General features: G+C 49.1%; 46 protein-coding genes, 1 other RNA gene and 1 riboswitch (1 of these 48 running past the window's edge). Of the genes, 40 read left to right on the forward strand and 7 right to left on the reverse strand.

Features of this window, described 5'->3' with window-relative positions:
* Positions 1-118 precede the first annotated feature (118 nt).
* The 15 genes from holA to thiT all read left to right on the forward strand — a co-directional run bounded on the left by holA (position 119) and on the right by thiT (position 17,433).
* Positions 119-1,162: a DNA polymerase III subunit delta gene (gene holA / locus RDL68_RS00300; RefSeq protein ID WP_308539666.1), complete on the forward strand. Its 1,044-nt coding sequence runs from the start codon at positions 119-121 to the stop codon at positions 1,160-1,162.
* Between the two features lies 1 nt (position 1,163).
* Positions 1,164-2,759, forward strand: a complete 1,596-nt coding sequence (locus RDL68_RS00305) for an ABC transporter ATP-binding protein (protein WP_308539667.1) — start codon at positions 1,164-1,166, stop codon at positions 2,757-2,759.
* A 110-nt stretch (positions 2,760-2,869) separates the two neighbouring features.
* Complete coding sequence (rpsT, locus tag RDL68_RS00310) at positions 2,870-3,139, forward strand: 30S ribosomal protein S20 (protein WP_308539668.1); 270 nt, start codon at positions 2,870-2,872, stop codon at positions 3,137-3,139.
* A 118-nt stretch (positions 3,140-3,257) separates the two neighbouring features.
* Positions 3,258-4,508: a signal peptidase I gene (gene lepB / locus RDL68_RS00315; protein ID WP_308539669.1), complete on the forward strand. Its 1,251-nt coding sequence runs from the start codon at positions 3,258-3,260 to the stop codon at positions 4,506-4,508.
* 16 nt (positions 4,509-4,524) lie between these two features.
* Positions 4,525-5,082: a signal peptidase I gene (gene lepB / locus RDL68_RS00320; RefSeq protein ID WP_308539670.1), complete on the forward strand. Its 558-nt coding sequence runs from the start codon at positions 4,525-4,527 to the stop codon at positions 5,080-5,082.
* 8 nt (positions 5,083-5,090) lie between these two features.
* A complete protein-coding gene (gene lepA, locus RDL68_RS00325; RefSeq protein ID WP_308539671.1) occupies positions 5,091-6,902 on the forward strand; it encodes a translation elongation factor 4 in 1,812 nt (603 codons plus the stop codon).
* Complete coding sequence (gene hemW / locus RDL68_RS00330) at positions 6,889-8,103, forward strand: radical SAM family heme chaperone HemW (protein WP_308539672.1); 1,215 nt, start codon at positions 6,889-6,891, stop codon at positions 8,101-8,103. The genes lepA and hemW overlap by 14 nt, the downstream gene beginning before the upstream one ends.
* Positions 8,104-8,283: 180 nt before the next feature.
* Positions 8,284-9,306, forward strand: a complete 1,023-nt coding sequence (gene hrcA, locus RDL68_RS00335) for a heat-inducible transcriptional repressor HrcA (protein ID WP_308539673.1) — start codon at positions 8,284-8,286, stop codon at positions 9,304-9,306.
* A 48-nt stretch (positions 9,307-9,354) separates the two neighbouring features.
* The gene (gene grpE / locus RDL68_RS00340) at positions 9,355-9,972 is read left to right on the forward strand and encodes a nucleotide exchange factor GrpE (protein WP_308539674.1); all 618 of its coding nucleotides are present in this window, start codon (positions 9,355-9,357) and stop codon (positions 9,970-9,972) included.
* A gap of 24 nt (positions 9,973-9,996) precedes the next feature.
* Positions 9,997-11,847 carry a molecular chaperone DnaK gene (gene dnaK / locus RDL68_RS00345; RefSeq protein WP_308539675.1) on the forward strand — a complete coding sequence of 617 codons (1,851 nt, stop codon included), beginning with the start codon at positions 9,997-9,999 and terminating at the stop codon, positions 11,845-11,847.
* A gap of 99 nt (positions 11,848-11,946) precedes the next feature.
* A complete protein-coding gene (gene dnaJ, locus RDL68_RS00350; protein ID WP_308539676.1) occupies positions 11,947-13,068 on the forward strand; it encodes a molecular chaperone DnaJ in 1,122 nt (373 codons plus the stop codon).
* Positions 13,068-14,114 (forward strand): 50S ribosomal protein L11 methyltransferase, encoded by a 1,047-nt coding sequence (gene prmA, locus RDL68_RS00355; protein WP_308539677.1) that lies wholly within the window; start codon positions 13,068-13,070, stop codon positions 14,112-14,114. The genes dnaJ and prmA overlap by 1 nt, the downstream gene beginning before the upstream one ends.
* The gene (gene mtaB, locus RDL68_RS00360; RefSeq protein WP_308539678.1) at positions 14,111-15,517 is read left to right on the forward strand and encodes a tRNA (N(6)-L-threonylcarbamoyladenosine(37)-C(2))-methylthiotransferase MtaB; all 1,407 of its coding nucleotides are present in this window, start codon (positions 14,111-14,113) and stop codon (positions 15,515-15,517) included. Before prmA ends, mtaB begins: the two co-directional genes overlap by 4 nt.
* Entirely contained in the window at positions 15,514-16,557 is a 1,044-nt protein-coding gene (locus RDL68_RS00365) for a PTS sugar transporter subunit IIC (protein WP_308539679.1), read from the forward strand. The genes mtaB and RDL68_RS00365 overlap by 4 nt, the downstream gene beginning before the upstream one ends.
* A 55-nt stretch (positions 16,558-16,612) precedes the next feature.
* Positions 16,613-16,705: riboswitch (TPP riboswitch) on the forward strand.
* A 119-nt stretch (positions 16,706-16,824) separates the two neighbouring features.
* The gene (gene thiT / locus RDL68_RS00370) at positions 16,825-17,433 is read left to right on the forward strand and encodes an energy-coupled thiamine transporter ThiT (RefSeq protein ID WP_308539680.1); all 609 of its coding nucleotides are present in this window, start codon (positions 16,825-16,827) and stop codon (positions 17,431-17,433) included.
* A 107-nt stretch (positions 17,434-17,540) separates the two neighbouring features.
* Here thiT and RDL68_RS00375 read toward each other — a convergent pair whose 3' ends face one another.
* Positions 17,541-17,969, reverse strand: coding sequence for an Hsp20/alpha crystallin family protein (locus tag RDL68_RS00375; RefSeq protein WP_308539681.1), 429 nt, complete (start codon positions 17,967-17,969; stop codon positions 17,541-17,543).
* 264 nt (positions 17,970-18,233) lie between these two features.
* On the opposite strand from RDL68_RS00375, the gene RDL68_RS00380 reads away from it, so the two are divergent.
* Positions 18,234-18,620: a metal-dependent transcriptional regulator gene (locus RDL68_RS00380; protein ID WP_308539682.1), complete on the forward strand. Its 387-nt coding sequence runs from the start codon at positions 18,234-18,236 to the stop codon at positions 18,618-18,620.
* On the forward strand, positions 18,620-19,369 hold the full coding sequence (locus RDL68_RS00385) for an RsmE family RNA methyltransferase (RefSeq protein WP_308539683.1): 750 nt from the start codon (positions 18,620-18,622) through the stop codon (positions 19,367-19,369). The genes RDL68_RS00380 and RDL68_RS00385 overlap by 1 nt, the downstream gene beginning before the upstream one ends.
* Positions 19,370-19,395: 26 nt before the next feature.
* Here the strand turns inward: RDL68_RS00385 and RDL68_RS00390 are convergent, their stop codons facing one another.
* Together RDL68_RS00390 and RDL68_RS00395 are read right to left on the reverse strand one after the other, a co-directional pair.
* Positions 19,396-21,972 (reverse strand): hypothetical protein, encoded by a 2,577-nt coding sequence (locus tag RDL68_RS00390; protein ID WP_308539684.1) that lies wholly within the window; start codon positions 21,970-21,972, stop codon positions 19,396-19,398.
* Positions 21,969-24,050: an MMPL family transporter gene (locus tag RDL68_RS00395; protein ID WP_308539685.1), complete on the reverse strand. Its 2,082-nt coding sequence runs from the start codon at positions 24,048-24,050 to the stop codon at positions 21,969-21,971. Before RDL68_RS00395 ends, RDL68_RS00390 begins: the two co-directional genes overlap by 4 nt.
* Positions 24,051-24,223: 173 nt before the next feature.
* Here RDL68_RS00395 and RDL68_RS00400 point away from each other — a divergent pair, with 173 nt between their 5' ends.
* The gene (locus RDL68_RS00400) at positions 24,224-25,042 is read left to right on the forward strand and encodes a purine-nucleoside phosphorylase (protein WP_308539686.1); all 819 of its coding nucleotides are present in this window, start codon (positions 24,224-24,226) and stop codon (positions 25,040-25,042) included.
* On the opposite strand, the gene RDL68_RS00405 is transcribed toward RDL68_RS00400, so the two are convergent.
* Entirely contained in the window at positions 25,037-26,680 is a 1,644-nt protein-coding gene (locus RDL68_RS00405) for a M20/M25/M40 family metallo-hydrolase (protein WP_308539687.1), read from the reverse strand. The two genes, RDL68_RS00400 and RDL68_RS00405, sit on opposite strands and share 6 nt — an antisense overlap.
* A 173-nt stretch (positions 26,681-26,853) precedes the next feature.
* Here RDL68_RS00405 and RDL68_RS00410 point away from each other — a divergent pair, with 173 nt between their 5' ends.
* The 11 genes from RDL68_RS00410 to RDL68_RS00460 all read left to right on the forward strand — a co-directional run bounded on the left by RDL68_RS00410 (position 26,854) and on the right by RDL68_RS00460 (position 37,467).
* Positions 26,854-27,087 carry a hypothetical protein gene (locus RDL68_RS00410; protein ID WP_308539688.1) on the forward strand — a complete coding sequence of 78 codons (234 nt, stop codon included), beginning with the start codon at positions 26,854-26,856 and terminating at the stop codon, positions 27,085-27,087.
* Positions 27,088-27,324: 237 nt separating this feature from the next.
* Positions 27,325-28,875 carry a pyruvate carboxylase subunit B gene (locus tag RDL68_RS00415; protein WP_308539689.1) on the forward strand — a complete coding sequence of 517 codons (1,551 nt, stop codon included), beginning with the start codon at positions 27,325-27,327 and terminating at the stop codon, positions 28,873-28,875.
* Between the two features lie 117 nt (positions 28,876-28,992).
* Complete coding sequence (locus RDL68_RS00420) at positions 28,993-29,277, forward strand: OadG family protein (RefSeq protein WP_308539690.1); 285 nt, start codon at positions 28,993-28,995, stop codon at positions 29,275-29,277.
* Positions 29,278-29,318: 41 nt separating this feature from the next.
* Positions 29,319-29,945, forward strand: a complete 627-nt coding sequence (gene thyX / locus RDL68_RS00425) for an FAD-dependent thymidylate synthase (RefSeq protein ID WP_308539691.1) — start codon at positions 29,319-29,321, stop codon at positions 29,943-29,945.
* Between the two features lie 185 nt (positions 29,946-30,130).
* Positions 30,131-30,556 (forward strand): PCC domain-containing protein, encoded by a 426-nt coding sequence (locus RDL68_RS00430; RefSeq protein WP_308539692.1) that lies wholly within the window; start codon positions 30,131-30,133, stop codon positions 30,554-30,556.
* Positions 30,549-31,193 carry a hypothetical protein gene (locus tag RDL68_RS00435; protein WP_308539693.1) on the forward strand — a complete coding sequence of 215 codons (645 nt, stop codon included), beginning with the start codon at positions 30,549-30,551 and terminating at the stop codon, positions 31,191-31,193. Before RDL68_RS00430 ends, RDL68_RS00435 begins: the two co-directional genes overlap by 8 nt.
* Before the next feature lie 81 nt (positions 31,194-31,274).
* Entirely contained in the window at positions 31,275-31,961 is a 687-nt protein-coding gene (locus RDL68_RS00440) for an anaerobic ribonucleoside-triphosphate reductase activating protein (RefSeq protein WP_308539694.1), read from the forward strand.
* A gap of 274 nt (positions 31,962-32,235) precedes the next feature.
* Positions 32,236-34,302, forward strand: a complete 2,067-nt coding sequence (locus RDL68_RS00445) for a ribonucleoside triphosphate reductase (protein ID WP_308539695.1) — start codon at positions 32,236-32,238, stop codon at positions 34,300-34,302.
* A gap of 208 nt (positions 34,303-34,510) precedes the next feature.
* Positions 34,511-34,838: RNase P RNA component class A (gene rnpB, locus RDL68_RS00450), an RNA gene on the forward strand.
* A gap of 219 nt (positions 34,839-35,057) precedes the next feature.
* Positions 35,058-35,384 carry a DUF6110 family protein gene (locus tag RDL68_RS00455; protein WP_308539696.1) on the forward strand — a complete coding sequence of 109 codons (327 nt, stop codon included), beginning with the start codon at positions 35,058-35,060 and terminating at the stop codon, positions 35,382-35,384.
* 1 nt (position 35,385) lies between these two features.
* Entirely contained in the window at positions 35,386-37,467 is a 2,082-nt protein-coding gene (locus RDL68_RS00460; protein WP_308539697.1) for a heavy metal translocating P-type ATPase, read from the forward strand.
* Here RDL68_RS00460 and RDL68_RS00465 read toward each other — a convergent pair.
* Entirely contained in the window at positions 37,449-37,862 is a 414-nt protein-coding gene (locus RDL68_RS00465) for an AraC family transcriptional regulator (protein ID WP_308539698.1), read from the reverse strand. The two genes, RDL68_RS00460 and RDL68_RS00465, sit on opposite strands and share 19 nt — an antisense overlap.
* Before the next feature lie 288 nt (positions 37,863-38,150).
* On the opposite strand from RDL68_RS00465, the gene rplM reads away from it, so the two are divergent.
* The 4 genes from rplM (at position 38,151) to RDL68_RS00485 (ending at position 41,253) form a co-directional block, all read left to right on the forward strand.
* Positions 38,151-38,579 (forward strand): 50S ribosomal protein L13, encoded by a 429-nt coding sequence (gene rplM, locus RDL68_RS00470; RefSeq protein WP_308539699.1) that lies wholly within the window; start codon positions 38,151-38,153, stop codon positions 38,577-38,579.
* A 13-nt stretch (positions 38,580-38,592) separates the two neighbouring features.
* Entirely contained in the window at positions 38,593-38,982 is a 390-nt protein-coding gene (rpsI, locus tag RDL68_RS00475; protein ID WP_308539700.1) for a 30S ribosomal protein S9, read from the forward strand.
* Between the two features lie 123 nt (positions 38,983-39,105).
* Positions 39,106-39,945 carry a zinc dependent phospholipase C family protein gene (locus RDL68_RS00480; RefSeq protein ID WP_308539701.1) on the forward strand — a complete coding sequence of 280 codons (840 nt, stop codon included), beginning with the start codon at positions 39,106-39,108 and terminating at the stop codon, positions 39,943-39,945.
* 24 nt (positions 39,946-39,969) lie between these two features.
* Positions 39,970-41,253 carry an MFS transporter gene (locus RDL68_RS00485; protein ID WP_308539702.1) on the forward strand — a complete coding sequence of 428 codons (1,284 nt, stop codon included), beginning with the start codon at positions 39,970-39,972 and terminating at the stop codon, positions 41,251-41,253.
* A 4-nt stretch (positions 41,254-41,257) separates the two neighbouring features.
* On the opposite strand, the gene RDL68_RS00490 is transcribed toward RDL68_RS00485, so the two are convergent.
* On the reverse strand, positions 41,258-42,199 hold the full coding sequence (locus RDL68_RS00490) for a TIM44-like domain-containing protein (RefSeq protein ID WP_308539703.1): 942 nt from the start codon (positions 42,197-42,199) through the stop codon (positions 41,258-41,260).
* A gap of 132 nt (positions 42,200-42,331) precedes the next feature.
* Here RDL68_RS00490 and RDL68_RS00495 point away from each other — a divergent pair, with 132 nt between their 5' ends.
* On the forward strand, positions 42,332-42,688 hold the full coding sequence (locus RDL68_RS00495) for a hypothetical protein (protein ID WP_308539704.1): 357 nt from the start codon (positions 42,332-42,334) through the stop codon (positions 42,686-42,688).
* Positions 42,689-42,809: 121 nt separating this feature from the next.
* Positions 42,810-45,038, forward strand: a complete 2,229-nt coding sequence (locus RDL68_RS00500) for a ComEC/Rec2 family competence protein (protein WP_308539705.1) — start codon at positions 42,810-42,812, stop codon at positions 45,036-45,038.
* On the opposite strand, the gene rodA is transcribed toward RDL68_RS00500, so the two are convergent.
* Positions 44,935-46,083 carry a rod shape-determining protein RodA gene (gene rodA / locus RDL68_RS00505; protein WP_308539706.1) on the reverse strand — a complete coding sequence of 383 codons (1,149 nt, stop codon included), beginning with the start codon at positions 46,081-46,083 and terminating at the stop codon, positions 44,935-44,937. The genes RDL68_RS00500 and rodA overlap by 104 nt on opposite strands.
* 198 nt (positions 46,084-46,281) lie before the next feature.
* On the opposite strand from rodA, the gene nth reads away from it, so the two are divergent.
* From nth to rpoC, 5 genes are all read left to right on the forward strand, one after another.
* Positions 46,282-46,923, forward strand: coding sequence for an endonuclease III (gene nth / locus RDL68_RS00510; RefSeq protein WP_308539718.1), 642 nt, complete (start codon positions 46,282-46,284; stop codon positions 46,921-46,923).
* Entirely contained in the window at positions 46,911-48,311 is a 1,401-nt protein-coding gene (locus RDL68_RS00515; RefSeq protein ID WP_308539707.1) for an aminoacetone oxidase family FAD-binding enzyme, read from the forward strand. Before nth ends, RDL68_RS00515 begins: the two co-directional genes overlap by 13 nt.
* A 78-nt stretch (positions 48,312-48,389) precedes the next feature.
* Complete coding sequence (ileS, locus tag RDL68_RS00520; RefSeq protein WP_308539708.1) at positions 48,390-51,512, forward strand: isoleucine--tRNA ligase; 3,123 nt, start codon at positions 48,390-48,392, stop codon at positions 51,510-51,512.
* Positions 51,513-51,815: 303 nt separating this feature from the next.
* Positions 51,816-55,592, forward strand: a complete 3,777-nt coding sequence (gene rpoB, locus RDL68_RS00525) for a DNA-directed RNA polymerase subunit beta (protein WP_308539709.1) — start codon at positions 51,816-51,818, stop codon at positions 55,590-55,592.
* Between the two features lie 14 nt (positions 55,593-55,606).
* Positions 55,607-57,671, forward strand: the 5' portion of a protein-coding gene (rpoC, locus tag RDL68_RS00530; RefSeq protein WP_308539710.1) for a DNA-directed RNA polymerase subunit beta'. Its footprint extends 1,598 nt past the window's final position; 2,065 of the gene's 3,663 nt are visible here — the first part of the coding sequence; its start codon is at positions 55,607-55,609; its stop codon lies off the right edge, out of view.

The following is a 57,671-nucleotide window of genomic DNA, read 5'->3' on the forward strand; positions in this document are numbered from 1 at the left end:
AAGCAGAAGACGGCATACGAAAAATACGAAGTCTTTGAATATATCGGCGATGCCGTACATCTCTATGACCAGCTCTGGCAGGATGTAAAGAATCAGTAGGACAGGCAAAGGAGAGATCATGAATTACGTAGACTGGCTTTCCCATGTGGATCGGGGTGAACCCGGCAATGCGCTTCTTTGCTGTATTCAAGAGCCCTATCTCTGGGGCATGTTGAAAAAGGTTCTGCAAAAAGATGTGCTGGGCGGTCATTTTCTTGACTTTAACTATATATCTCTGGATGCACAAACCGTATCGCCAGAAGAATTGATTTCTGCCTTGGAAACTCTGCCGCTTATGGGAGAAAGACGTGTAGTCGTACTGGAACATGTGCCGTTACAAAAGGAAGCTCTTCAAAAGAAGGAAGCCTTATTGGCGACGCTTTGCGAAAGCGTTTTGCATCTCCCGCCGCACGTTCTTTTGGTTCTGGGTTTTGAAGGGGAGAAGCCCTTCCGCAGTAAGCTGCTCAAGCAAATGGAAGCGGATTTGCAACGCATTGCGCTTTCGCCATTGAACGAACGGGAACTGCAGCGATTTGTGACCAAACAGCTGCAGCAACGAAGCATACGTTTTGAAGAAGGTGTGCTATCGCTCATCGTAAACGCTAGTGAATATCTTGATCCGCGCGCTGCCAAAACTCTCTATGATGTGGAAAACCTGGTGGCTTCGACGGTCGCTCTGGCGAAGGACGGCTGCTTATATCGGCAGATGGTGGAAGACGCGCTCATTTCTCCGTCCGAGCGTAACATTTTCGCGCTAATGGATGCGATGAATGACCGCAATGGTGCACGCGCCTGCGCACTGATTAAGGGATATGAATCCTTGGGGGAAGACCCGTTTCGCCTGTTTTATATGGTGGTTCGCCAGATACGCAATATGATTGGGGTAAAACGTGCAGAGCGCATGCGTCTGTCTCCGCGGGACGGGCAGATGCGCTTGAAACTTTCGTCCTTTGAATACGGAAAACTGCGTCGGGGCGTACAGAACTATACGGAAGAGGAACTCATTGGATTTCACGATGATCTGTTTTCCATGGAAAAGCGTATGAAAACGCAGCTTTTTCGCCTTGAGTCAGAGCTGGAGCGCTTTGCGCTGTCTATGGAGCGCGAAAAAGGGGACTTGTAAAATGAAGACTATTTTCAACAACGGATTTAACTGGATTCGTCCTGCCATGGGAGAATTTGCTTTATCTATCCTTCTTTCTATAGGCAATGTGGTTTGTGTTGCTGTGTACCCCTATCTCCTCAGTTGGATTGTTGATCATTTTGAATCCCTAACTCCGCATGACATTTTTCGTTGTGTGGGGCTGCTCCTTTTGAGCGTTCTCTTGACGTTAGTCATTCAATATAGTAATAAAATAGTGAAAGTGCGTTTTGAAACAAAAATCATGAGTCAGCTTCGCTCTTCTTTATTTCATCAGATTCTTCGATTAGAAAACAGTACATTTCAAGCAAGTAAAATTGAGAGTTATACTACTTTCTTACTTAATGATTTAGACGACTTCTACGCCCTTTTTTTTGAAAATGGAATATATTTCTTTAGTACTTGTGTTATGCTTGCAACTTACACCGTTGTCTTATATATAATGAGTCCAGTTATGTGTGTTTTAGTTATGGGGTCTTTGCTTCTTGTACTTTTCCTCCCGTCTCTCCTTGGCAAGAACTTCGATCCACTTACCAAGAAACATATGGAGAGTAGAAAAGACTATGTGGCAAGGACGGAGGAGTTACTTCGATCGCACGAGCTTTATACGAAAGAAATGGCTGAAAAATCGGAACACTTGGAACTCATGAAACTGACGCAAATGCAGTCAAAGAAAGCCATCCTTGGTCGGTATCGTTCTCTCGTACAGATTCTATCGGGATCAACGCTTTATATTCAGCTTCTTCTTTGCTTTGGTGTCGGACTTTTCTTAGTAGTACAAGATGTCATTAGTGTTGGCGTTTTTGCCTCTTCACTCATTTATGTGGAGTATGTTTCCATGAGCTCGGTAAATCTTGTTGACGAGCTATTGGAAATGAAAAGCGCACGTGCTTACTTCCAACAAATTCAATCACTTCAAGGGAAAAAGGAGCGCTCCTTTCTATCGCTTCCTGCATTACATCAAACGCTACATCTGGAGAAGATCGCTTATCGTGTAGAAAATAAGGTCTTGCTTCACCCGATCTCGGTAACCTTTGATCCGGGAAAGAAGTATTTGATTACCGGACCCAATGGAAGTGGAAAAAGTACTCTATTAAGAATCGTAGCGGGTCTGTTAGAACCGACAGAGGGAGCGATCGTGTCGAACGGGAAACAAGGTGTAAAATTAAAGGAGAAAAAAGCACAGCGTGCCAAGGTGCAATATATTCCCCAGACGCGATATCTTTTCGAAGGAACGGTAGAGGAGAACCTTAGCTTTTTTCAGGATCAAGTAGAAAATAATATGAGCAAAAAGATGCGAGAATTAGCTGAGCGTTTTGGCTTAGGTCTTGCGATGGATTCGAAGATCGAGAAGAATGGGACAAATTTATCGGGAGGTGAGCAGGCAAAAATCAATCTCATTCGCGGTCTTATTCAGGATGCGGATTGGTATCTCATTGATGAACCGTTTAACGATGTGGACGTACTTTCTCAGAAGCGGATATTGGAATACGTGCAGTCTTTGGATGCCACTGTGATTTTGATCGCTCATGGTTTGAACGGTAATGCGTTCGATCAAGAGATTCAGTTGAATCCGTAAAAGTTTTTTTAATGGAAAGATTGCGTTCTGATTTGCATAGAGCAAAAGATTGTGGTAGACTTGTCAGGTATCGAAAAAAAGATCTCAAGCTGCCAAAGGAGGTGAGCGAATTGGCCAATATTAAATCGGCAAAAAAGAGAATTGATATCGCAAAGCGCAATCGTCTGCGTAACCGCAGCAAGCGTTCCGAGATTAAGACCTACATCAAAAAGTTTGATGCGGCATTAGAGGCGAACTCACCTCAGGAAGCGCAAGAACTGTTAAAGGTAATTGACCGAAAACTGAAGCGTGCTTCGTTAAAGAGTGCGTATTCCAAGAACGCGGCGAGTCGTGCGGTCAGCCGTTTGCAAAAGCGTTTGAATGTTGCTTCTGCGCAATAACAATCCGAAAATGCGAAAGAGTGGCTTTCTTTGCAGCCGCTCTTTTTTTATGCACTTTTTTCGTTGCTCGCTGTGCTATACTGATTGCGACGATTCTTGAATGGAGAGGCAGTGTGCGATGACCAAAGAACAAAAAAACAACCGGCGATTGCTTTCGCTGGATGACCTTTTTATGGACGAAGAACCCGAAAAAGAAACGGAAGAGGAGATTCTTCCTCCCACGGAGGACGGATTAAAGAAGGAAACGGAAAATACGGCGAAACGCGGTGCTCGTAACCTTCGCCGCTATATCCATACGCATGTTTCCGAAGAAACGAAGGAAAAACTGGAACAAGCGCAACGTGCGGAAAGAAGCGCACGCGAGGAAGAAAAGCTGAATCGCGAAGCACCTATTCCGGATGTTCTGCATACCGATGTTTTCGATGAAAAAGATCGTTTTGGCGAACCTCATATGGCAGAAGATATCAATGAAGAAGCGCCCCCTACTTCGGTCGTTACCGTGCCGCAAGACGACGCGCTGCTTACTACGCCGGAGGAAGGTTCTTCTTACGAAGAGGATGCCGAGGACTTGACGGTTGTTATTCCTCGTGTGGACGAAGAAGCCTTGGATAGGGAACAAACGCAAGTTTTTGCCGCTCTGCGTCCGGAAGATGTGCGTCAAGAGGATGATGAGGTTTTGGCAGTTGCGGACGAAGACAAGGATACGCTTTGGGAAGAACGCGACGAGGATGACCTTCAAGATACGGCAGAACAGAAAAAAGTATGGCCGTTTGCCGAAGAACCACAGCGCGAACCAGAATCTGCGCCGGCGTATGCAGATGAAGTGACCGAAGAGAAGAAGCCGGAAGCAAAAGGTTTACGAGGGGTCTTCTTCAACTGGATTCTGCCGATTTCTGTTGCTCTATTGTTGGCGATTGTGATTCGCTTTTTTATCGGCGGTGCGACTACCGTAAGCGGCACTTCCATGGAGCCGACGCTGCACAACGGCGACTTCTTGTTGGTTAGTAAAATCCCGACCTATTTTAAGAATTACAAACGCGGAGACATTCTCATTATTGACTCACCGGATCTCAATGAGTTTTATGTCAAGCGTCTGATCGGTTTACCGGGCGAAACGGTGGAAATTCAAGATGGCAAAGTATTCATCAACGGCAAGTGGATGAAAGAATATTATACCGACCAGGAAACCGTCTCGTATTCCAACGCCAAGTGGACATTGGGCAATAATGAATATTTCGTTCTGGGCGATAACCGCGGCACAGGCGCAAGTAACGATAGTCGTCTCTTTGGTCCCGTTTTGGCGGAGCATATTAAAGCGGTTTCGCGTGCGCGTATCTGGCCGATTACCAAGATGATGCTGATGTATTAACGAGAACGAGGAAAGAATGAGAACACCTACCCCTCATCACACGCCAAAACAGCGTGCGGAACGTGAAGTTAAGGCATTGGAGGCGATTCGCATTGTTGTTGTCGCTATCGCCATTGCCTTTCTGATTACTCATTTTATTGTGGCGAGTACGGTTGTGGAGGGTGCTTCCATGGAAGACACTCTTCACAACGGCGACCGCCTGTTTGTCTTTAAGCAAGGCATCACTGCGGACGGTCTAAAACGCGGCGATGTCGTTGTTTTTCATGCGCCGGACGAGAATCGTGACTATATTAAGCGCGTCATTGCCCTTCCGGATGAATACGTGCAGATTGAAGAGGGCATGGTCTATATTAATGGAAAACGCCTCGATGAACCCTATATTAATACCACCTATACGCACGCACGCGAAAAAGCGGAGTGGTTGGTGGGAAAAGACGAACTGTTTGTGATGGGGGACAATCGCCAAGAAGGCGCCAGTCGGGACAGCCGCTATTTCGGCACCATTTCGTTGCGCTCCGTTGTAGGGCGTGCGGTATTTCGCTATTTTCCATTTGATGCGTTCGGTGGATTTTAGGAGGATTCATGGGAGATCAACAAGAACACATTCGCAATTTCTGTATTATTGCGCACATTGATCACGGAAAATCCACTTTGGCAGATCGGTTGATTGAAATGACCGGCGCTGTCACGCTTCGGGAAATGAAGGAACAGCTTTTAGATTCCATGGATTTAGAGCGTGAACGTGGGATTACCATCAAATTGAAGGCGGTTCGTCTATTTTATGAAGCGGACGACGGCATCCTTTATACACTCAATCTCATCGATACGCCGGGACATGTCGATTTCAATTACGAAGTGTCAAGATCCCTTGCGGCGTGCGAGGGCGCTGTGCTCATTGTGGATGCTTCTCAGGGAGTAGAGGCGCAGACGCTCGCCAATACGTATTTAGCACTGGAAGAGGATTTGGAAATTTTACCGGTGATTAATAAGATCGATTTGCCGGGTGCCAATATCCCCATGGCAAAAGAAGAAATTGAGAATGTGTTGGGCTTTGACACCGAGGGTGTTCCGCTGATTTCCGCCAAGGCGGGAACGAATATTAAAGCGGTTCTCGAAGATATTGTGCAAAATATTCCGGCGCCATCGGGTGACCCGAAAGCGCCGCTGCAGGCGTTAATTTTTGATTCCTATTACGACCCCTATCTCGGTGTTGTGATGTTTGTGCGTGTAAAGGATGGTAAAATCACGCCGGGTATGCGCATCCGCCTCATGGCTACGGGGAAAGAATATGAAGTGGATGAGGTCGGTTATGATGCGCGCGGACACGTCCGTACAGAGGCACTTTCTACAGGCGACGTCGGCTATGTGGTTTGCTCCATTAAGACGGTAGGGGATGCCCAAGTGGGAGACACTATCACGTCGGCGGAGAATCCAGCGAAAGAGCCGCTTCCTGGCTACAAAAAAGTCGTTCCCATGGTCTATGCCGGTATTTATCCCAGTACCAATGAAGATGTCAACAGTGTGCGCGATGCCCTCGAAAAACTACAGGTTAACGATGCTGCGCTGGTTTTTGAAAAAGAAAACTCGGCAGCGCTGGGATTTGGTTTCCGCTGCGGCTTTTTAGGAATGCTGCACATGGAAGTGATTGAAGAGCGTTTAGCACGTGAGTTTAATTTGGACATTTTGGCGACCGCGCCAAGTGTTATTTATCATATTCTATTGCACAACGGCAAAGAGTACAGCATTCAAAACCCAACCGATTTTCCGGATCCGAGTGACTTGGAACGGGTGGAGGAGCCGATTGTGCGGGCGGATATCATGACACCGAAAGAGTATATCGGGACGATTATGGAATTATGCCAGGATCGGCGAGGCGTATATAAAAACATGGAATACATGGATGAACGCCGTGTGTCCATGCACTATGACATGCCCCTTAACGAGGTGATCTACGACTTTTTCGATGCGTTGAAATCCAAGACGCGCGGGTATGCGAGTTTGGATTACGAACTGCAGGGATATCAGCCGTCAGATTTGGTGAAACTGGATATTCTGGTGAATGGTGAAGTGGTGGATGCCCTTTCGCTCATCGTGCATCGGGATAAAGCGTATGAACGCGGTCGCGTGATCTGTGAACGCATGAAGAAGGAAATTCCGCGTCACCAGTTTGCTGTTCCCATTCAGGCCGCCATCGGCGCGAAGATTATCGCACGCGAGACCGTTTCCGCTTTGCGTAAAGACGTGCTTTCTAAGTGCTACGGCGGTGATATTTCACGCAAGAAGAAGTTGCTGGAAAAGCAAAAAGAAGGAAAAAAACGAATGAGCCAGATTGGCAACGTCAGCATTCCGCAGAGCGCGTTTTTGAACGTGCTGAAATACGATGAAGAAAACTGAGGATGTATTGGGCAAGAACCGCTCTGCCCGACCGCTTGGCATTTACATCCACTATCCTTTTTGCACAGAACGCTGTTTTTACTGCGATTTTTTGACATTTCCCCATGCAGAGACGCTGCAAGCGCCCTATATTTCAGCGCTAAAAAAAGAGATTGCGCATCTTGGACAAGTCGAAACGAAACAGACGAGCCCACTCTTACAGGATACTTCCTATTTTGTGGATTCTGTTTATTTTGGCGGAGGAACACCTTCTCTCCTACCGACGGAGGAATTTCTCGCCGTAGTAGAGACGCTTCGCGCAAACTTTTTTTTCGCAAACGATGTGGAAATTACCCTGGAAGTCAATCCCGGAACACTGACAGAAGAAGGACTTCGCCGCCTTCTCTCTGTCGGAGTGAACCGTTTTTCCCTTGGCGTGCAGACGATGTCCGATGCGCTATTAGCTCGTCTTGGACGCACGCATACAGCGGAAGATGTCGAACGGGACATTCGTATGCTACAGAATGCGGGCGCGAACAATGTCAATGTCGACTTTCTGCTCGGCTTGCCGGAGCAGACGCTTGCGGATATTCAAAAAGATCTCCTTTATGTTGCCCAATGGCGTGTTCAGCACGTTTCTTGGTATTCTCTTATTTTGGAAGAAAAAACCTATTTTCACTGGCAGGCGCAGCAAGGTAACCTGTCTTTGCCGGAGGAAAATCTCCTCTTGCAGGAAGAAGACGAAGTCTTGCGTACGCTTTCTTCTTTGGGTTATACGCGGTATGAAATCTCCAATTTTTCCCTTCCTTCGTATGCTTCACGCCATAATCGCAAATATTGGACGGCAGAGGAGTATCTCGGCGTTGGTGTCGGCGCAGCAAGCTATTTGAAAGGTGAACGATATCAAAATCCATCGGGCATTCATGCCTATATAAAAGAAGTGGAAGAGGGAAGGCTTCCGCAACAGCTTGTGGAGCGCACGATAAAGGAAGACCGCTTCGAACAGGTCATGATGGGATTGCGTCTGCTGGAAGGTGTTGATCGGGAAGCCTTTCTCAAGCGAAACGGCATGGATGTTCTTGCTATCGCTCCGAAGAGCATGGCAAAGGCGCAAAAAAACGGTTTGCTGTGCATTACGCCCACGCACATTGCCTTTACACGCAAAGGGTTGAACGTCCAGAACGATGTGTTGTCAGACATGTTGTGGGAGTGGGAAGGGTAACGACGAGAAAAATAAGATTTTTCCTCGCTTTTGATTGACAAAAGCGCAGAGGACTTGTATCATGATGTTAGCACTCAAAGAGATAGAGTGATAACAGAACGACAAGACAGGGAACAAAGGCGAAAAAACGGTACTTGCGCCTGTTTTGTTACGGATAGGATGAGCGGATAAGGAGGCAATATGGACGAACGAAAACTTTTCATTTTGGGCGCCATTTTGCAATCCTATATCAATGAAGGGCAGCCTATCGGGTCTCGTACATTGCGACGCGATTATGAGATGAATATCTCCGCCGCCACCATACGCAACGAGATGAGTGACTTGGAACACATGGGTTATCTGGAAAAAGCACATACTTCTTCCGGACGTATTCCGGTGGAAAAGGCGTATCGCTGGTATGTGAATGAACTGTTGCGCCGAGGAGATGAACCGGAACCGATTTCTGCCATCAGCAGCCGGAGTTTACTCAAGCAATCCTATGACCCCGAAAATCTGCTGGATCAGGCGCTCACCATTCTTTCCGATTTAACGGACAGCGTCGCCTTTGCTATTTTGCCGGCGCGAACAGAAGACGTTATTGAGAAGATTCGTTTTCTGCCTCTCTCGTCCCATGAGTTGCTCACGGTTACGGTGTTTAACACGCGTTTCGTGGACACCGAGCTGATTCATCTCGATGCCGATTACAGCAAAGAACGTCTTGAACGTTTGGGGGAGATCTTCCAGGAACTGTTTGAAGGACATCGTCTCTGCGACGTTTCCGCTTTTCTGCAGTCGGAGTATTTCAGCGGCAAAGTGGTTCACGGCAATTTGATGAGTGAACTGGTTCCGACATTGATTGAGCGGTTGAACGCTACGCATGGGGAACGGGTTGTATTTCAAGGAATGGCAAAATGGCTGCACTTTGTTGAGGGAAGCGATTTGCCGGACGCACTGCAGTTTCTCGAAGAATTGCGCGATAATCCCGACTTTTTAGGGCTGCTTGATCAAATTTCTCCCGAAAAGGGGATGATGGTTCGCATCGGCTCCGAGAATGAATTGCCCTTGCTCAACCGCGCCTCGCTCATTGCAACACCATTTCGCGTACATGGCGACGTGTATGGCGCGTTGGGGATTATCGGTCCGTTACGTCTGCATTATCGCAATGTCATCGGTCATGTGCGCCGTATCGGTAAATATCTCGATTCCATCACAGGACGAGAATAAGAAAGAATTTCGGCGGTGGGGAAAGAAAGACCGCGGAAAGGAGGAAGCATGAAGAATAAGAAAAACAAGGTGACCGTAGAAGAAATGCTTCACGAAGAAGAGCCGGTCGAAAAAGAGATTGACGACACAGCCGTTGAAGGGGAAGAGGCCGAAAGTCAAAACGCGGTTGAAGAAGAGAACGCCACAGAAGAAAATTTTGAAACCGAAGTGGATGATGCTGAAAAAGCATCGGCGAACGAAATGGAAAATCCGGAACAGGAAGAAATTGCGCAGCGGTATCTACGCTTGCAGGCGGATTTTCAGAATTATAAACGTCGCAGCGAAGAGGAACAGAAAAATACCGTTCGTTATGCCAATGAGCGCTTAATCCTTCAGTTCCTTGATGTGGTGGATAATTTTGAACGAGCGCTGGCGACCGAAAAGGAACACGACAATTTTTATCTGGGCATGGAAATGATTCATGCGCAGTTACGCGAGATATTGGAAAAGAACGGGGTGGAAGCCGTTGTGGCGGATGGCGAAGCCTTTGACCCGAATCTGCATCATGCGGTGCTTACCGAAGAGAGTGCGGAAGTCGAGGAAGGACACGTTATCGAAACCCTGCAGACAGGATATATGTTGAATGGAAAATTGATTCGGCCCGCCATGGTAAAAGTGGCGAAATAGGGCTGAGCGACAAGGAGGAAAAGTATGGGAAAAATTATCGGTATTGACTTGGGAACGACGAACTCGGCAGTGGCGATTATGGAAGGTGGTCAGGCGACCATTATTCCGAATGCGGAGGGCAATCGCACCACGCCGTCTGTTGTAGCGTTTACAAAAGATGGCGAGCGCTTGGTCGGCGAAACGGCTAAACGACAGGCCATTATGAATCCGGATCGCACGATTGCTTCGATTAAACGCGATATGGGAACAGACCGCAAGGTTACCATTGACGGCAAAGCGTATACGCCGCAGGAGATTTCTGCCATGACGTTGCAGAAGCTGAAAGCCGACGCGGAAAGTTATCTTGGACAGTCGGTTTCCGAAGCGGTCATCACTGTTCCGGCGTATTTTACGGATGCGCAGCGTCAGGCGACGAAGGATGCCGGAAAAATTGCTGGCTTGGATGTCAAGCGTATCATCAACGAACCGACGGCTGCGGCGCTGGCTTACGGTGTCGATAAAGACGAAGAATCTTCCAAGATTATGGTATTCGACTTGGGCGGTGGTACGTTCGATGTTTCCATTTTGGAAGTGGGCGACGGCGTGTTTGAAGTGCTTTCCACGCGCGGAAACAACCGTTTGGGTGGCGATGACTTCGATAACGCCCTGATGGACTACATTGCGGAAGACTTTAAGAAAGAAAATGGTGTGGATTTGCGTTTAGATCCTACCAGCGATCAGCGTTTGAAGGATGCTGCGGAAAAGGCGAAGAAAGAGCTTTCGAGCGCCATGACATCGACCATTAATCTGCCCTTCATCACGGCAGTCAACGGTCAGCCGGTGCATCTTAACATGTCGGTGACTCGCGCGAAGTTTGAAGAGCTTATCGCTCCCATCGTGAAAAAGACGGAAGAGCCGGTGCTTAACGCCTTAAAGGATGCCAATCTCACGGCTTCCGACCTGAATAAGGTTTTGCTCGTCGGCGGTTCTACCCGTGTTCCGATGGTGCAGGATCTGGTAAAGAAGCTCACGGGAAAAGATCCGCAGAAAGATATCAATCCGGACGAGTGTGTGGCTCTTGGCGCGGCGGTTCAGGGCGGTGTGCTGACCGGCGAAGTAAAAGACTTGCTTCTGTTGGATGTCACCCCTCTGTCATTGGGGCTGGAAACGCTCGGCGGCGTTACGACCGTATTAATTCCGCGCAATACCACGATTCCGACGAAGAAGAGCCAAACCTTCACGACGGCGGCGGATAACCAGACTTCGGTAGATATCCATGTTCTGCAAGGGGAACGTGAAATGGCGGCGGATAATACGACACTGGGTCGTTTCCAGCTTTCGGGAATTCCTGCGGCACGCCGCGGTATTCCGCAAATTGAAGTCACCTTCGATATTGATGCCAACGGCATCGTCAATGTCAGCGCCAAAGACATGGGAACGGGCAAAGAACAGAAGATTACCATCACATCTTCCACGCATCTTTCGGATGAGGAAATTGACCGTCGTGTAAAAGAGGCGGAGCAATTTGCCGAGGAGGATAAGAAGAAAAAAGAGCTTATCGAAGTCAAAAATCAGGCGGAGTCACTGATTTATCAGACGGAAAACACGCTCAAGGAACTGGGCGATAAAGTGGCAGAAGACGAAAAGAAAAAGGTAGAAGAGAAGATTACGGCGCTTAAAGATGTCGTCGGAAGCGAAAATCTGGATGACATTAAAAAACGTACAGAAGCACTTACCGGTGAATTGAATACACTTTCGCAGAAATTGTACGCACAAGCCGGTCAACAAGCAGGCGAAGCCAATGCAGAAGCAGGTGCGCAGGGTGCCGGTCAAGGGGATGATGTTGTCGATGCGGATTATGAAGTCGTCGATGAAGAGGAACCCAAAGACAATTAAACTAAACGCCGGGAACATAAAGAAAGGGCACCTTGGTGCCCTTTTCTTTGTGTAAACTTTCGATTACAATGACTCTTTAGTGTAAGAAAGGAGCCGACTTTGCAAGATCCGTATGAAGTCCTCGGCGTAAAACGCGACGCCGAAATTGGCGATATCAAAAAAGCATATCGTCGAAAAGCGAAACAGTACCATCCTGACCTTAATCCGGGAGATGAAAAGGCAGCAAAAAAGTTTAATGATTTAAGCGAGGCGTACGGCATTCTGCAGGATCCGGAAAAACGTCGGCTTTATGATACCTACGGCGAGGCCGCTTTTGAGAATGGCATGAACGGTGGTACGGGTGGCTTCGGCTTTGATATGAATGATATTTTCGGCGACTTATTCGGCGATTTATTCGGTAGACGTTCTTCTGGCGTGCAAGATAGTCACCGTGCCCGTCGCGGTGCAGATATCCGTAAAGAATTGCAGCTTAGCTTTCGCGAGGCGTATTTCGGTGTAGAAAAGACGATAACCATTCGGCGAGAAAGTGAATGCAGTCACTGTCATGGTACAGGCGCAAAGGATGGGACTGCTAAAAAAACATGTCCGACCTGTCATGGAAATGGTGTAGTGAATCGGGAAGTGCATACCCCTTTCGGGCGCATGATTCAACAGGTCACGTGCAGCACCTGCAATGGGCGTGGCGAAATCATTGAAGAGACGTGTCCGCATTGCCACGGTCAGGGAAGAGAGATCGAAAATCGCACACTTTCGGTGAAAATTCCTGCCGGCGTGGCGGATGGCAATATATTGCCGATGCGCGGTCAGGGTCATGGTGGTGCAAATGGTGGACCGGCAGGCGATGTCTATATCGTTCTTCGGGTTGCGCTATCTGCATTTTACGAACGCCATGGCAATGACCTGTATTTTGAGTTGCCTATCTCCTTTGTGCAAGCCACGTTGGGCGATGAGGTGGAAGTGCCGACCATGGAAGGAAAAGAAACGTTCCGCATTCCGAAGGGAACACAAACGGGCACCCGTTTTACACTTGTGGGGAAGGGCGTCCCCGATGTGCGCTCTAAGAGAAGAGGGGATTTGCATTTCGTCGTGGATATTCAAACGCCGACACACCTCAATGAAGAACAAGCGGAGGCTCTTCGTGCGTATGCCAAAGTGATGGGCGATACGGTCGAGGAAAAGCAGAAGAATTTCTGGGAAAAGGTAAAGGAACTATTTGACTGATGCAAGAGACGTTTTTACAAGTGACCATGATCTATTCCCGACAATGGGAAGAGACGGCGGAAGCTCTTCTTGCCGAAAGCGACACGCTGGGCACGCAAACGCTCGATTCGGCGACGGTTGCCCAGTATGAGGCGCATCATCCGGACTGGGAACTTGCTGATGCAAAGGCCTTGCACGCCGCTTGGCAGCGTGAGGTGCAGCAGGCGACAGAGGAGACGGCGGAGGAGGACGAAGTTATACAGCTGGTCTTCTTCTCGGATGATGCTTATGGTCATCAGGCATTGGAACGTTTGGAACGCCTCTGCTATGAGCAATATGGCGGTGAAATTCGCATCCTGCAAGAAAAGCGAGTAGACAACTCGCATTGGGAAGAAGAATGGAAAAAGACGTATCGTCCTCTTTCTCTCGGAAAGACCATGGAGATTGTTCCTTCTTGGTTGGAACCGACCGACACGACGCGCCTTCCTATTTTTATTGAGCCGGGCATGGCATTTGGCACGGGCACGCATGAAACAACGGCATTGTGTCTCGAGGCATTGGAACGCTTATCCTTAGCAGAAAAGAGTGGACTTGATCTCGGAACGGGTTCGGGGATTCTTGCCATCTATATGAAAAAACGAGGGATGCGCGAGGTACTTGCTACGGACATCAGTGCGGATGCTTTGCGTTCTGCGCGGAACAATGCAAAACGAAATCAGGTTGACATTCTCTTTCTCGAGAGTGATTTGCTTGCCAACGTAGAGGGGCGATTTGACGTTTTGGTATCCAATATTTTGGCAGAACCTCTGCTGCGTTTGCTGCCTGATGTATCGCGTGTGCTGAATCCCAAGGCGAACCTTGTGCTTTCCGGACTTCTGGCAACGCAACAGGAAGAGATTTGCTCTGCTTTATCCAAATTGGGCTTTCTGATTACGCGCCAAACGGTTATGGGCGAGTGGGCAAGTGTAGAAGCCGTTGCTCCAACGACGGAAAAAATCGATGCGAAGGAGCAAAACGATGCCTCCGGTGCAACGAAGGGCAAAACGAACGAGACGATGCCATCATGAAGCGTGTCAAATTCCATACATTGGGCTGTAAAGTCAATCAATATGAAACGGAAGCCATGGAAGAACTTTTCCTGCAGGAAGGATACCATCTTGCCGAAGAAGGGCAACCGGCGGATGTCGTTGTCATCAACACCTGTACGGTGACGCATACCTCAGATGCAAAAAGTCGCCAGCAAGTGCGCAAGATGAAACGGGAGAATCCTCATGCGGTCATTGCGGTAGTGGGGTGCTATGCGCAGGTGGCGGCAGAGGCGCTCTCCACCCTTCCGGAAGTGGATATTCTTCTTGGCACAAAGGGGCGACAACGTCTGCCTTCCTTAGTAGAAAAGGTAAGACAAACGGGAGAACAACAAATCGCGGTGCAAAACCTCGAGGAAGTAACGGATTTCGATGCGCTGACGATTGAAACGGAACAATCTACGACGCGTGCGACGCTAAAAATTCAGGAAGGTTGCGATATGTTTTGTTCGTATTGCATCATTCCCTACGCCCGTGGGCATATCGCTTCGCGCCCTTTTCCGTCCATCGTAGAAGAAGCGAAGACGCTTGCCCAAAAAGGGTTCAAAGAGTTGGTTCTCACCGGCATCCACGTCGCCAGTTACGGGAAAGAGCCCCATTTTCGTGCGCAATCGCCGGATACGGAGCTTACGGATGTTATTGAAGCGGTAGCGGCTATTCCGGAAATTCATCGCATTCGCCTGTCGAGCATCGAGCCGCGGTGGGTAACACGAGAGAAACTCGAACGTTTGGCGGCTACGGAAAAACTTTGTCCGCACTTTCATCTCTCCTTGCAAAGCGGATCGGATCGCATTCTCCAAAAAATGAATCGACAGTATACAACCGCACTGTATGCCGAAAAGGTAGAAGCCATTCGCCGCATCTTTCCGGATGCCGGATTGACAACGGATGTCATCGTTGGTTTTCCGGAGGAACGAGAAGAAGATTTTCAAGACACGATGACATTTACCCGCGAGATCGGTTTTTCCCGTATGCACATTTTTCCGTATTCGCCGCGACGGGGCACTCCTGCGGCGCTTTTTACCGGGCAGATCGATGCCGCAGTAAAGAAGGAACGTGCCGCTCGGCTGGCGGAGCAGGAAATCACTATGCGGCATGCTTTTATGGAGCACATGGTCGGGAAAACCGTCTCGGTACTCACGGAAGAAAAACGGGACGAAAAGGGACGCTATAGTGGCTATTCAGGGAATTACCTGCGCGTCGCTATAGGCACGGAGAAGGAGAAAGTAAAATTCTCCCGAGAGGAAACGCCGGATGGTGGACAGGATGCTTCCGCTTTCGTGTCGCCTGCACCGGTTGTCAATCAGATTTATCCTGTACGCATTTTGCGACGGGATGGAGAGGAACTGGTCGGGGTAACGACCGAAAAGGAGAAGGACGCATGAAAAATACGCTACATCCCATTCGTGACTATTGGACGACGGTGTTAAATGGGATGGCTTGGGGGTTGTTTTCCTCGTTACTCATCGGGTTAATCATTAAACAGATAGGAACGCTCGCACATATTCCGCTATTGGTCACCATGGGAACGATCGCACAAAAGCTCATGGGTCCGGCCATTGGTGTCGGAATTGCTGCGGTATTGGACGCTCCTGCGTTGGTCACCCTCTCCGCTGTAGTATTAGGTGCGCTTGGTGCAGGCAGTATTACCGTCGATGCGACAGGTGTAGCTTCTATAGGCATTGGCGAGCCTGTTGGCGCTTTTGTCGCTGCGCTTGCCGGGGTAGAAGTTGGTCGCCGTGTTGCGGGAAAAACACCTGTCGATATTGTACTTGTGCCTTTCGTGACCATCGTTACGGGCGGTCTGGTCGGCTTTTTCTTAGCACCGTATATTTCCAATATGATGAATGGTTTGGGGGATCTCATTAACCGTGCTACGCAGCTGCAGCCCATCCCGATGGGGATTGTCTTGAGTGTTGTCATGGGGATGATTCTCACACTGCCGATTTCCAGTGCGGCACTATCGATTTCTCTTGGCCTTTCCGGGCTGGCTGCCGGCGCGGCAACAGTAGGATGTTGCTGCAATATGATCGGTTTTGCGATTATTTCCTATCGGGATAACGGATTTGGCGGAAGTCTGGCGCAGGGCATTGGAACCTCTATGCTGCAAATGCCCAACATCATCAAAAAACCGATTGTATGGCTTCCTGCCATCGTTTCTTCGGCAATTTTGGGCCCGATTTCCACGGCGGTTTTGGGGATGACCTCCAACGCTTCCGGCGCGGGCATGGGCACCAGTGGATTGGTTGGTCAGTTTGCGATGCTGGATGTGATGGGGCATTCTCCCTCTGTGCTGTTGCAAATGGGGATAATGCACTTTTTCGCTCCGGCGCTGCTTTCGTATGCGGTGTATCGGTTCATGTGCCGACAAGGGTGGATTTCCTCTGGAGACCTCCGGTTGGCATTTGGTAAGCGAGAGAAGTAGGAAAAGTGGCATAGCTTGCAGAAAGAATCAAATACCGATAAAATATTCTTAATTCAATATCGACTGGGGGTGCTACGGCTGAGAGGTGAAAACCAACCCTAAACCTGATCTATGTAATGATAGCGGAGGGAAGTTCGAGTGAATTCATTAAGAATTCCGTAACGCCGCTCTGCGGCGTTTTTCTTTTCCCGATATTGAACGGCTGTATGGGATTCTCCTATGACGCTAAGGCGTTGGAATAGGGAATCGAAAAAACAAGGAGGAAACATGGCGGAACAAACAGTAAACATGCCGAACAAAAACGGCATTTCGACGCGCATGGTGGCGGAAGCGGGGTTGATGATTGCCTTAGCGAAGATTCTATCGTTTATCAAACTCTTTGAGATGCCGATGGGCGGAAGTGTCACCTTAGCGTCCATGGCGCCGATCCTTTTCTTTGCCATTCGTTGGGGATGGAAAAAGGGGCTTTTGGTCGGTTTGGTCTATGGATTGGTGGACTATCTTTTGGGGGGCTATACCGTGCATCCGTTGCAGGTGTTGCTGGATTATCCATTGGCATACATGATGCTCGGCTTTGCCGGATTGCAACGCGCCTCGGAAAGCGATAGTTTTTTTTCGCATTTGCCTTCGCTCATTCTTGCGGTGGCTCTTCGTCTTGCCATGCATGTGCTTTCGGGCTGCGTGTTCTATTCTACGATTGACTTTACAGAGGCAGGCGCATCACTGTCACAGGCATTCACGCTTTCTAATATGGGCGCTGGCTTTGTCTACAGTCTGCAATATAACGGCGCATTTTTGGGAGCGGATTTTCTCATTTGTCTTGTTGTGCTTGCCCTTGTCTGGCAGCCACTACGAAAGCGCCTGCGTCGCATTTGACAGATACGGAAAATAACGGATGGGAAAGCGGTAATAAAAAGGAAGCTCGGATTTTTCGAGCTTCCTTTTTTATTCCAAAACAAGTTTTTTACCGAGAAAGAGAAGCGTTATTGAATCGTGATGGACTTTCTCTTCGTTACTTCCTGTGCAAAGGGCAACTCTACGCGCAGGACGCCGTTTTCTAAACCGGCATGGATGGATTCCTCATCAATGTCGCCAAGACGAATCCGGCGAGAGCTGTTGACCATGCGACGCTCGCGGTGCAGAAAATGCTTTTCTTTGTCGCTCTCTTGCGTTTCCCCTTCCTGATGAACGGAGATAGTCAATACGCCTTCTTCCACTTCGACATCCACGTTTTCTTTTGTCATGCCGGGAAGATCCGCCGTGACAATGTATTTATCTTCTTCTTTTTCTACATCTACTCGGAACGAATCGTAAGAGGGGTCCTCAATGCCGCCTTTGAAAAAATCCTCAATCATGTTGTTCATGACATCTAAGCCGGGCGACAATGTCGTTCTATACGGTACCAGTTTCATACGGTCTCCTTTCCTCCCTATGGGAGCGATACACATTAGTTCGTTGAGAGGCTCTCAACTTGTCTTTATTATACCATCTTTGACTTTAATGTCAAGAGAAATTAGCACTCATAGAAACAGAGTGATAATACGAGGATAAAGCGTTACTCGTAAAGAAAAGTACGCAAAACGACAAGCTTTTCGTGAAGAATGCCGCAGTTAGGGTAAACTGGTAGCAAACATAAAAAGGACGGAGGGTTTTCCCTTCCGTACAGAGGAGGCACTATGCATAATATACATGACTCGGAAGAAAACTATCTCGAAGCCATTGTTGTGCTTGAGCGTGAGGTAGGGGTTGTGCGTTCTATAGATGTTGCCAACCATCTCGATTTGAGCCGTGCGTCGGTAAGCAACGCAATGAAGAAGCTGGAACAGGAAGGGCATGTGACCATGCAAGAAGATGGTTCGCTGACCCTTTCTTCCTCAGGAAGGGCCATCGGGGAAGAGATTGATTTGCGCCACCGCACGTTGAAGGATTGGTTTTTGCATGTCGGCGTATCGCCGGAGGTTGCAGAAGACGATGCCTGTAAAGTGGAACATGCCATTTCAGCGGAGACATTCACCTGTCTACGGGCGTATTTTGACAATAATATTCGGGAATCGAAAAAGTAATGCAGCAGTTTTTTCTTCCTGAGCCGCTGGCTCTTGGTCAACAAGTCGTCTTTCCTGCCGAGATGGAAAGTCAGCTTCGTCGCGTGCTTCGTGTACGAGGGGGAGAGGTGGTGCGCATCGTGGACGGGCAAGGCATTCCTTTTCTCGCGCGACTAATCGTCAATAAAAAGAGTATTGTGGCGCAGTGCGTGGAACGCCTGCAGGAAAAGCGGGAACTTGTCACACCGCTGATTTTGGCTGCTGCACGTATTAAAAAAGAAAAATGGGAATGGATGCTTCAAAAAGCGACTGAGCTGGGAGTTACGGCTATCCTGCCCCTCATTACGGAACGGGTGAACGAGGCGGAACCAACACCGACCCGTCTTGTTCGCTGGAAGCGGATTTTGCAGGAAGCGGCGGAACAGTGCGAGCGGCATTGTATTCCGACTTTACAGGACGATCTTTCTTTGCCTGCACTACTTAGCAGCCTTCGTGAGAAAAACGACAAGCAAGCCATTGTGCTGGCGGAACGCCACGATGAAAAAGCACCGTCGTTAAGCGATGTACTTAAGCGAGTGGAACCGGAAAAGGCGATTGTGCTAATTGTCGGTCCAGAAGGGGGCTTTTCTCCGGATGAGTTTTCACAGATGACGGAAGCCGGCTTGCTCTTTGCCGGTCTCGGACCGCGCATTCTTCGCGCAGAAACGGCAGCGATAGTAAGCGTCGGCATGGCTGCACAGTGGTTAGAAGCAAAAGAAGGACTTCGCTAAAAGCGAAGTCCTTCTTTTGCTTATTTTTAGTTCGTTTTCGGGGAAAATAGGTTGCGCAAACGATCCAAAAAGCCTGTTTTTTCCGTGCGTGGCGCTTCTTTTTTTTGTTCTTCCGGAACGCGGATTTCTTCGGTCATCAGGACAAATTGTACTTGGGCAATCTTACCATTACGAGCATCCGCGAAGGAAGTGATTTCTTCCTTCTTCGGCTTCATGTCGTTCATCAGCGACTGTACCTTTTCTTCGATTTTATCGTTCATGTTGCCGCTTTGTGCAGCAAACTGCGCTGTTCCCTCTGCCAATTGCTGTGCGCCGCTGACGGCGGATGCCAATCCGGAACCGAAGCGAGAGAAGCCCTCTTGCCACTGCGCAACACCGTCTGAGGTTTGTCCCACGCCATGGAGATATTGGGATAAACCGTTCTCCAAGGTACTGCTGTTCTCTGCCAATTGGTCAACGCCATCACTGTAGGCTTTCATTCCTCCGAACAGTCGTCCAAGTCCACCGGTAAACTGCGTAACACCATCGGCTACCTGTTCCTGTCCGTTGAGCAATGCTTGTGTAGTTTCGGGAGCGATTAACGCATCTCCTCCCGTCAACAGAGCAGAACTGCCTTCTTTCCATTGCTTTAAGCCGTTGGCAAGTCCCTGTAAGCCGTCATAAAATGTTTCTTTTTGGGGAACAGTCGTTTCTCCTCCGCTCACATTTTTGGTTTTGCCAAAGCCTTTGCTCAATTCTTGAATGCCTTTTGTATATTGCGTTAGCCCTTGATGGAAATCGGTATATTGTGTATTTAGGTTTTTCACCCCTTCGGTAAGCGGTGCGCTGCTTTGTCGAAATGCATTTATGGCTTCTACGAGTTTTTGCAAATTTTCTATTGCCAAGGTCATCGCAGATTCCATCTCGTCCGCTTGTTGTGCCGTTTCGGTCATTGCTGTTTTGAGCTGCAATAAAGGTGCCGGACCGTCTGTACCCGGTGTATCATAAAGCGCATGAAGCGCTTGCAGTTGCGCCTCGATTTGCTCTTTTGCCGTTTTTCCCTGGTAGGCAAGGAGCTTTTGGACGTCCGGATTGTCCATGGCTTCGGCGGATAAACCTGCCGCCTGAACAATTTGTGTTGCGTCGGGCTGTGGTGCATTTTCAAGAGCGGTAATCTGGTCGCCAAAGGCGGAATAGACTGTATCCACTGCGTGTTTTGCTTGTTGGAGTTGCGCCGAGGAACCGGCTACGCGCGTTTTTGCCTGCTGCAACTCATCGACTGTTGGCAGCTGTGGCTCAGGAGTTGTCGGGTCTGTACTCCCTTGGGATAGGGCGTTATTTAGTTGAGTAAGTGCCGCCTGTATTTGTCCGGAATAGCCGAGAAGTTTTTCTCCTTCATCACTGAGTGTGGTCAGGGTATCCCGCATTTGTGTCGCCCCTTCCAATAACTGATTCGCTCCGTTTGAAAGTGGGGTAACAGCACCAACACTTTGTTTCGTGCCGGAAACATACTGTTTGACGCCCTCTACATAACCCTTCCAGCCTTCATTCACCTTCATCATGGCGTTCTGAAGAGCGTCGGTACCTTCTATGCTCGTGTTAAGCCCTTCGCGCAGCGCCTTCCCCTTTTCCTGCAGTGTCCTGAGCCCACCGAAAAACTGTGTGCTTCCCTGCGCCAAGTCGCCGGAGGATTCTTTTAAGGCTTCCAGTGCGCCGGAAAGACGACCAAAGCCAAGAGATAGCTCGTCATAACCTTTATTCGCAGAAGAAAGACCGGAGGAGAGCTGCAAAGTTGCGTCATTCAGTGCTTTTGTCCCTTCTTGCAGCTTTTGCAAATCCGGATCTTGGGAAAAATCGGGAAGCGAAAAACTGTCCAAATTCATGGAAAAAGGAATGCCGGCAATGGTAACGGCAGGAAGATGGAAATTGGTGACATCGGCTTGCAAAGAGAATGTCTTGGCTTCGCTACCGGGAAGAACGACAAAGTTAGCTTGTCGATCTCCGCCGACTTGCACCAACGTTCCGCCTTCCGCAGAGATTTGCTCGGCTACCTCGTGGGGAAGCGTTACAGAAGCCTGTAGCATGAGCTGTTCTGCCCAAGAGGAGCTTTCCTCGTTCTGTGCCTTGCTACCGTTTTCCGGTTGTTTGACGGGTGTAATGGTCATTTCCAAACCGAATTTTCCGGATTTTCCTGCTAATTGTTCTGCCGAGATCGGACGACCATCCAATGTATAGCGCAGGGCAATCGTCCAAGGGAGTGTACGTCCGGAAAGTTCGCCCTGATAGAAGAATGCGGATTTTCCCGTTTTTACTGCCGTAGCATCACCCTGTTCGGTTTGCAGATCGCCTTCGACAGAAATTTCTTTCACGGATTTATATGCGCCGAAATCCTTCATCGGCTCACCGTTTGGTTCAAACCGATTCACAACGTAGATGTTTTTTACCGCGCCGTTGGTCGCCAAGGAAGCGTAGACGACCTCTGCTTTATGCTTTCCTGCTGGAAGCGTTGCCTGAAGAGCTGTTCCGGAAGCGGCGGAAACCGGGACACAAAGCGGCGTAGTAAGCAAGGCTGCCGCAAGAAGAAGGCTCGTAATGCGTTTTGGGTTGTGCGTAGACTGATTCATAATTCCTCCTTCGTAAAGGTGTTTTGACGATCTGTCACAAAATGGCGACCGATTGACGTACGTTCAACAAGTCGATCAAAGACGAAAAGCAATCCCGGCAGGACAAAAATAACCATAAGCAGCGACAGTGTAGCGCCACGGGCGAGAACTTCACCAAGTTCGCTGACAATGGTCAGCGATGAGGTGAGATAGAGCACCAGTCCGGAGCAGGTTAAGATGAGCGCGGGTGGAAGCAGAGACGGGATCGTCTCCCGTGCTGCCAGGCCAAGTGTTTCACGGCGGTTGAGCCGCGTGCGATGGTCACAATAGTGTTCTGTATAGAGAATGGCGTAATCTACGGTGGAACCGAGCTGTACAGTGGAGATGATGAGATATCCAATGTAACTTAGCGGGGAGCCGGTGAAATAGGGCACCGAAAGGTTCAGCCAAATCGCAATTTCAATCGTCATGACGAGAAGAATCGGCAGGAAAAGCGAACGGAAGGCGATGGCAATGGTTAAGGCAATCGTCAATACCGCCAGTCCGTTGACGATAATGTTGTCGGAACGCACGGTTGCTCGCATATCGTCCGTTACTACGGGATAGCCGGTCATTTGTATCGTATCGCCATATAACGCTTTAGCAGCTTGACGAATCTCTGCCACCGTGGCAAAAGCAACGGTTCCTTCTCGTGCCATTCTGGTATTGAGAATGAAGTGACTGTAGTTGGGTGAGACCAAGAGGGAAAGTCCTTTTCCGGAGATTACTTCCTGCGGAATAGCAGCATCCGCCATGGAAACATAGGACATAACGGTGTCTACCGGTTCTATTTTTTCAAGTGCATCCTGCAGCTTCTGTTCTTTTTGCAGGTCTCCTCGTGGCACTAAGAGAGAAATCTGCTGTTGTTCCCCAAAGTGCTCGTCTATGGCTTGCAAATCGTGCTCGGCGGCGCTGCCCTGGGGAAAACTTCCCATGCCATAAAGAAAAGCATTATTCTGTGCGGCTAAAAATGCCGGAACAAGAAGAACAGCGACCAGAACAACAAAACGGTAACGTCGGCGATAAATCATTTTTCCCACGCGCTGGAAATCTGGTAACAGCGGACGATGTGAAAGGCGATCCAGCGGACGCTGCAGCACAAGAATGAGCGCGGGAAGGAAGAGCAGTACCGTTAGAAAGGAGAAGAGGATTCCTTTTGCCATGACGATTCCCAAGTCGGCACCGATGCGAAATTGCATAAAGAGCAGCGCCAGGAAACCAAAGAAGGTGGTGGCGGCGGAAGAAGCAATGGCAACCGACGAACGCACCATGGCGGAAGCCATAGCTTCTTCATTTTCCATACCGGCTGCTCGGTTCATGTTATATCGATTGAGCAAAAAGATGGCATAATCCATCGACACTGCTAATTGCAAGACGCCTGCCACCGCTTGGGTAATGAATGATACGCTGCCGAGCATGAGATTTGTACCAAGATTCAGCAGTACGCTTACGCCGATGGTTAGGAGAAATAACAATGGTTGTAACCACGAGGACGTGCTGATGAGCAGAATGGCAAAAACGATGGGAACGATAAAGAGCGTAATGGATTGAATTTCGGAATTGACGGCGTTCTGCGCACTTGCCAGCTCCATTAGCTGTCCTGAAATCCAACAATCCTCTTTTACGGAGCGTAAAAAATCTACGGAATCCCGCGCTTTAACCGTGTCGGCAGAAACCTGGAACAACGCCCGTCCGTCTTTCAGATAGGTATTTACCGTATCCGTATCGAGCTGTTCTGTCGGCGTGTGAATATCCGCCATGTCATCCAGCCACAGCACTTGATTCACGCAATCCGCCTTACGTAATTTGTCTTTGATTGCGAGGGCTTCGCGCACCGAGTCGACCGGATAGGAAACTCTGGCATTCGGCATGGCAAAAGAAAACTCTTTTTTTAAAGTCTGCAGCGCCTCTGCCGACGGCGCATGAGCAGGAAGATAATCCGCCATGTCGTAATTTACTGGAACTTTAGTGGCAGCGACGGCCGATAGCGCCGTGAGGACAACAAACAGCACAAGAACGGCAATGCGATGGCGCAAAACAAATGCAGCACTTCGTTTCATGAGCACCCCTTACCTTGGTTCAATCTGTAGCAGAGCGAATACGGGACAAACCGTTTTCGCCTGGTGAACGTCAATCCTATCCCTTATACTTATGATACGTGATTTTGGGAAAAAGAGTTGAGAAAAATGTGATGATTCCCCTATGGGGAAACCGAAAGAAAGGAAGATACATCATGAATGCCATACAGGAAAAAGTGAACCATTGTGTAGAACAAGTGCGCCGCCGCGTAACCGAATTGCCGCGCATAGGAATTGTCTTGGGATCCGGTTTGGGCGATTTGGCAGAAAAGATGGAAAATCCTGTCTATGTTCCTTATGCGGAAATTGATGGTTTTCCGACATCGACAGCGCCCGGTCATGTTGGACGCTTTGTTTTTGGACGTTTTGAAGGCGTTCCGACCGTGATGATGCAGGGGCGCATTCATCTTTATGAGGGATATCCGGTTTCGGATTGCGTATTGCCCATTCGTCTGATGGCATCACTGGGAATAGACACCCTCATTTTGACGAACGCGGCAGGTGCGATCAACAAGACGTATCATGTGGGGGACTTTTGTTTATTAAAGGATCACATTTCGTCCTTTGTTCCTTCTCCGCTTCTCGGTCAAAATGTCAGCGAATGGGGTGTGCGCTTTCCGGATATGAGTGAAGTGTATGATGCCCAATTACGTGAGAAGATGCATCGTGCGGCACAGAAAGTCGGTTGCACTTTGCATGATGGCGTCTACATCCAATTTACGGGTCCCGCGTATGAAACACCGGCGGAAATTCGCATGGCATCGGCGATGGGCGCAGATATGGCAGGCATGTCCACTGTCATTGAGGCGATAGCCGCGCATCACATGGGTGTTCGTTTGGTAGGCGTTTCTTTAGCAACCAATCTTGCTGCTGGCGTCGGCGCTGCAAAACTGAGTGAAGAAGAAGTTATTGAAGAGGGAAAAAAAGCGGCTACGCGCTTCCAAGCGATGATTCGCAACTTTGTAGCGCTATAGTTTTTTCCACGCCTGCTTGATGGTTTCTTCCATCAGAGCGGGCGTTTTTATTGTCAAATCTTCGCGATGAACCCGTTCGCCGACATTGTGCAGATCTTTTCCCCAAGGTCCGATGTTGAAGACCGGCATGGTGTAACGACGGATGAGATCCAACGGAAGGGAATATCCTTCTTTCCAGAAGAGCAAATTCTCTTCCACAAAGGAGATTACCGACGCGTCAGCGGTAAACATCGCATAGGATAAATCACAAATCCCACGAAAATAGTTATCGACATAGAGGGATTGACCAAAATGCTCTTCTACAAAACGGGAAAGATGGGTGACGATCGCATCCGTGCTTTTCTGCGTCGCTAAGTCGCTGTTATTGACCGGAGGATAGTAAGGTGCTGCCAAACCGATTAAAAAGCACGGATCCTCGCTTTGCCAATGGCGAAGATACGATTCCATCAGCTGCAGTGCGCCTTCGCGAAAATCAAGCTCGCCGTTTTTCACTTTTTCCGCAATGAGCTCTTCCAACGTTTTTAGGTCAACATTCTGTTTCTGCAGGGCGGCTTTCAACGATTCCACGGTTAATACTTGTACCTGTAGGGGAGTGGGTTCGTCCAAAGCCAACGGGGTTTGTTCGCGATATGCCCGATAATTTCGTTTGCGATCCGCCAGCACTTTTGCGCCTGCCCGTGCCGCTTCACGGCAAAGGGCGGTCAACACTTCTTGCGGCGTGCGCTCTAATGTGAGCACATTAAGATAGCCACCGGCAAATTCCGGCAAGGAAACGTTATAGGCTTCTCGTCGGTCGCGGACGGAAAGCCAGGTGGCGCCCGGCGTGGTGGCATTGCCACGATGTTCGACCATAGCCTGCCACAACTCCGTTTGCTGCACCAGAGCGCTCATCATGTGAAGCGGATTAAGACCGGCATAAACGTCGCCTAAATGGACACTTTTTCCCCGCGCCAAGACAACGGGCATCATCTTTCCGATGCTGCCGTCGTGAATTACCCTTGTCTCCGGCGAAGGACGATGATGTGGTTCGGCATCGATCATCAGAATAAATTGCAGACCAAATTGTTTTTCCAGTTCCGCAAAAAGGGATACGGCTGCGCGCATACCGGCGGAGCCCGTTTCTTCATCCGGCACGCCGATGACGAGCAGACTGCCTTCCGGAAATGTCTTTTCGTGTGCTTGTTGTGCCCTTTCTTCCAACAGAGCAAGCTCGATAGCGGCGCCCCCTTTCATATCGCAGGAGCCGCGCCCAAAAATCCAGGTGTCGCCCTCTAAATCGGAACGAATGTCCTGATCGACAGAAATTTTGCCTTGTCTAAGCAACGACTTGATGTCATCCGGACGATAGGCGAGCGCCCTGGCATCGCCATAAGCCGTACTATCTACTACATCCATGTGATGAATCAGTACGACGGTGCGCGTCGTTTTTCCCTGCACCAAGCCCCAGACAATTTCACGATGAAGACGATCATCCGGACAGGGAAAAGTTCCCCATTGTTTCGCGTTTTCCTGAAAATAGGGAAGCGACGAAAAAAACGTGCGATAAAACGATAAAGCTAAATTTTCGTCGACAGTGCCGGTTACGGTAGGCAAGGTCATAAATTCCTTTAACAGCGATTCAATCCGTTGGGAACGCATAAAAAGCTCCTCTCGCTTTTTTTCTAATCATAACATTCGTAGCACGAAAAGAGGCACAATGTACATTTGTAAATGATGTGAGACGAAAAATATGCTCCTTTGATGGCGGGATAATTACGGCTGTACAATAGGAAAATGCGGAAAGCCGCCGTAAGTTCCGTGGCTGTATTACGGTGGCAAAACGCAAAAGCGCGGAAAGCCGCCGTAAATCCCGTGGCTGCATTACGGTGGCAAAACGCAAAAGTGTGAAAAGCCGCCGTAAAGTGAGCAGAATATTTACAGTGGTAAAACGCAAAAGTGCGGAAAGCCGCCGTAAATCCCGTGTCTGCATTACGGCGGTAAAACGCAAAAGTGTGAAAAGCCGCCGTAATCTGTGCCCCGGCGCACCCATATTCCATGAGCGTTAATCATCCCAAGGTCTACATAGGCAACCGATTTGATTTATTTAAATAGCGTTTCCTTTCATTGTTTGGTTGACACTTTCATTGCACAGGAATTCTCTCTTTATTTTTTTCTTGGTCTCACATCAATTGTATCTCTACAAACAGGACTTCATGAAAAGCCGAACAAACATTTTCCCTTTTCTTCTATTTCCACTATAATAGGTGCAGTGGGTCGATAGCGATGGACAGAGAGGACAAAAAATGAGCGAAGTGTTTATTCAGGATTTAACGGTTCGGGACGGCAATCAGTCGCTTCTAGCAACCCGTATGCAGCGTGAAGACATCATCACGCTGGTGGAAGCATTGGATAAGGTAGGGTTCCATTCTCTCGAAGTATGGGGAGGAGCAACTTTCGATTCCGCGTTCCGCTTCTTGCATCAAAGTGCGTGGGAGAATCTCCGAGAGATTCGTCAGGCGGCAAAGAAGACCAAACTCTCGATGCTCCTGCGCGGACAAAACGTCGTCGGATATCGTCATTACGACAACGATACGCTGGAACGCTTTATTCGTTTGACACTGGAAAACGGAATTGATGTCATTCGTTGCTTTGATGCGCTCAACGACACCAACAACCTCAAAAATGCGTTCAAATTTGTGAAAAAGCATAATGGTCATTTGCAAGGAGCGATTGCCTATACCGTAAGTCCGGTACACAACAACGACTATTATGTAAAATTAGCCAAAGAATATGTGGATATGGGTGCCGATTCCATTTGTATCAAAGACATGGCAGGCATTTGCACACCGCAGAATGCGTATGAATTGGTTTCTGCGTTAAAGGACGCATTGGACGTGCCCATTGATTTGCACACGCATACAACCGGAAACGCCACGCCGCTGGTCATGTTGCAAGCTATAAAAGCCGGTGTGGATGTTGTGGACGGTTGCATTTCTCCCTTCTCCGGCGGAACATCGCATTTGGCGGACGAAACGCTTCTGGAAGTTGCCAAACTGGCGAACCGCGAAGTGAATATTGACCGGGAAGCCCTTAGCGAAGCCTACGAAATTGCGGATCGTTTAGCCTCCAAGTACATTGCTTCCGGCGATTTGCGCGCCCGTTCCCTGGTGCCCAATCCAAAAATTCTGACCTACCAGGTGCCGGGCGGTATGCTTTCGAACCTGTTGAGTCAGTTGGAAGGGCAGAAGAAAGGGGATCGCTTCAACGAAGTGCTTCAGGAAGTGCCCCGTGTACGCAAAGATATGGGCTATCCGCCGCTGGTAACGCCACTTTCGCAGATGGTCGGTACGCAGGCGGTGATGAATGTGCTGTTTGGCGAACCGTACAAAATGGTACCCAAAGAAATTAAAGATTACGTACAGGGCTTTTACGGACGTTCTCCGGCGGAAAAGAATCCGGAAGTGGTCGCTAAAATTCTAAAAGGCATTGAGCCGAAGAAACCGACCGACCCCGATGATCTTCCGTACGTTTTCGAAGACGAAAAGAAAAAACTGGAAAAAGCCCTTGGACGCGAGGCAACCGAAGAAGAAGTTGTCGCGTATATTCTGTTCCCGCAGCAGGTTGAATCCTTCTTAACCGGCGCTTGGAAGGCGGAAGAAGAGGCGGCAAAAGCCAAAGCGGCAGCGGAAGAAAAAGCCAAGCAGGAAAAAGCAGCTGCAACAACGCAAGGGACAACTACGCCCAGTGCCGGTTCCGCAACATTTGAAAAAGTGGCGGTCATGGCAGTGGCAGCGCATCTTGCCTCCGGCAGCGGAGCAGAATGCTTCGAGATGTTTCTTCCCGAAGGGAAATAAGATAAAATGACAAAGTCATCTCACCGGAAGCACTGGTGAATAGTTGGTTTGGTAGCCATGCACGAAGACCGGTATTGGTTAACCGGAAATCGTGCAAAGACAAAGAAAGGACGTACAATGAATCCATTCGGTTTGGGCGATGCCCTTTTCGTCAGCGTATTTTCGATGCTGATCGTGTTTTTCATTCTGATTTTGCTGACGGTCATCATCAGTTTGCTCAAGTACATTCCGGGCGGCAAAGAAGAAGCGCCGAAAAAGCCGGCAAAGAAAGCCCCGGCTGCTGCAAAGACCTCCGCAAAGCCGGCGTTGGATGGTCGTATGATCGCCATGCTCACCGCCTCCTGTGTGGCGCAAGAGAGAGCAAAAGGCGATGTCCGCGTACTCTCCTGCCGTGAACTGTAAGAGGCTGAGTAGAGCGAACTGAGTCAGAGAAGGAGAAAACGATGCAGATTATTCCCCCGTCCGTAGAAATTTTGGGCAATCCGGATTCTCATCAGATGCTTCGCAATATGGAAGCGGCAGGGCGCGTTTGTTATAAGAGCGAAGCCAATATCAAAGAAAATACGGCAGGACCGTTTCTGCGCCGTTTGGTTCAAAGCGGACACGAGAGTGTGATTGAACACGAAAAATTGACCGTAAAAATCGTCTGTGACCGTGGCGTTACGCATGAAATTGTTCGGCATCGCATTGCCAGCTACAGTCAAGAAAGCACGCGCTACTGCAACTATACGAAAGACAAGTTCGGAAACGAACTTACCTTCATTAAGCCGTTGTTCTGGGATGAGGGAGACGCCTGCTACACGCTTTGGAAGGACCAGATGGCTTCCATTGAAAAAGGCTACTTTGCTCTTATCGAAGCCGGTGCGACACCGGAAGAGGCACGAAGCATTCTGCCGAACAGCTTAAAAACGGAAATCGTTGTAACGATGAATATGCGTGAATGGCGTCATTTCCTGCGTCTGCGCGGTTCCAAGGCAGCGCACCCACAAATTCGTGAGATTGTTCGTCTTCTGTTGCCGAAGTTCCAAGCCCTTTTGCCGGATCTTTTTGAGGACATCACGATTGCTTAATAACGGTAGTAATACAGAGAAATGCGGATGGCTCCTTTCGACGAGGAAGGGGCATCCGCTTTTTGCTTGCCGGTGTTATAGCGAAGACCTTCTTCTTGACCCTCATTCTCCGCTGCGAACAGAACAAAGCCAGGTAGTGGGGTATAATGGAGCAAAATGAAGCCAACGAAAGGATAGGAGGAGTCATGGAATACAGACGTTTTGGCGATACGATTGTGTGTCGTCTGCAACGAGGAGAAGAAATCCACGAACAGTTGGAGAAAGTCGCCACAGCAGAAAGCGTAACCTTAGCGGAGGTGCGCGGCATCGGTGCCATCGACGACTTTACGGTCGGTTGCTACGATGTGAACGAGCAGAAATATTATAAAAACCACTTTACGTTCCCGGCAGAAATTACCATGCTCTATGGCAATATTACAACGATGGACGGCAAGTACTATGCGCACATTCATTTGACAGCGGCAGATAAAGAAGGTCATGCGTTCGGCGGTCATCTGAACGAAGCACGCATTTTTGCGACGGGCGAATTGTTTATTCGTGTTCTCGACGGCACGGTGGAGCGCGAGAAAGATGAGCGCATCGGATTAAATGTCTTCCGTTTTCTTGACTGAACGCATGGGAAAGCGCGCGGGTCGTCTGCCTATTATCGATCCGGCTGAGGATATTTTTGAAAAGGAAGGAGACGGCTGGCATCGAGAGGAACACATTCTTCTTTCGGAGTATCCGTTGCTGCAGATGCGTCAATTTTCCCATACCAATCATTGCTCCCTGACGGCGTTAACATCGGTCTTTTGCTGTTTTCGTCGTCAGGGGTTTACCCGACTTCCTGCGGATCCGCAGGAAGTATTTTCCGTTGTGCATGATTTGGCGCGTGCGCATTGGATTTATACTCCTGTTTTCGGCACGTATCCTTGGCGCATGGCGGAACTCGCCCGTCGGTCCTGGCACCATTTCGGCTATCCGGGAAAGGCATGTACCACATTTGTGCTCTCTCCGCGCGACGCTTTGCAAGACCTTTTCCTTGACGAATTACGGGCACACCGTCCCGGTCTGATCAGCTTTACCTTTGCCCCTTATCGTAGCCATACCGTGACCTTTTATGGTGCGGAAATTTGGACCAAAGGGGATCGGCGGCGGGTCTATCTGCGCATCAATACGCATTGGTCGGTTGCGCCTCAATATGTAGATGTGGACACCTTGGGAACCTGGCGAGGTTCTTATGCGGCGCTTTGCCTGCTTCGGGCATAGATCTTTTCTATCGGATGGCACAAGTGATCTGTGCAGTTTTGTGGACAACGGCATGGAGATGCCTGTTAGGGAAGGAACCCCATGATCATACACGGTTTGCAAAAATTATCTCTTTTGGATTTTCCCGGACGTACTGCGGCGACTGTCTTCTTGGGTGGCTGCACGATGCGTTGCTCGTATTGTCATAATGCCGAAATTTGGGAAGTGAATCGGCCCGGCATCATGGAAGAAGAGGATCTATATACGTTTTTACGATCACGTACAGGCTTTTTGCAAGGCGTATGTTTTTCCGGCGGCGAACCGCTCATGCGAGAGGATTTGGCGGAGGTGATTCGCACTGTGCGCGCCATGGGCTTTGCCGTAAAGTTGGATACCAACGGGCTGTATCCGGATCGTCTGAAGGCGCTTCTTGATGAGGGGCTGCTCGATATGGTGGCGATGGATATTAAAAATGAGCCCGCGCGTTATGCGGAAACCGTCGGTCTTTCACATATTGCTATGCGGCGAATTGCCGACAGTGTCAATCTTTTATTCGGCGCGGATATCCGTGTGGAGTTTCGTACCACGGTGACCACGCGTTTTCACGATATTCATTCTTTTGAGGTGATCGGAGAGTGGCTTGCTGGTGCCGATTTTTATGCTTTACAGCCGTTTCGTGTATCGGAGTTTGTGCCGGATGCTACGCTCGGCACACCGAGCCGGAAAACGCTGGAAACGTATGCTTCCATCTTACGCCGAACGATTCGGCAGGTGGAAATTCGGGGTTAAATGTACAATCATCCGCAGGCAAACAGCATCTCGTCTTCCGAAAGAGATCGTTCACCAGCGGATAGCAAAGAATAGCCGAAACGAATCCCGACTAAAACACTACACATATATGGTGGAAGAAAAAGAATCTAACACTATATATTGTGCAATACGGAAGATCATGCTACACTGTTTTTATCATGTTCCGGTTGAGAGCAGGTTGAAAATCACCGATGCCCTGTTCTTTTGATTTTGCGCCGGAGCGCAGGAAAACACAGTGAATAAGGAGGAGAGCGTGATTACCGTAAAGAAACGCGATGGGTCGTATGCCGCCTATCGCATCAAGAAAATTCAGGATGCCATGCAAAAGGCTTTTCTGTCCACCGGCACACCCGTTTCGGACGATGTGTTGGAGCTTTTGGCTCTGCGTACCACGGCGGATGCCGGAAAACAAGCCAAAGATGACATTTTAGAGGTGGAAGTTATTCAAGACAGCGTTGAGCGCATACTGTCCAATTGTGGTTATCCTGATGTCGCCAAAGCCTATATTCTTTACCGTCAGCAGCACGAAAAATTGCGTCGCGTGAACGATACACTTTTGGATTATAAAAAGTTAGTGGATGATTATCTGAAAATCAATGACTGGCGCGTTAAAGAAAATTCGACGGTCACTTATTCGGTAGGCGGACTTATTCTTTCCAATTCCGGCGCAATCACGGCGAATTATTGGCTCTCCGAAGTATACGACAAAGAAATCGCGGAGGCGCATAAGTCAGCGGCAATTCATATTCATGACCTTTCCATGCTGACCGGCTATTGCGCAGGCTGGAGCCTTAAGCAGCTCATTGACGAAGGGCTCGGCGGCGTACCGGGAAAGATTACTTCTGCGCCGGCAAAGCACCTTTCGACGTTGTGTAACCAGATGGTGAATTTTCTGGGCATTATGCAAAATGAATGGGCAGGCGCGCAGGCATTCTCCTCGTTTGACACGTACCTTGCGCCTTTCGTCAAGGTAGATCACTTAGATTTAGACGAAGTAAAACAATGTGTGCAGTCTTTTGTCTATGGCGTCAATACGCCGAGCCGCTGGGGAACACAGGCACCGTTTTCCAACATTACGCTGGACTGGCGCATTCCCGACGATTTGAAGGATATGCCGGCTGTCGTGGGCGGAAAAACCATGGATTTTACCTACGGCGATTGCCAGGAAGAAGCCGATCTCGTGAATCGCGCCTTCCTTGAGGTGATGCTTGAAGGCGACGCCAACGGTCGCGGCTTCCAGTATCCGATTCCGACGTACTCGATTACGCGCGATTTTGACTGGTCGCCGACGACGAACAACAAGCTGTTGTTTGAGATGACGGCGAAATATGGAACCCCCTATTTTTCTAACTATGTAAATTCGGATATGGATCCTTCTGACGTGCGCAGCATGTGCTGTCGCCTGCGGCTGGATTTGCGTGAGCTGCGAAAAAAAGCCGGCGGATTCTTCGGCTCCGGCGAATCCACGGGCTCGGTTGGCGTGGTTACGATTAACCTCCCTCGTATCGCGTATTTAGCAAAAGACGAAGAGGGGTTTTACAAGCGTTTGGATTATCTGATGGATGTGTCCGCCCGCTCTTTGAAACTCAAACGCGACGTGATTACCAAACTGTTAGACGCGGGTCTGTATCCGTATACCAAGCGTTATTTGGGTACATTTACGAACCATTTTTCAACCATCGGTTTAATCGGCATGAACGAAGTGGGACTGAATGCCACTTGGCTGGGCAAAGATATGCAAGATCCCAAGACGCGTCAATTCGCCAAGCAAGTGCTGCTTCATATGCGCGAACGGTTGAGCGACTATCAGGAAAAATACGGCGATCTTTACAATTTGGAAGCCACGCCGGCAGAATCGACCACCTATCGATTCGCCAAGCATGACAAGGAAGATTTTCCGGACATCAAGACGGCGAACGAAAACGGCACGCCGTATTATACAAACTCCTCACACCTTCCGGTGGGTGCCACCGATGACGTGTTTGAGGCGCTAAAAGCCCAAGACGAATTGCAAACGCTGTATACTTCCGGTACGGTGTTCCATACCTTTTTAGGAGAAAAGCTCCCGGACTGGGAAAGTGCGATGTCCCTGGTGCGCGCCATCGCACAGAATTTCCATCTGCCGTATTACACCATTTCTCCGACGTATTCCGTATGTCCCAATCACGGCTATCTGCCCGGCGAAGAACACGTCTGTCCACACTGCGGCGAAGAAGCCGAAGTCTACAGTCGTATTACCGGCTACTATCGTCCGGTACGCAACTGGAACGACGGAAAACAGCAAGAGTATCACGATCGCAAGGTGTATGATACAATATAGTAGGAAGGCATTCATTAGACATTTTACAAGACAAGGAGTAAAACTATGGAACAATTAGCTGTATTAAACGTGGTTCTTTCCCTTCTCAAAATCGTTTTTCTCATTGCTGGAACGCTGTATTTTGTGAAACATTTGAACAAGTAATCCCTTCTACATGGTCGTGGTTTCTTGCAAGTTTTCGCTATTTCCAGTAAGATGAAGCCGATGAAAAGTAAGTCGGAACATCGCGAAGAGAACCCTATTCGAGGAAAGTCCGTGCACCACAGAGCAGAATGCCGGATAACGTCCGGTGGAGGCGACTCTAAGGATAGTGCAACAGAAAGAAACCGCCAGAAATGGTAAGGATGGAAAGGCGAGGTAAGAGCTCACCGGCAACCTGGAGACAGGTTGGCCCTGTAAACCCCATTCGGTGCAAGATCAGAGCCGATAGGCAGTTGCTCGCTGCGGCTCGACGAATCGCTTGAGCGTCTTGGTAACAGGACGACGAGACAGATGATGTTCAGAAACAGAACACGGCTTATCGATTTGCTTTTCAGAAAAGGAACTATGCGGAACCTTCGGGTTCCGCGTTTTTTTTTTGTTATTTGCGAAAAAGGTTACAGAAGAGAACAATGAATGAGCGGACAAGATAGAAATAAATTGATAGTTTTGTCTTGTTCGACGGAACAGGCTACGGTACCATTTTTTCAGACGCAACAGGTGCGTTTTTTGCAAAGTAAGCGTTTTAGGTAGCTTTGGTTAGAAAAGAGGAAAACATGAAGAAAAAACTAATTTATACGGGTGTAGGCGTGTTGCTTGGTTTGGTATCGGATAAGCTGTGGAAAACCAAAAAAGTACGTTCTTTAGCGGTAAGCGCTGTTGCAGGCGGACTAAAAGCAAAAGAGAGCTTGGATAAAACAATTGAAAAAGTGCGAGAAGAGACCGGCGACATTATCGCAGAAGCGAAAGTGAAGAAAGCGGAAGAGCAAGCGCAGGCACAAGCGGAAAAGGAAGCGGACAAAGCAAATAGTGATATCGTGAAAATTGCCGAAACCGTTGAGGAGACCGCTGAAGCGCATTGCACTGAGGAAAGCGCGGAGTAAGGTGAAGGCATCCATTATTCATCGTCTTCCCGGAAGATCTCGTTTTCATCTTGCGGAAGGGTTGACTTACGAAGAGGCGAATGCAATTAAATACCTTACGGAAGGGGTGGCAGGTGTCAAGCGTTGTTCCATTTCCCCATTGACCGGCAATGCTGTTGTGGAATATGAAGAGCAGGCGCTAAAAAATATTGCCCGTTTTTTTCTCACACTGGATCGCGAAAGCTTACAGGATGTAACGATAGAAGATGTGTATTTTGAACCTGTCGCAGAGCGGGATTTTTTTCACCTGCTGCGCGATGCGGTACAGATGCGTCTTCTATACAAGTTTTTTGTCCCCATGCCCATTCGCATTGCGCTGACGTTATATCGTGCCAAAGCCTATCTGTATAACGGATGGCAATCTTTGCGCCAAGGTAAGTTGGATGTGGCTGTCTTGGATGCTTCCGCGATTGGCATTTCGTTGTTAACGAGAGATTTTAAGGCTGCCTCTTCTACGATGTTTCTTCTGCATCTCGGCGAGGAGTTGGAGGACTGGACGATTAAAAAAACCAGGGCGGACTTAACCCGCAGTTTGGCGGTGGGAGTAGACCGTGTTTACGTCTTGGAAGGCGAGGAGCTGGTAGCGAAACCCCTGAGTCATGTTCTTCCGGGAGATGTGGTAGATGTCGGGATGGGAAGTCGTATTCCGGTCGATGGCGTTGTCGTGGAAGGGCAAGGCATGGTCAATCAAGCTTCATTCACCGGCGAAAGCCTTCCCGTGGCGAAAGAAATCGGTTCCGGTGTTTTTGCCGGAACGGTGCTTGAAGAAGGAAGATTGCGCATTCAAACCTCAGCCATTTCAACAGAATCGCGGTTGCAGCAGATTATTGAGCGGATCGAAGAAAGCGAAAAAAACAAATCCAACAAACAAAAAGAAGCGGAAAAACTTGCCGATTCGCTGGTCAAGTACTCTTTTTTGGGCGCGTTGTTGACCTTTGCCTTAACGAGAAGCCTGTGGAGAGCTAAAGCGTTCTTTATGGTGGATTATTCTTGTGCCTTACGTCTGACCATTCCGATTGCTGTTATGAAAGCGATGAGTCAAGCCGGCGAACAGGGAATATTAGTAAAAGGCGGAAAATATCTGGAAAACTTGGCAAAGGCGGATACCATTGTTTTCGACAAGACCGGCACCTTAACCCAGGCTTTGCCCACGGTGGAGAAGGTTATTGTTTTCGGTCCTTACTCCGAGGACGAGAGTTTGCGCATTGCGGCATGTCTTGAAGAGCATTTTCCACATTCCATTGCGGCGGCAGTGGGTCAAGCGGCTAAGGATCGTGGCCTGCGTCATGAAGAAATGCATTCTGAGCCGGAGTATATCGTGGCGCACGGCATCGCCTCCACTATTAACGGGAAACGGGCGATTATCGGTTCGGAACATTTTGTGCTGGAAGATGAAGCGGTTTCACTAAGTGAAGAAAACAAGGAGATGATCAATCGGTTGAAAGAGTCGTCTTCTTTGCTGTACTTAGCGGTAGACGGCAAGTTGGTTTGCGTATTGTGTATTACCGATCCGATTCGACCGGATGCGGCTAAGACCATCCAGAAGCTTCGCACACTGGGGGTAAAGAATTTCTATATGCTCACAGGGGACGCGGAAAACGCCGCGGCGCATATCGCCGAACAATTGCATTTGACCGGCTATCGCTCTCAAGTGTTGCCGGAAGAGAAAGCAGATTTTCTAAAGACGATTAAGGCGGAGGACTCTACCGTCATCATGGTAGGGGACGGGATTAACGATTCAGTTGCGCTTTCACAAGCGGATGTAGGAATTTCCATGCACAAAGGCGCAGATTTAGCAAGAGAGATTTCGGATATTGCTATTGGCAAAGATGATCTCTCGTCCTTGGCGGATCTGATCCTTCTGGCACGAGCGCTACAGGAGCGAACACGTCAGGATTATCGTTTTATCCTTTCGTTTAACAGCCTATTAATTGGTTTGGGGCTTTTCGGCATCCTTTCCAATACGGGCTCTGCTTTTTTGCATAATGCTTCGACGGTGGGAACAGCTATGGCGAATATGAAGCGCTATCGCGTTCTTCCGTAATGCTTATCCTGCTCCGCTTCCTGACGAAACGCTCTGGGCGTTGTCCGGTAGTAGCGTCGAAAGGAAGCGGAGAAATAAGCAGGAGAAGAATAGCCGCATTCTAAGGCGATACGCTGTATACTCTCTTCCGTAGCGAGAAGGAGATGCTTGGCGTGCTCCATTCGTTTCCGATAGATATATTTTTTAATATTTTCTCCCATTACGCGCTTAAAACTGATGCTCAGATAAGCACGACTGATAAAAACGTGCGATGAAATATCGGTCAATGTAAGTGGTTTGGTCAGGTTATGCAGTATGTATTCTACAGCAGCATGAACGGAACGAAGCGTTTGTGCCGAAATTTTTGACTCGTTCCCGATATAGCCTTCTATGGGCGTGTGATCCGATGAAAGCATAATCCCTCCTAAGTTAGTTAAAGCTAACATAGTTTACCATAAATCATGAGATAGGGAATCGGATATAGAAGTTTTTTGCAGAGCGTAAATTTCCGTCAGGCGTCGTTTGACATCCCATGCCTCACTCTATATAATATTTGGGTATCTGTTTGGGCATCTTCGTGCCCCGGATCTTCGGTAATTCCTTCGCAGCGTCGATGTGCGAAACAAAAATTGTCGAATCAACAAAACCCGCTTCTCTGATCGGCGGAGTCAAAATGGACAGAGCAGGAAGAAAAGGAGCAGAAGATGAAAACAACCTTAGCAAAACCGTTGGAGGTGGAGCGCAAGTGGTATGTCGTCGATGCGAAAGACCAGGTGGTCGGACGTCTCGCGGCGAATATCGCTGCTGTGCTTCGCGGAAAACACAAGCCGACGTTCACGCCGAACGTGGATACGGGCGACTATGTTATCGTCATTAACGCCGAAAAAGTGCGTCTGACGAATGACAAAGAACACAAAAAGATGTACAAGCATCACACCGGATTTGTCGGTGGACGTCGTGACATCTCCTACATGGACATGCTGGAAAAACATCCTGAACGCATTTTGGAACGCGCCGTTCGCGGTATGCTTCCGCATAACACCTTAGGACGCCAGATGTACCGTAAGTTGAAGGTGGTCGTGGGACCGGAACATAAACATGCCGCCCAGATGCCGGAAGAGTTAACGTTTTAAGTAGGAGGATACGATGGATCAGCAATATCGCGGAACAGGCCGTCGCAAATCGGCCGTAGCACGAGTTCGGCTCCTTCCGGGAAACGGACAGGTGCTTGTTAATGGCTATAGCCTCGAAGAATACTTTGATTATCAAACCCTGCGTGACATCTGCACACAGCCGTTGGAGCTGGTTGGTCAGCGCGAGGGCTTTAACGTCGCTGTTACGGTAAAAGGCGGCGGTTTCACCGGTCAGGCAGGTGCCATTCGTTTGGGCGTTGCCCGTGCACTGCTTGACTTTGACCCCAATCTGCGTCCGAGCCTAAAGAAGGCAGGCTTCCTTACACGCGATGCGCGCAAGAAAGAACGCTACAAATACGGTCTCAAAAAAGCACGCAAGAGTCCGCAGTTCTCGAAGCGCTAACTATTACAATTTCTATTTTCCGAGAAAAGAGATTCCGTTTGGAGTCTCTTTTTTTGTACCGTGGTGAGCGAGCGCAGTCTTTGGTAGAATGAGAACGGAAGACAGAAGAAAAAAGGGGGAATCATGCCGACAACCTATACACACTATGCCTTTGGGCAAGCTGTGCGCGACTTGCTTCCGCATGAATGGCAGTCTTGTGTGGATGCCCACCGTGACGTATACAATTTTGGAGTGCATGGACCGGATTTGCTTTTTTATTATCATCCGTTGAAAGCAAATGAAATAAACCGACTGGGCGGGGCTATACATCGTCAACCGGGCAGCGTGTTCTTTTCCAAAGCCAAAAATATTTTACGGAGCACGCAGAACGAGGCAGAGAAACAAGCGCATTTCGCTTATATTTTGGGGTTTTATACGCATTTTCTTTTGGATGCGACCTGTCATACTTTTGTGGAAGCCCATGTTCTGCGCGCAGGCGTCTCGCATAATAAAATCGAGGCGGAGTATGACGCGCATTTGCTGCGCAAGGAAGGCAAAGAGCCCACTATGGAAGACCGCTCGACGCTGCTTTGTGCAAACGCAGAGGCGGCGGAAAGCATAGCTCCTTTTTTCGGGTTAACGAAGGATGTCATGCAGGAAGTGCTGACGGGGCAGGTAAAAACGCTGCATCTGCTTTATTCGCCATCCGGCATAAAACGCGGGCTGATACGAGGTCTGGTGTCTCTATTTCACATAAAAGGCAATTTTGGGGATTTGTTTTTGGATAAAGAAGAAGATCCGCGCTGTTCCGCTTCCAATATTCGTTTGGATGCGTTGCGTGAAGAGGCACTGGTTCGCGCAAAGATATTGTTGCCCGGCTTTCTTGCTTTTTTGCAGGACGAAGGCGAATTGGACGCTTTTTTTGCTCGGCATTTTGAAGAAGTACGAACGCCTTCCGGTGAACTGGATCTACACTACGCATAATGAGTAAGGGGAGAGAGGAACACAATGCTGAAAGGATTAAAGAAGAAATTTACACCCGGTGAACTGTCTTGGGTACTCTATGATGTGGCAAATTCGGCATTTACTATGCTTGCTACCACACTGATTCCGATCTGGTTCAAGGTATTGGCGATTACCGGACAACCCGGCGGATTGACCTCCGATGAAGCGACGGGGCATTGGGCGTTGAGTGTTTCCATCGTCACCGTCATTGTTGCGTTGCTTGGTCCAGTCTTTGGCAATATTGCTGACTATCGTCGCTATAAGAAACCTTTCTTTACCACCTCGTTAGCCATTGGCACCATCGGCTGTATGCTCTTCGGCGTAACGACAAGCTGGTTATTATTCTTGCTATTGTTTATTTTCGTGAAAATTGCGTATTCGGCATCGCTCACGTTCTATGATTCCATGCTGGTCGATGTAACGACACCGGAACGAATGGATGAGGTTTCTTCCCATGGATACGCATGGGGGTACATCGGTTCTTGTATTCCCTTCCTGATTGCCTTATTGGCGTATGTTGCCGATGAGATGCTGCACATTTTAGATCCTGGCATTGCCCGGCTCATCGGCTGTGTTGTGACTGCGATTTGGTGGTTTGCGGTCACTATTCCGCTGCTGAAGACCTATGAACAAAAGAATTACGTAAAAAAGGAAGCCCCTCCGCTGCTTTCGAGTTTCTCTGCCGTGGGAAAAACCCTGATCGACATTGTCCGTCACGAGCGAAAAGTCTTCCTGTTTTTATTAGCATTCTTTATGTATATTGACGGTGTGGGGACGATCATTAACAACGCCATCAATATTGGAACGGATTTGGGCTTGGATACCGTGGGGCAAGTGATTGTATTGCTGGGAACCCAAGTAGTAGCTTTTGCTTTTTCGCTATTCTTTGCTCGTCTGTCCAGAACCTATCGGACGGCAAATCTCATTATGGTTTGCATTGGCGGTTACCTTGCGGTTTCGCTTTATGCTCTTCGTCTGCAGGCGCTGTGGCAATTCGGCATTATGGCATTTGGCGTCGGCATGTTCCAGGGAGCGATTCAGGCACTGTCACGTTCGTATTACTCCAAAATCATTCCGCCGGAACATGCCGGTGAATACTTCGGCATTTATGATATTTTTGCCAAAGGCGCATCCTTTTTAGGATCGTTTGCCATTGCCATGGTGAAATATGCCGGAGGCACGATCAATATTGCTGTAGCGACGCTGGCGATTTTCTTTATCTTCGGGCTGGTGTTCATGTGGCTTGCGGACCGCGTACCCGATGAACGACGCAACCCAATAGAGTAGAGGCTTAGGAACGACGCTGTTGCAGAGGTTGTAAGGCGGTGAGTACCCATTGATTCGCTCCTGTGGTCACTTCTGCGCCACAGTATTCGCAAATACCGTTTTGACTGATCGATAACGAAGCACCGCAATTCGGGCATTGCGTGACCTTGGTTTCCGTCGCTTTTTCGGTCTTTACTTCGAGATTGCGCATGAACTGCATACGATAGGTCATGGTGTAACGGCTTTCCTTATCGCCCTTGATGACTTCGCCGCTTTCATCTTCAATCACGTAATCGCGGTAGCGAGCTTCCAGAAGAATGCTCAGGTAGGAATTTTCCTGGTCTTCTTCATAGGCGTCAAAGTTGGTATTGAGGATGGAAATATCTTCCACCACATTGGTTTGTCCTTTATCAATGTATACCTGTAATTGACGAGCGTGTTGATCATACAGACTGTTGGACTCAAATGCCCGAATGCCGCGCCAGTCTTTGGCTGTCCAGGCTTGCTGCAAAGCGATAAAGACATCGGAAGCGCGCAGCAGAAATTCCGGTTTGGAAAAGCTCGGATCACGTTCTAAAAGGGCATCCAGATTGACATTCTCTTTTGGCTTTACCGATGCCGAAGAGGACGGACGTGATGTTGCAGAGGGGTTTCCGCCGTTTTTCTGTTTGGCACGCGAACGGATAAACCAGAAGGCAATTACGATGACCGCTGCCCACGGATTTCGAACAAGGAAATACAGAAAAAACGGATCAATGCTGTTTGCGGAACTGCTGCCGCTGTAATGATCGTTTCCGCCATAATCGTTTCCACCGAAATCATAATCATTACCGCCGTAATCGCCGCCCCAGTCATTTGTGCCCCAGTCTACGCCTCCGCCGACATCGGCATGACCGACAAGGGGTGCTACGACGACACAGAGCAGAACAAGCGCAATCAGTGCTCGAAATCGAAAACGTTTTTTCATAAGCCCTCCTCATGATGATGCGTGCAAATGCTATGTATGGAATCCACCTCAATTATACGTTTTGTCTTAAGAAGTTGTCTATAGCGCATAACTACCCTCTATGGTAAGATAGCAGCAGATAGGAGAGAGAATATGGCAAGTTTATTCGGGATTATCGGAAAATATAAAGCGAACTTAACTATGCTTCCCATGATGATTTTGCTCTTCGTGGCGCTGACGCTTTTGCTCTATGTGGTATTTCATTCGTACAAAGGAATAAAATATCTCCCTGCTGCCGTAGGGATTATTTTAGGGGTGGTGTTCTTTTTTCGAGGCATTGCCTTAAAAGCGCAGATTGCCGGTTTAGAGAACATGTGGCGATGCGTTTATTTCTTTGTTGCCGGCTGTATTGCGCTGGCGACGGCGTGGTTGGTTCGGCTGATCGAGACCTTTTCAGACGATCCTGCACCAAAGAAAGAACGTGCCAAAAAAGAGATGCGTAAAAAATAGAACGATTAGAATTGTAATAAACGAAGAATGAAACAGCCGTTGCCGACAGGGGGATACCCTGAGACAACGGTTGTTTTATACTGCAAACAAGAGACGAATCGGTTTGCAGAAAGGAGAAAGAGTGGAAATTGCGCTCATGGCATCGTTTATTGCCGGCGTTATTTTTGCGGAAGAGGGAGTGTTTGCGATAGGATGTGTTCTTGCTTTTCTGCTCTTTCGCAAGCAAAGAAAGTGGAGCATAGCATTCTTATTGGGAATACTTGTATTTTTTGTTTTTTCTTCCCACGATATGCCAAACACGCAAAAGACGTTCAGGGAAGGGGAAGCAGAGAAGTCCGATTCCATAGTTTCTGCGCTTTTTCGCGAGGAAGAGGGGGCAGAAAGAAAAGAAAGTAAGCAGGACTCTCCTATAAAAGGGTTGCGGAAAAAGGCGGAAGCGTTTTTTGATGCAAAAGGCGGTGCGTCTTTTGCGCTGCTTAAGCGCGTGCTTATGGGCGCAGACGTTCAGGGGTCGTTTTCTCTACAAGAGGATATGCGCACTCTCGGATTGGCGCATTTGCTTGCGGCAAGCGGCTTACACGTTCATCTGCTGTTTTCTTGGGGGATGGCGATTCTGGCCTTTTCTCCTCTTTCCCGACGACAAATTGCCGCGATTTTGCTCGTCGCATTGTTCGGCTATGCTGCGTTTTTGTCTTTTCCGGCATCTATTTTGCGCGCGTGGTTGTTTTTGTGCTTTCAAGAAGTGGCGATCGCGCAAAAACGCGAATTGCATCCGGCAAAAGCGTGGTTGTTCGCCTTGAGTGTTATTCTTCTTTTTCAACCCTACCGTGTGGGAGATCTTGGCTTGCGTCTGTCCTTTCTCTGTGCTGCCGCCGGTGCCTTTGTGCACGCTATCGAACAGCTTCGGGAGAGCGGAGGCGTGCTTCGGCGGTCTTTTCGGCGTTCCTTTTGGATTAGTCTTTTTACCTTGCCGGTATTAGCTGGTGCAGGTATTGCGCAAACGCCTTCCACATTACTTGCCAATTTGTTTGCCATACCTGCTTTTTCTGTCTTGTTCGCTTTGGGCATTCTCTCTCTTGTTAGTTCGCTTCTGCCTTTGTCTTTTCTTTCCGAGCTTTGTATTTTGTTCTATCGCTTGGGTTACGGCGTGTTTTCGCTGCTGCTCAAAGGGCTTACAGCAATTGCTCTGCCAGGATATACATTTTCGTTTTCCATGGAAGGACTTGCTCTCTACGTTCTGCTTGTTTTCTTGTTGCTTGCCGCACAACTGGGGTGGCTTACGCAATTCAAGATGCAAAGACAAAGAGAAGATGCGCATGGTTTCTTGTTTTGGCAGAAACGAAATCGACTGTGTCAAGTGCTATCTCTGTGGCTTGTTTTTACTGTGCTTCGACAAGTATTGCTTCTGCCTTTTCTTCCCCCTTCCTTGGAAGCATTGGATGTGGGACAAGGCGACTGTTTTCTCATCCGGTATGGAAAAGAGGCGGTGCTTGTGGATACCGGAGGCAAAAAGAATTATCGAACGGGAGAGAATATCCAGGCGGAGACGGTGGTTTCGATGCTGCGGGAACGAGGGATAAACCGATTGCAAGGCATTTTTATCTCGCATGATGATTATGACCACGACGGTAATTTGAGGGGCATACGGCAAAGGATGCCGGTGGAGGAAGTGATTACCGCACCGGCGGCGGATGAAAGAACGTATCCGGAAAAACGAATCGGCTCTTCCCATCGGCAGGTCAATACAGGGGAACGATGGCTACTGAAGAATAAGCGACTACCATGGGAAAAGCCACTTGTTTTCACCGTTCTTCAAGCGGGACAGTGGGACGCTAAGGATAAAAACAATCATGGTCTGGTGCTTTTTTTGGAATGGGGCGGAGGTGTACTGTTTATGGGAGATCAGGAGCAGGATGAGGCTGTGGCGCAGGCGCTGCCTTCTGGAATTGCTCTACTGAAAGTGGCACATCACGGATCGCGAAGAGGCACATCGGATGCCCTGCTTTCACGTATATGTCCGGAACAAGCCATCATTAGTTGTGGGAAGAAGAACCGCTACGGGCATCCCGCGCCATCCACCCTTAGACGTTTACAGAAACATGGGATTTTCTGGCATCGCACAGATCAGGAAGGAACAATACTGTATCGTGAGAATCTATTTCCATGGGGAAAACGGCTGGTCGCGCAAACAGAAAAACAGCAGCGCACGACGGCACTGCTGTGGGAAATGCTATGGAGTCTTCCGGTTATTGTCGCAATACAGGGGATACGGCAGGCGGATCCGCTCCAAAATCCAGCGGGAGTCGTTGGGAGGAGATGCAAAGCACGAGACCGATACAAATCATGTTGATGAGCTGGAATGTGCCGCCGTTGGAGAGAAAAGGAAGCGGAATGCCAGTCAGTGGCATTAGTCCGATGGTCATGCCGATGTTCTCAAAGATGTGAATAAAGAGCATGGCCGCTACGCCTACACAAAAGGAGGCGGAAAACATGTCCTTCGCTCTTTTGGCAATTCGCAGAATGCGCACCAAAACGATGGCATAGAGCAGAATGAGAAGAAGACCGCCGATGAAACCGAATTCTTCCGCCAAGACGGCAAAAATATAGTCCGTATCTCGTTCCGGGATAAAGCCGAATTGAGTTTGCGTTCCTTTTAGAAATCCCTTGCCGAACAATTGTCCGGAGCCGATGGCAATGAGCCCCTGATAGGTTTGATAGCCGCTGCCCATAATATCGCGCATGGGATTAAAAAAATTCAGGATGCGGTCTTGCTGCATGGGGGTGAGATGTTGATAGAACAGAGGTGTGGCAACGATGACCACGACGAGTGCGGCGAGGATATAGCCCCAGTGAATGTTCGCGTAGAAGATCATCAGGGCGAGAAAAAACACAAATACAGCAGCGGTTCCGAAATCCGGTTGTTTCAAAATGAGAAGAATCGGAACCCCCATAATGGCGGCGAGCAGCAAAATGGTCGTGATTTTATTCATGCGATGCTGATACCGTTCTAACAACATCGCCATGGCTAACATAATGGCGATTTTCGCAAATTCAGAAGGTTGAAAGGTGATAGGTCCGAGACGCAGCCACGAACGCGCGCCCCAGGCATCTTCTCCGATTCCAAAGAGCATGGTGGAGACAAGGAGAAAAATCGCTGCTCCATAAGCAGGAAATGCCAACTTTTTGAGGTAATCCGCATCCACAAATTGAAAAACGACAATGAACAGCAGTCCGATGGCGGTAGCGGCAAATTGCGATTTTAAGGCGTGCCATTGCCCTCCGCGTGAGGCGGTCGCGGAAAAAACGACAAAAAAACCACACAGACTTAATCCCAAAACAGCGAGCAATAACAGCCAATCGAACTGGGCGAACTCTTTTTTGCTGCGATTAAACATGTGTTTCCTTTCTTTTCTTTCCTTCTCAGCACAAACGGGAAGAAGCTATTGGCAGAATCTACGAAGAAATCTTTCCCGACGAAACAACCGGAAAGATGCGGACGGTTTTGTTTCTTGCGTGAACTTTATTATAATAGACTTCAACGATTTTCGGAAACAAATCCGGACAGGACAGAAAAGGAGATCGCCGTGAAACGAATGACCAAGAAGGAAGCGCGGGAAATCATCACCATGCTGCGGGAAGCGCATCCGAATGCCAAAGGGGAACTCGTGGCAGAGAATCCCTTTCAGCTTTTGATCGCCACCATGTTAAGCGCGCAGACGACGGATAAACAAGTCAATCGTGTAACCCCAGCGTTATTCAAAGCGTATCCTACTCCCGAAGCACTGGCGAAAGCAGAGCAGAGCGAGGTGGAAGAGTACATTCACTCCATTGGTTTTTTTCGAACCAAGGCAAAGAATATCATTCATACCGCAGCCCTGTTGGAAGAAGAATTCAACGGCGAAGTTCCCCAGGAGATTTCTCTTTTGGTGACGCTTCCCGGCGTGGGGCAGAAAACCGCTAATGTCGTTGCTTCCAATGCGTTCGGCGTGCCTGCCATTGCCGTCGATACCCACGTGTTTCGCGTATCCAACCGTTTAGGGCTTTCTGCTTCAAAGGATGTGTCCGCGTGCGAGGAAGACCTAAAGCGTCTTCTTGACCGCGACGTGTGGTCGGAAGCGCATCACCTGTTGATTTTTCAAGGGCGCTATGTTTGTAAAGCGCGCCGTCCGGAATGCGACCGTTGTAACCTTCGTGCGCATTGCCGTTATTATGAGGCTTCTTCATGCGTATCGTAGTCATTGGCGGCGGAGCGGCAGGAGTTTGTGCCGCTGGGCTATTAAGCCGTCCGGATCTACTTTCTGCTCTGCTTCATGAAGCGGATTCCCAAGAAATCACGGCTGGTGTGAAACGCCAAATGCCCATTTCGCCAAAAACGAAAACCGATGCGCTTTCGAACACCACTTCTATTGGAAATAATTCTCCCACGGAGATTTTGGTATTGGAAAAAGGCGATGCGCTCTTGCGCAAACTTCGCGCTACGGGGAACGGACGCTGCAATTTTACGAATGCGCACGTTTCGACGCAACATTATACGGGAGAAAGCGCAGAACGGACAGCGCCGGTTCTTGCACGCTTTGGCTTTCGTCAGGCGGTACGCTTTTTTTCGCTTTTAGGAATACCCTATACTACGTTGGAAAGTGGGATGACGTACCCGATGACACTGCGTGCCGATACGGTTGCCGACCGCCTGATGGAATGGATGAAGAGTGCGGGTGTTTCGGTGCGAACCGATTGTTCGGTGGAAAAGCTGAACCGACAGGATACATGTTTTGCTCTGACACTTTCTACCGGAGAGCGGATTACGGCGGATATCGTCCTTCTTGCCACCGGCGGAAGTTATGGAATTGGAAAAAAAGAGTGGTCAAATGGCTATACGCTGGCAAAAGAAGCGGGACATCGTCTGACGAGACTGCATCCCGGAATCGTTCCTCTTGCTGTTCGGGAAACGGTACGCACAGCAGCGCTTTCCGGCGTAAAGGTCAAAGCGCAGATTTCCGCACAGGAACAGTGTATTACGGATGATGTGCTTTTTACTGCGTACGGTCTTTCCGGAACGGGCATTTTGCGGATATCCAATCGCGTTTTGGATGCGCTAAACGACATGCGTCAAACGTCGCCGTCTCGTAAAGAGAAAGAAAAGGAAAATAAGGCTGTGTCGCTAACGGTCAATCTTCTTCCGGAGCGAAAAGAAGAAGAATGGCTTGGCTACCTTTCTGCATTGGCGGAGCGCTTTCCGAACATTGCATTAAAGACGTTATTTCGCGGAATTTTGCCGGCGCAGATTGTGGACGAGCTTCTTATCGAATGCCGGTTGTCTGGTGAAAGCATCTCCACTGTAGAAGAGGCAGCCCGTCTGCTTCATCGAGCTTGTCACTGGGACTTTTCTGTTATTGGAGCGCATAAGAACGACCATGGTCAAGTGACCTGTGGCGGAGTGGATACCGGGCAATGGAATAACCAAACGATGGAATCTACCCTTTGTCCGGGACTCTATCTGGTCGGCGAGGTACTCGACATTCAAGGGGAATGCGGAGGATATAACCTGCACTGGGCATGGGCAAGTGCCTTGGCGGCGGCAGAGGCGATAGAGAAAACCGCTCGTGAAAAAGTGGGTTGTGTATAATGAGAGAATACTACCGTCTGAAGTAAGGCATATGAATATGCGATTGGCTGATCGCGTTGTGGGGAGAAGGGAGAAGGCATGGCGTTTAAGAGCTTACCGGAAAATGTGCGTGAAGGAGAGATCGAACGCAGTAAAGTCTGGAAAGAAATGGATTTGCTGCATCGCTCTGTGGAAGAACGCGAGGGGAAGAAAAAATTTGTGTTCTTCGACGGTCCGCCGACGGCAAACGGTCGTCCGGGCATTCATCACGTCATTTCTCGAACATTGAAGGATATGACCAACCGCTATAAGACGATGGAAGGATATCAGGTTCGCCGAAAAGCGGGCTGGGATACCCATGGCTTGCCGGTGGAAATTGAAGTAGAGAAAGCTCTTGGTTTTCACCAGAAAAGCGAGATTGAAGCCTATGGCGTAGAAGCCTTTAATAAAAAATGCCGTGAATCCGTATTCCGCTATCGTGATCTTTGGACGGATATGTCCGAGCGCATGGCGTTTTTGGCGGATATGGAGCATCCCTACATTACGTTGGACAACGACTATATTGAGACGGTATGGCACCTGCTGCATAATTTTCATGAACGCGGCTTAGTCTATAAAGGCGCGAAAATTCTCCCGTATTGCCCGCGCTGTGGTACAGGTCTTGCTTCCCACGAAGTGGCACAGGGTTATCGCGAAGACGAAGTCACTACCGTATATGCGAAATTTCCGGTAAAAGGCAAAGAGAACGAGTATTTTCTTGCTTGGACAACGACACCGTGGACGCTGCCGTCCAATGTGGCGCTTACCGTGCATCCCGACGTAGAGTATGTGAAAGTGCGCCAGGGCGAGGAGATTTACTATCTTGCTAAAGAGCTGATGGATGGCGTGTTGAAAAAAGAATACGGGTCTGTGGAAGTGCTGGAAACCATGAAGGGCAAGGATCTCGAATACCGAGAATATGAACAGCTTTTGCCTTTTATCAATGTGACGGGAAAGGCCTTTTTCGTGACGCTTGCCGACTATGTCACCACCACCGACGGTACGGGAATCGTCCATACGGCTCCGGCATTTGGTGAAGACGATAACCGAACCGGAAGACGTTATGATTTGGCGTATGTCAATCCGGTCAATGAACAGGGAGCGTTCGCAGAAGGCCCGTATAAGGGAACCTTCGTTATGGATGCCGATCCGGAAGTGATTCAGTATCTGCGCGAACACAACCGGCTGTATGCGAAGCAGAAGATTACGCATAATTATCCGCATTGCTGGCGTTGCGGCACGCCGCTTATTTACTACTCTAAGCCGTCTTGGTACATCAATGTTACGCAGTTCAAAGAACAGATGGTGGAGGAAAACTGCAAGGTGGAATGGTATCCCGACTATGTCGGTGAGAAACGCTTTGGAAACTGGTTGGAAAATCTGAACGACTGGGCGCTTTCAAGGAGCCGCTACTGGGGTACGCCGCTAAACATCTGGGTGTGCGAAGATTGTGGACATCAGCATTCCATTGGTTCGCGCAAGCAGCTGGCGGAAGAAGCGCGGGAGGATATAGACGATAGCATCGAGCTGCACCGTCCATATGTCGATAACGTTACTTTGACGTGCCCGGAATGCGGAGGCATTATGCACCGTGAAGAGGACGTTATTGACGTTTGGTTTGATTCCGGTGCGATGCCCTTTGCACAGCGTCATTATCCGTTTGAACACAAGGATGATTTTGAGGCGGAATATTTTCCGGCGGATTTTATCAGCGAAGGCATTGATCAAACACGCGGTTGGTTTTACTCGCTGATGGCCATTTCTGTGCTTTATGCCGGACGTTCGCCCTATCGCCGTGTTTTGGTTAACGATCTGATTTTGGACAAAAACGGGCAGAAGATGTCCAAGTCCAAAGGCAATACGCTGGATCCTTTTGCCCTCTTTGATGAGTATGGTGCGGATGCGGTGCGTTTCTACTCCTTGTACGTATCGCCGCCGTGGTTGCCGACACGTTTTGACGTGACCGGATTAAAAGAGGTGCAGTCGAAATTTTTCCGCACCATTAAGAATGTCTACGCGATGTTTGCCCTCTATGCGAACACGAATGAATGGGATCCGCGCACATTCGATTGTCCGGTGGAAAAACGTCCCGAAATTGACCGCTGGCTGCTTTCTCGTTTCCATTCTTTAGTACGGCAGTATCATTGCGACATGGATCGTTTCGATTACAACCGCGTAGTTCATGCGATTTCTGACTTTGTTGTGGAGGATTTTTCCAACTGGTATATCCGTCGTAATCGCAATCGCTTCTGGTCTTCGGAAGAAACGCCGGAGAATCAGGCGGTATTCCGTACCACTTGGGAAGTGTTGTACGGTCTTTCCAAACTGATTGCTCCTGTTACGCCATTTTTGGCAGATGAGCTATATCAAGCGCTGACGCAGGGGGAAGAGATGGATTCGGTGCATCTCGAGTATCAGGTGCAGGCGGACGAAGGGGTCATCGATGAGGCTCTTGAGAAGAAAATGGATTTGGTGCGCCGTCTGGTGAATCTCGGACGTGCGGCGCGTGAAGACGCCGGCATAAAAGTGCGTCAGCCGCTTTCCGCCATTCGCGTGGATCGATCCTTAAAGAGCATTGTAGACAACTTAGACAAGCTGATTGCGGAAGAACTCAATGTTAAGGAAGTCATCTACTCCGATGATTTGGATCGTTTCATGCAAGTTTCGCTCAAGCCTAATTTTAAGGTTGCCGGTAAAGTACTGGGGGCAGATATGAAGGCGTTTGCCAAATATCTTGCGGAGACTGCCGCACGGAAGTTCTTGCAAAAGCTGCACAACGGAGCGATTACTCTGCCGTTAAACGGACACGATGTGACGGTTACGGAAGATCATGTTTTAGTCAACTACCAGGCGAAAGAAGGATTCGATGTAACCTCTGACCATGATACGTTCGTTGTATTGGAGACATCGCTGACGCCGGAACTGATTGACGAAGGCTATGTGCGCGAATTTATTTCCAAAGTGCAGCAGATGCGAAAAAATAACGGCTATGATGTGTCCGACCGCATTACCATTCGTTATTGCGCGAAAGAGGACGTGGCGAAGGTGCTGGAAAACGCGTCAGGACAAATTCAGAGCGAGACGCTATCCACCGTGTTCGACCGGGTGGACGAAGCCGAAGGGGAGACAGTGGATATCAATGGTCATGAAGTAACCATTGCGGTAAACAAACGGGAAGAATAATCGATTTTTCCGTTTCCTTGCTTTTCAAAAACAGGCAACGTATCTTTGTTAGAAGGTGCTTGCCTGTTTTTTTTGTTTTTCTTGAAACGGCAGAATTTCGATTCCACGCATCCGGGCGGTTCACTTGACAAAATGGTTCGATGCGTGTATCCTAAAAAAGAATTTTGAATTTTCGCTCGTTTTAACGAGTTTACCCCCGGCGTGTCTTGACAGGGGTTCTTTTGTTGTGCTAATATTTGAAGCTGTCTAATAGCAAAGTTTTTTCGTTCCGGTTTTTCGTTTTGCGGTAAAGAAGGGGTGTTTATGCATAATCATACTCAATTGTATGGTCGCACGGTGCGCCAGAGTTTTTCGCGCATTCCGCAGGTTTTGGACTTTCCGAATCTGCTGGCGATTCAAAAGAACAGTTTCGAATGGTTTATGAAAGAAGGCTTGCGCGAGGTTCTGGAAGATGTTTCTCCGATTCGTGATTATGCGGGCAAGCTGGTGCTGGATTTTGTTGATTATTATTTTGACGAAGAGCCGGAGTATTCTGTAGAAGAGTGCAAAGAGCGCGATGTCAACTATGCACGTAAACTGAAAGTGAAAGTTCGCCTAATTAAAATTGATGAGGGCGAAATCATGGATGTCAAGGAGCAGGAAGTCTTCTTGGGCGACATCCCTATGATGACCGACTCCGGAACATTTATCATCAACGGCGCGGAACGCGTCATTGTCTCGCAGTTGATTCGTTCGCCGGGCGTTTATTATGCTAAGGATTTTGATAAATCCGGCAACGTCATGGTGTCTTCCACGGTCATTCCGAATCGTGGCGCATGGTTGGAATATGACAATGATGCACACGGGGTCGTGAACATCCGTATAGACCGTACGCGCAAATTGCCAGCCACCACATTGATTCGTGCGCTTCTTTTTGAAACCGATGAAGAAATGCGTGAAGTGCTGGGAGACAGCGAAGCACTGCGCCTGACGCTGGAAAAAGAGGTTTCCCGCACGCGCGAAGACGCTTTGATTGAAATCTATCGCAAATTAAAACCGGGTGATTTAGCTTCGGTGGAATCTGCTGACCCGCTCATTCATAATTTATTTTTTGACCCCCGCCGGTACGACTTGGCGAAAGTGGGGCGTTATACGTTCAACAAGAAGCTCACCGTCGCGAATCGTATTGTTGGTCATGTTCTGGCGGCGGATGCCGTCAGTGAAGACGGAGAAATCATCGCTTCCAAAGGAGAGGCTATCGACGAAGAGCTGGCGCGCGCTATTGAGTACGCCGGCATCAACATTGTCGATATCTACGCCAATGCCGAGCAACAGGAGACGGCGCGTGTGGTGGGCAACCATTTTGTTAGCCACCGGGCGTTTGAAGAACAGCTGGAAGGCATTGATTTTCCGGCATTGGGCTTTAGCGAGAAACTGTACTGGCCTGCCATGCAGGAGGCACTTGCCGAGTTTGAAGCACAGCCGGAAGAATACGATACGGTGGAGAAAAAAGCGGCATATCTCAAAAAACAGCGTCAGGAAATTAGCCCGCGCCACATCACGACGGCGGACATTTTGGCAACCTTCAGCTATCAGCTCAATCTCTACAGCGGCGTAGGCAACGTGGATGACATTGACCATTTGGGCAATCGCCGCGTGCGTTGCGTTGGCGAACTGCTGCAAAATCAGTTCCGTATTGGTCTTTCGCGTATGGAACGCGTGGTGAAAGAGCGCATGACGACGGGAGATCCTGATTTGGCGACGCCGCAAAGCCTGTTGAATGTACGACCGGTCACGGCGGCTATCAAAGAGTTCTTCGGTTCGTCTCAGCTTTCTCAGTTCATGGATCAAACCAATCCGATGTCTGAACTGACCCATAAACGTCGTTTGTCGGCACTTGGACCGGGCGGTCTTTCTCGTGATCGCGCCGGCGCGGAAGTGCGCGACGTGCATGATTCGCATTACGGTCGTATCTGCCCGATTGAGACTCCGGAAGGTCCGAACATCGGTTTGATCACGTCCCTTACCACATATGGACGCATCAATGAATACGGCTTCATCGAAACGCCGTATCGCAAGGTGGAGCACGGAACCGGTCGGGTGACCGATGAAATTGTGTATCTCACGGCGGATCAGGAAGACCATTACATTAAGGCACAGGCGAACGAGCCGCTGGATGAGAACGGCTATTTTCTGAATGAGCGCGTTTCCGGTCGAGGAATCAATGCGGTGAACGATATTTATCACCGTGAAGTCGTGCAATTTATGGACGTTTCGCCGCAGCAGATTGTTTCCGTGGGAGCGGCGATGATTCCGTTCCTCGAAAACGACGATGCTACCCGTGCTTTGATGGGAACGAACATGCAGCGTCAGGCGGTGCCGCTGATTAAGACAGAAGCACCGATGATTGGTACGGGTATCGAACACAAGGCGGCATTGGACAGCGGTGTAGTGATTACCGCAAGCGAGTCCGGCGTGGTTACAAAAGTAGATGCGGACCATATTGTCATTCGTGGAGACGAGTCCGGCGAAGAGAAGAGCTATAAAGTCTTCAAATTCCGCCGCGCAAACCAAGGTACGTGTTTCAATCAACGCCCCATCGTCGATGAAGGGGATACGGTGGAAAAAGGCGAAATCATCGCGGATGGTCCTTCTACAGAAGAAGGCGAGATCGCTTTGGGCAAAAACATTTTGATCGCCTTCATGACCTGGGAAGGTTATAACTACGAAGACGCTATGCTCATCAATGAAGAGTTGGTGATTAATGATACGCTGACCTCGGTACACATTGAAGAACACAGTTGTGAGGCACGTGAGACCAAGCTCGGTCCCGAAGACATTACGCGCGACATCCCCAATATCGGCGAAGATATGCGTCGCAATTTGGACGAAGACGGCATTATTCGCATCGGCGCAGAGGTCGTAGCCGGAGATATTTTAGTCGGCAAAGTCACGCCGAAGGGAGAAACGGAGCTGTCGCCGGAAGAGCGTCTGCTGCGCGCCATCTTCGGAGAGAAGGCGCGTGAGGTACGCGATGCTTCGCTGAAAGTGCCGCATGGCGAGTCGGGTATTGTTGTAGACGTTAAGAAGTATTCCCGCGCCAATGGCGATGATCTGGCGCCGGGGCTCAACGAGGTCGTTCGCGTCTACATTGCCACGAAACGTAAAATTATGGTCGGCGATAAGATGTGCGGTCGTCACGGCAATAAGGGTGTGGTTTCTCGTATTTTGCCGGTAGAAGATATGCCGTTCCTGCCGGATGGTACGCCGATTCAGATTTGTTTGAATCCGCTAGGTATTCCTTCGCGTATGAACCTTGGACAGGTGTTGGAAGTCCACCTCGGTCTGGCTTCGAAAAAGCTGGGTTGGAAAGTTGCGACGCCGGTTTTCGACGGAGCATCCGATAAAGATATTGAAGAGGCATTGACCAAAGCGGGATATCCTATCAACGGTAAGCTCCAGCTTCGTGACGGGCGTACCGGCGAACCGTTTAACAATCCGGTGACGGTTGGCTACATGTATATTCTTAAACTGCATCACATGGTGGAAGAAAAGATTCACGCGCGTTCAACCGGCCCGTACTCGCTGGTTACCCAGCAGCCACTCGGTGGCAAAGCACAGTTCGGCGGACAGCGTTTCGGTGAGATGGAAGTATGGGCGTTGGAAGCGTATGGCGCATCGCACACCCTGCAGGAGATGCTGACAGTGAAATCGGATGATGTGACCGGACGTGTGCGCACGTATGAAGCCATTGTCAAAGGGGAAAATATCCCGACGCCGGGTATTCCGGAGAGCTTCAAGGTACTGATTAAGGAACTGCAGTCGCTCGCACTGGATATCAAACTGCTGGATGAAGAAGGGGAAGAAGTAACCCTGGTCAACGACATTAATGACGTGACCCGTTTCTCGCAGATTGACGATTTGGACGAACGCCAGAACGAAGAAACGCCGCGTTCCTTCCTGCACCGCGCGGGAGAGAATGACATGCTCGGTTCCGATGATGAGGAATACGAGTTGGATGAAGAGGATGTCGAGGACGATGAGGATGCGTTCAATGCGCTCGGCTTTTCGATTCATGATGCGGATGACGATGAGGAATAGAGGAGGCTATCCACATGAGACAAACCAATGCATTTGATGCCATTAAAATTCAGATTGCCTCGCCTGAGAAAATTCGTTCCTGGTCGCATGGTGAGGTCAAAAAACCGGAAACGATTAACTATCGTACCTTGAAGCCCGAAAAAGATGGCTTATTCTGTGAGAAGATTTTTGGTCCGACAAAGGATTGGGAATGTAACTGCGGAAAGTATAAGCGCATCCGTTTTAAGGGCGTTATCTGTGAAAAATGCGGTGTTGAGGTGACCAAGTCCAAAGTACGCCGTGAGCGAATGGGGCACATTGAGCTGGCGACGCCGGTTTCGCATATTTGGTATTTCAAGGGCATTCCTTCCCGCATGGGGTTGCTTTTGGACATGAGTCCGAAAGCGTTGGAATTGGTGCTGTATTTTGCCAACTATGTGGTTTTAGATCCGGGCGAAGCAGAAGGCGATCTGTATAAAAAGCAACTGCTTAGTGAGGACGAATATAACCGCTACTACGAACAATACGGTGACGGCTTTGTTGCCAAGATGGGCGCGGAGGCCGTGCAGCAGCTGCTTAGCGAAGTGGATCTCGAAGAAGAACAGCGTCTGTTGACGAAGGAACTGGAGGAGGCTACGGGACAGAAACGTGTGCGTTCTTTGCGCCGTCTGGAAGTGGTGGAAGCCTTTCTTCGCTCCGGAAATCGTCCGGAGTGGATGTGCCTGACGGTACTGCCGGTTATGCCGCCCGATTTGCGCCCGATGGTGCAGCTCGAAGGCGGACGTTTTGCCACCTCCGATCTGAATGACCTTTATCGTCGTGTGATTAACCGCAACAACCGCTTAAAGCGTTTATTGGACATTGGGGCGCCAAGCATTATTGTGCGCAATGAAAAACGTATGCTGCAAGAGGCGGTGGACGCATTAATTGACAACGGGCGTCGTGGAAAAGCCGTAACGGGTGCTTCCAATCGTCCGTTAAAGAGTCTTTCCGACTTATTGAAAGGGAAAACCGGACGCTTCCGTCAGAATCTTCTCGGTAAGCGCGTGGATTATTCCGGCCGTTCGGTTATCGTCGTCGGTCCGAATTTGAAATTCTATCAGTGCGGCGTGCCGAAAGACATGGCGTTAGAGCTATTCAAGCCATTTGTTATGCGTGAACTGGTAGCGCAGGAGCTGGCGCACAATATTAAAAACGCCAAAAAGATGGTGGAACGCAAAGACGAGAATGTCTGGGGTCCGTTGGAAAAAGTCATTAAAGACCATCCGGTGCTCTTAAACCGCGCACCGACTTTGCACCGTCTCGGTATTCAGGCGTTTGAGCCGGTGCTGGTGGAAGGAAAAGCGATTAAGCTGCATCCGCTCGCGTGTACGGCATACAATGCCGACTTTGACGGGGACCAAATGGCGATTCACGTTCCGCTCTCCTCCGAAGCGCAGACGGAAGCACGCTTGCTCATGATGTCCACGAACAATATTCTGGCGCCTAAAGACGGCAAGCCGATTACGACCCCGACGCAGGATATGGTTTTAGGTTCCTACTATTTGACGGCAGAACCGAGCCAAAAAGAGCCGGTCGCCTACTATGAAGATCTGGATGAGATGAATAAGGCGCTTGCCAACCATTACATCACCCTGCATTCGCCAGTGGCGGTAAAGCATCGTTTGAATGCCGAAGATCACGGAAAAGCCGTGGTTTCCACCGTTGGTCGCTTTATCTTCAACGAAGGCATTCCGCAGGATTTGGGATACGTCAACCGTAAGGAAGATCCCTATGGTCTGGAAGTGGACGTGTTGGTCGATAAAAAGAAGTTAACGGATATTTTGGATCGTTGCTATCGCAAACATGGAAACATTCGCACTTCCCGCCTTCTGGACTACATCAAATCGACGGGCTATCGCTATTCCACGATCGGCGCGTTAACGGTTTCGATGAATGACGTGCATATTCCGGAGGAGAAGAAGGATATTCTCGACCAAGCGGTAAAGGATGTTGAAAGTTACGATCGCATGGCGCGTCGCGGCTTGATTTCGGAAAATGAACGCTATGAATTTGTCATCAATACTTGGACGAAGGCGACGGATGATGTAGAAAAAGCCA

The organism is uncultured Murdochiella sp., from assembly GCF_902488755.1.
Taxonomy (GTDB): Bacteria; Bacillota; Clostridia; order Tissierellales; family Peptoniphilaceae; genus Murdochiella.

Excerpts from the sequence above, each read along its gene's own strand:
- mtaB (WP_308539678.1), top strand. The coding sequence starts at position 14,111 with ATGAAGCGTGTCAAATTCCATACATTGGGCTGTAAAGTCAATCAATAT.
- lepB (WP_308539669.1), top strand. The coding sequence starts at position 3,258 with ATGACCAAAGAACAAAAAAACAACCGGCGATTGCTTTCGCTGGATGAC.
- hemW (WP_308539672.1), top strand. The coding sequence starts at position 6,889 with ATGAAGAAAACTGAGGATGTATTGGGCAAGAACCGCTCTGCCCGACCG.
- RDL68_RS00515 (WP_308539707.1), top strand. The coding sequence starts at position 46,911 with ATGCGTATCGTAGTCATTGGCGGCGGAGCGGCAGGAGTTTGTGCCGCT.
- RDL68_RS00390 (WP_308539684.1), bottom strand. The coding sequence starts at position 21,972 with ATGAATCAGTCTACGCACAACCCAAAACGCATTACGAGCCTTCTTCTT.
- thiT (WP_308539680.1), top strand. The coding sequence starts at position 16,825 with ATGGCGGAACAAACAGTAAACATGCCGAACAAAAACGGCATTTCGACG.
- RDL68_RS00420 (WP_308539690.1), top strand. The coding sequence starts at position 28,993 with ATGAATCCATTCGGTTTGGGCGATGCCCTTTTCGTCAGCGTATTTTCG.
- nth (WP_308539718.1), top strand. The coding sequence starts at position 46,282 with ATGACCAAGAAGGAAGCGCGGGAAATCATCACCATGCTGCGGGAAGCG.
- rodA (WP_308539706.1), bottom strand. The coding sequence starts at position 46,083 with ATGTTTAATCGCAGCAAAAAAGAGTTCGCCCAGTTCGATTGGCTGTTA.
- RDL68_RS00430 (WP_308539692.1), top strand. The coding sequence starts at position 30,131 with ATGGAATACAGACGTTTTGGCGATACGATTGTGTGTCGTCTGCAACGA.
- RDL68_RS00305 (WP_308539667.1), top strand. The coding sequence starts at position 1,164 with ATGAAGACTATTTTCAACAACGGATTTAACTGGATTCGTCCTGCCATG.
- hrcA (WP_308539673.1), top strand. The coding sequence starts at position 8,284 with ATGGACGAACGAAAACTTTTCATTTTGGGCGCCATTTTGCAATCCTAT.
- RDL68_RS00490 (WP_308539703.1), bottom strand. The coding sequence starts at position 42,199 with ATGAAAAAACGTTTTCGATTTCGAGCACTGATTGCGCTTGTTCTGCTC.
- RDL68_RS00385 (WP_308539683.1), top strand. The coding sequence starts at position 18,620 with ATGCAGCAGTTTTTTCTTCCTGAGCCGCTGGCTCTTGGTCAACAAGTC.
- RDL68_RS00380 (WP_308539682.1), top strand. The coding sequence starts at position 18,234 with ATGCATAATATACATGACTCGGAAGAAAACTATCTCGAAGCCATTGTT.
- ileS (WP_308539708.1), top strand. The coding sequence starts at position 48,390 with ATGGCGTTTAAGAGCTTACCGGAAAATGTGCGTGAAGGAGAGATCGAA.
- rpoB (WP_308539709.1), top strand. The coding sequence starts at position 51,816 with ATGCATAATCATACTCAATTGTATGGTCGCACGGTGCGCCAGAGTTTT.
- RDL68_RS00465 (WP_308539698.1), bottom strand. The coding sequence starts at position 37,862 with ATGCTTTCATCGGATCACACGCCCATAGAAGGCTATATCGGGAACGAG.
- dnaK (WP_308539675.1), top strand. The coding sequence starts at position 9,997 with ATGGGAAAAATTATCGGTATTGACTTGGGAACGACGAACTCGGCAGTG.
- RDL68_RS00365 (WP_308539679.1), top strand. The coding sequence starts at position 15,514 with ATGAAAAATACGCTACATCCCATTCGTGACTATTGGACGACGGTGTTA.
- RDL68_RS00485 (WP_308539702.1), top strand. The coding sequence starts at position 39,970 with ATGCTGAAAGGATTAAAGAAGAAATTTACACCCGGTGAACTGTCTTGG.
- rpsI (WP_308539700.1), top strand. The coding sequence starts at position 38,593 with ATGGATCAGCAATATCGCGGAACAGGCCGTCGCAAATCGGCCGTAGCA.
- thyX (WP_308539691.1), top strand. The coding sequence starts at position 29,319 with ATGCAGATTATTCCCCCGTCCGTAGAAATTTTGGGCAATCCGGATTCT.
- RDL68_RS00480 (WP_308539701.1), top strand. The coding sequence starts at position 39,106 with ATGCCGACAACCTATACACACTATGCCTTTGGGCAAGCTGTGCGCGAC.
- RDL68_RS00405 (WP_308539687.1), bottom strand. The coding sequence starts at position 26,680 with ATGCGTTCCCAACGGATTGAATCGCTGTTAAAGGAATTTATGACCTTG.
- lepA (WP_308539671.1), top strand. The coding sequence starts at position 5,091 with ATGGGAGATCAACAAGAACACATTCGCAATTTCTGTATTATTGCGCAC.
- lepB (WP_308539670.1), top strand. The coding sequence starts at position 4,525 with ATGAGAACACCTACCCCTCATCACACGCCAAAACAGCGTGCGGAACGT.
- RDL68_RS00440 (WP_308539694.1), top strand. The coding sequence starts at position 31,275 with ATGATCATACACGGTTTGCAAAAATTATCTCTTTTGGATTTTCCCGGA.
- holA (WP_308539666.1), top strand. The coding sequence starts at position 119 with ATGAATTACGTAGACTGGCTTTCCCATGTGGATCGGGGTGAACCCGGC.
- rplM (WP_308539699.1), top strand. The coding sequence starts at position 38,151 with ATGAAAACAACCTTAGCAAAACCGTTGGAGGTGGAGCGCAAGTGGTAT.
- prmA (WP_308539677.1), top strand. The coding sequence starts at position 13,068 with ATGCAAGAGACGTTTTTACAAGTGACCATGATCTATTCCCGACAATGG.
- RDL68_RS00495 (WP_308539704.1), top strand. The coding sequence starts at position 42,332 with ATGGCAAGTTTATTCGGGATTATCGGAAAATATAAAGCGAACTTAACT.
- RDL68_RS00400 (WP_308539686.1), top strand. The coding sequence starts at position 24,224 with ATGAATGCCATACAGGAAAAAGTGAACCATTGTGTAGAACAAGTGCGC.
- RDL68_RS00375 (WP_308539681.1), bottom strand. The coding sequence starts at position 17,969 with ATGAAACTGGTACCGTATAGAACGACATTGTCGCCCGGCTTAGATGTC.
- RDL68_RS00395 (WP_308539685.1), bottom strand. The coding sequence starts at position 24,050 with ATGAAACGAAGTGCTGCATTTGTTTTGCGCCATCGCATTGCCGTTCTT.
- RDL68_RS00455 (WP_308539696.1), top strand. The coding sequence starts at position 35,058 with ATGAAGAAAAAACTAATTTATACGGGTGTAGGCGTGTTGCTTGGTTTG.
- RDL68_RS00415 (WP_308539689.1), top strand. The coding sequence starts at position 27,325 with ATGAGCGAAGTGTTTATTCAGGATTTAACGGTTCGGGACGGCAATCAG.
- grpE (WP_308539674.1), top strand. The coding sequence starts at position 9,355 with ATGAAGAATAAGAAAAACAAGGTGACCGTAGAAGAAATGCTTCACGAA.